Below are 48,107 nucleotides of genomic sequence, written 5' to 3'. Positions count from 1 at the left end.
CAATTATTTGTCCACATTAATTTTAGTGCTTGTAATCTTGCTTCGGTATGACGTAAATGAGGTGTTGGTTGAAAGGCGTTACCTCCATGAATCGCAACCACTTGGGACCAATATCGAATCTGACGAGCAGATATCGCATATTTTTTTGAAAGAATTTCCGATGATTCTCCTGATAAGAATTCATTAGCTATGATAATTTTTAAATCTCGACTATATTTTGACATAAAAAGACCCCCAGTAATAGGTTGTCCAACTATTGGGGGTCACTTCAGCCTGTACCACCAGTTTTTTTATAGAAACCTTCCATTTTTATTCCACTTGAAGATATTCCGGTCCACCTGTCATTATATTTAGGATGTGGTTTTGAATTTTCAAAAGCACTTTTTATTTCCTTTTCAATTTGACGTTTAGACCAATACTTAGGGAAGAATGTTGTTTCACCCTGCTTTTCATACCACTTACCTGTAGCAGGATCTCTGACCGATATATATCCTTTCGTGACACCATTTGCATCTGCTTCACCTGTCCACTTATCTACTTTAATATTTGGATCTTTTAAATAATGTCCTCCTGTTCCAACCTTCGTGCCGTCTCTATAAGTCTTAATCTCACCATTTAAGATGTGATCGGTATTGATTGTTACCTGAGTATCTTTACCAGCTTGTTGTTGAACTAACTAGGTCGGTGTTGGTGATGGTTTAAAGTTTTCGAGATACTCTCCTACGTTACTTTCTGTACTCGTCGTGCCTTTTCCAGCAGTATTACTAGCTTTATTTGCTGAGCCTACGTCAAGAGCGTTTATCTCTCGTTCTTTATTAACATGCTCCCTAAAGTTAGACGATTCTCGAGCTTTTACACTTGCATCAACATTGGCCTCGACATTATCTTTAACCTTATTTGTAGCGGAAGCTCCCGATGTCGGTTTCACTGTTTTATTTGCTGGAATGGCATTACTTCCTACTACTTTGGTTTCACCTTGTGCAACTATATCAGTTGTTTTCGGAATATTTTTATCATTTTGTCTAGGTAAAACTCTACTTCCTAAAGAACTATAGATAGCAGCTGTAATACCGTCAGCAGCTACTTTTGCTAAATGTGCTTCTAACCAACCACAATTAGAGCAATTATCAATGATATCTGAATACCATAATGCTGAGTTTTTATATGCATTTCCTACTAAACTATCTTGTATATATAACTCTCTATAGTAAGTATCTATTAAAGATATCTTATAACGCATCTCAGCTACACAAACTTGATCCCCTGCTTCCCAACAAGATTTTAATTTGCTAATATTTGCAGCCGATTCAACGGCCATTTCCCGTCTTATAGATTGTTCACATTTTGGATCATAATCACAAGCTTTTAATCTATGAGCATACTCTTGAGGACGCTTATCTGTTAAAAAGTTATTCTCAACCGCATTTTTACTACTACGAATAGCTGCACTAGCATCGCCAATATTACCACCGCCAGCGGCAGTGGCAGTGGCAAGACCAGTAGCTAACTGCGATAATGCACTGATGGTTTCTTTTTCAGCTTCGGTTAAATCTTTGACTTCTTTGCCATACAGTTGTTTGCGGATGATATCTGACGCAACTGCACCTAGTATGGCACCAGTTAAGTCAGTATTATTACCAACCGTGATATCGTATTTACCTTTACCAGCAAATATGCTAATTGATCGATGGTGTTTTTTAGATAATGATTATTTTGAGCTGTTTTATTGAAGTGTATTTGTAAAGATAAATAGAAAGATGCCAATTTGATAGCGCATCTTTCCATATGAACATTTTAAATTTTTCAATTTAAGTTGATAAAACTGCTTTATTTTTTATAACAAGCTAAATTATCAAGTTCATAAAAACTTAATTATAATTTTATTCACAGATGATTTCGTAAAGTGTATCAGGAGCCCCCTGATTTTTCTCAAAATCATCAAGCAAGACTTCAGATAATTGAACAAATTTTATGCTTTTATAAGAATAAATATAACCAGAATCAGTTAGTGATATTACAAGTTTAGAACACTTTGATTGAATGACCATATCCTTTAATATACTAATTAAAATAAGCAATCGCTCTTTTCCTGATGATGGAAATTTGCTTTGCATTTCAGGTGCATAGTCTAAATAATCCATTAAATAATCAGCTTCCTCTCTCTCAGGATCATCGCTCATTGAAAATATAAAATTAGTTTGATTTTTATTTGGCAAATATTTTTCTGTAAATTGAAATAATTGTTCTATTAATATTTCTTTTAAGCCAATATCGTATTTTTTTGCTATTTCATTCAAGACCATTTTATAGTTAGTACATTGAATTTTTGCCAGATAACCAATAATATAATTATTCATCTATTACTCCTTAATCCATTGACCAACAGCTTTCCCATTTGAGTCAAGCTGCCTATAGTATCTACCAGTTACAAATCCTTTATCATTATATGTAATTTTGTGTTCATGAGGTACAACACGTCCATTTGAGCCTATTCCCATTTGTTTGTGAGGATGAACTTGCCCATAATCTTCTCTTGAAAATGTTCTTCCTTGACTATCATAATAAGTAATACTTCTAGAGCCATCTGCCCTTGATACCTCATAAATGGAATTTGGTGTTGAAATTTGAGGTGCTTTACCAGATGGTACAATATATGGTCTGTAACAGGTTTATTCGTTGCTGGATTAATAATTGAAGGTTGCGGAAGATCCCGATGTTGGTGTCATTGCCTTATCATGATTGGATATTTTACTTGTTCCATCCGGACAAGTCACCTTCATTGTATTATCATTTACTGTAACTATACTTCCTTTTTGAATCACTTCACCATTTGGGAGTTTTACATTTTCAGTCAGTTTCACTGTTGTATTTGTTAAAATGGCATTACTTCCTACTACTTTGGCTTTAACTACAACGGACCTAGACCTAGAGTTTATCTCTTTCGGCTAATTCTGATTTACTTTATTGAGGTTTATTTGTAAAAATAATTGAGGAGTCTATACCGTCTTATTGATATTTGAATTTTATGATGGAAAAGGTGAACATTTGATAGAGAATCTTTCTATATAGATATTTTAAAATTTTTTAGCTCAAATTAATAAAACATACTTCATGTTTTATGATTTCTCCTCTCCACAATTCACCATAAAATGCAACTGGATAAATAAACTTAGATTCACCACAGGACAATTCATCACCATTAGCACTAAAAAAGGTAAGTTAATTGTACAACTTGCGAAGGAGATCGCATTGTTGATAAATGATTAGGTAAATATTGCGACATTTGTCGCAATATTTAAAATGATTTAATTAGATAGGTAGTGTTGTCAATGTTACAGCTGAAAGCCTATCTTTTTGATTAAATTCAAATCGTAATGAATAACTATCATCTATATAATATGCAATCCACTTATTGATATAGCCTAATAACTTATCAGGATAACCTCCCCCGTCGTTAACCGGGAGCCCTAATAAGTTAGTTATTCTATTTTTATCATATGATGGATTTATTCCTGAAGGTAATTCATCATGATATTGCAAATAATCATCGTCATTTATTAAATATAAGTGAATTTGTGTCAGCTTATTATGTCGGAAATTAATTAATATTCCATTTTTAAAAAACTCATAATACTTAGTGCTATTTGGGTCATTGTATTCAATGGGCGTTTCAGATAATTTTGGTTTTTCGCCAATAGATTCTTTCAAAATAAAGAATTCTTCTGAATTTTCAGGTTTCCCTAAGGCATTGATAAGTTTTTGCCACTTGACCATTTTATTTAATTACTCCCATTTGACGATTTCTCTCTATAATTTTATTTATTGCATCTTCAACTTGTTTTGGATCATATCCTCTTTCTATCATATTTTACGCAACGCATCGGTATCCCGACAAATAGCACCACATAGATCGGCTGCATCTTTTTCGATCTGTTCTGCTGTATTTTTACCACCATATGTTGGTCCCGCTTGATGCACATCTTTAGGAACTTCAACAGCAGTAGACTCTTTGTATAATGCTCGCTCTTCTTTTACTGTTAACTCACGTCCTAATTTTTTTTCTTCAGCTTTTTTAATGCAGCGAATGATGGAATATGATCATGCTCCAACATATCACCAACTTGTTCTTTAGCTTTTAACTCTCGTTGAGCACCAACATCAAGAGCTTTTACTTTATTCTGAGCTTCTTGAACCAACTCACTGGCTTTTTTTGTATCGCCTAATTTTAATGCGGCTTTTGCTTCTTTTAATACCTTACCAACAGCATCACCTAAACCAGGTATTAATCCAACTGTTGCAATGGCATAATCAATACTATCTTCAGCTTCTGCATAAGCTTTAACATCCCCAACCACTGGCGTAAAATCAACAATTAAACCACCTATCGTTTTCAAATTCTCAATAACTAGTTCTTGTCTTTTCTGAGTACAAGCTGCATCATCAACTCCACCACAATGATTATTGATAAATCCTTGTTTTATCCTTTCTGAAGCTTCTTTTTTCTCTTGTTCTGTCCAATATGGATCTTTATTCAACAAGTTATTCTCAACCGCATTTTTACTGCTACTAATAGCCGCGCTAGCATCACCAAAATTACCTCCTGTAGCGGCAGCAGCAAGACCCGTCGCTAATTGAGATAAAGCACTAACGGTTTGCTTTTCATCTTCGCTCAACTCACTTATTTTTTTATCACCGTAAAGTATACCAATAATCGCTTTACTTGCTAGTTCACCGGCTACCGCTCCAGCACCACCGGCTAACCCCGAATGACCTTGCAGTTCAGCCACTACCGCACCAAGTATTGCATGAGAGATTAAGTTACCAGCAAGGTTATCTGTGACCCATTCACCATCCTTGTCTGGGTGCCCGGTGTGCAGTTTTATCTGCTCCGCTAACCATGGTGCACTGGCGCCAGCTAGGCCGCCGGTCATATCGCCGGTAATAATCGATACGGCTTAGTCAACGCCTTTACTAAAGTCATTGCCCATTTTGCCATCTTTTGAGTCTTTATCGGCATCTTTATGAATAGTCCGTTCGAGCTCTTTTACCTGCTCTCCTAACTCTTTTAAGCTCGTGACAATGTTTAATCTGGTCTGCTTATCTTCTTTATTAAAGATTGGTTTGAGTTTGCTATGGGCATTTTCGGTATCATGACTAAGTTCATTAATATCTTGTGTTTGCTTATCTTGGTCACGAATGATTAACTCACCGTCACTGATTGCCGCGTGCGTAATATTCGATGCTTCATCGTTGTGGCCATAAATGTGGGGTTATAGCCTCAACGGCGGGCAACTCAACCTTAAAACGCAACTGACAATTAAAAGTCGCTCGCTGGAAACCTTTGGCTTTACTAACTGTTAGCCGGTAATCATTGATATCCAACAATGATTGTTGATTATCAGTAATTGAAGGGCTGAGCTAAGAGGTAAAATAAAATCCCCCATAGGTTAAGTAAGGAGGATTAATTCTATTCCTCATCATCCTCAATCACTGGTATACAAGGCGATAAGAACGTATCTTTTTCTTTTCTAATTTTACCTCTTGCTAAAACCAAAACTTCAAATTCATTGCAAGCATCTAGTGATTCATCATTTCGAATATATAACAATCCATATGAACCAATAGCTATCCTTGCTATATATTCATAGAGGTTAAAAATCTCTATTACATCCTGAGATAAATGGTTAGTATTTCCACTAACCATTACTTGGTAAGAACCATTTACCTCATGAACATTGATAAATCCAGATGCATTTTGTATTTTATATTCCGTGATGTATGAAGATAATTTATTTAATATTAAACTCATTTCGCCATCATCACTTTCATATGTTGAATCACTTATAGATATCCAACCGTAATATTCAACCATTTAATTACCTTATTATTTTGGGTTAAGAGGTTTAGTATCGATAACAACTTTTACTCCGTAACGGTTACTATATTCATTAAGTTTATTAATTACGGATTGAGACGGTTGCCCCTCAAAGTGATAATATACTGATCTATTTGTATCTTTTGCAGCTTCAAAAGTAGCTTTCATTTGGTCTCTAACACTCTTATTTAATTGCTGTAAAGCTGGCTTGGTTTGAGCAATGTACATATCACTGATGCAATCAAATTCCCTACCATCATTTGCAAACCTAACTCTAGACTCACCACCTATCCTTTGAGCAAGTGCATCTGCTGCATCAGGTTTATTTACTTTAACTAGCCCACCAGAATACTTGTTATTAGATTGAGTAGCAGCTCTATTCCCCTTTCCAGCATTTGAACTATGGGCTTGTCTAATTACGGTTGTTTCAACTTGTGTAGATTGACTAGCAACCTGATTCATTAATCGATTGCCTTCTGCTACATTACCTGCCTTGTATGCTGTCTCAGCCTCTTTTACTAAAGTTTGTGCTGCTCTAGTCTCAACCTTAACAACTTTTCCTGCTACCTTGATATATTTTACAAAAGGTAACACTCCGGCAGTTGCTATTGCATAGTCCCCCCAACTATCAGCATCCCTAAAGGCAATATAATCGCCATATGGCGTTACCATGATAGTAAGATCTTCTGGAAATCGTTTCAAATCCTCTCTTAAAGGATCATACATGTATTTACCCGAGTTCATATCATCTATGATCTGTAAAGCTTCCTCGAGAGTTAAATAACCTGCTGCTGAAGCATGAACTATTGAATCATAATTCGCTCCTGTTCCTGGTGATAAACCGATAATATCACAACCATGCCATGGTCCCACCGAGTTATTCTCAACCGCATTTTTACTACTACTAATTGCTGTGCTAGCATCGCCAATATTACCACCGCCAGCGGCTATGGCAAGACCAGCCGCTAACTGCGATAATGCACTGATGGTTTCTTTTTCCTCTTCGGTTAAATCTTTGACGTCTTTGCCATACAGTTGTTTGCGGATGATATCTGCCGCAACTTCACCTAGTATGGCACCAGTTAAGTCAGTATTATTACCAACCGTGATATCGTATTTACCTTTACCAGCAAATATGCTAATTGATCGATGGTGTTTTTTAGATAATGATTATTTTGATTTGGTTTATTGAAGTGTATTTGTAAAGATAAATAGAAAGATGTCAATTTGATAGCGCATCTTTCCATATGAACATTTTAAGTTTTTCAATTCAAGTTGATAAAACTGCTTTATATTTTATAACAAGCTAAATTATCAAGTTCTGAAAAACTTAATTATAATTTTATTCACAGATGATTTCATAAAGTGTATCTGGTGGGGCTTGATATTTTGCAAAATCAGCATGAATAACGTCTCGCATTTCAGCGAACTTTATTTTTTTTATGGTTTCTATTTGATCGCATTCATTTATAGAAACTACCATTTTTGATGCATGGGTAATTTTAATCATGTCAATCAATGTATTAATGAGTATATCTAAGCGTTCCTTAGGATCCGGAGGAAAACCAATATCTATATTTGGTGCATATTCATCATAACTGGTTAAATAAGTAGAATTAGGATAACCGGGAACATCGCCGATTAAAAAAGTAAATATATTATCATTGGGAATTAAATAGTCAGGATAATTAATTAACCAATCTTTAGAGATTTTTTCTATTCCCAATTGACTATTTTTTATATAGTCAGATAAGTTACTTAATTTATTCTCATTTAATATTGGTTCTATATAACCACAAACAAAGCTAGACATATTAACTCTCCTTTTTAGTATTATTTATCTAAAATCCAATCACTTATAGGCTTACCACCTTTATCGAAGTGATTCTATAATCTTTATTTTTAAATATGTTACTTTTTTCGTAATAATAAATAATACTTTTAGAATCCTCTACTTTTAGCCGATAAGGCTTTTATGCAGGTCAGGTTGTATTGGTTAAAGTTGAACAAGACCAAATGATTATCAGGCTTGCTATACAGATCTAGAAAATAATAAAAGGATCCTAGTTTTTAGGTTAGGATCCTAAATTTTTAAGCCATATCTATTCATTAATTGCTTCTATTACATAATGATCTTTAGCAACAATTTTGAATATTACATTATTATTCCAAACACCACTAAAACTGTAACAATTAAAATTTTTAGGATCTTCATCTGAAAAATAGTCTAGAGTCATGGTTTTAAACGCATCATCTTTAGAAATCGTTAAATGCGATAATTCCTCACCCTCAACACTAAATGATTGGATAGCAAGTACCTCATAAAACAACAATGACCACTTTTGTTCTTTCCAATCCTGAAATACTACATTTAAACCTTGTAGATCAGAAGTGAACCTTAATATTTTTCCATCTGATATTTGTAATTCATTAAGCTGCATAACTATTTTCCTTGATGTCTCTCATTTGGTAAAAATCCTGCCCCATGTCCTGGCTTATAATCTTGAGGTTTTATTTTCTGAATTGCATTTTGTCTTTTAGCTTGATTCCAAGTTAAATTATCAGGTTTTACCTCTATATGGTAATGCTCTCCATGATGTCGAGGATTAAAGATCCCTTCATCACATGGATGACTTTCATAGCGGATCCTTGTACTACTATTAGGCTCCCAGACCATTCGAGTTGTACCATGCTGTGTTGTTGTCACTTTAGGGCTAACACTTAAAGCATTGGTTAAATCATTTGGATTTGATGGAAATCTATTTGATGCACTATTTACAGCATTCTCATTTATTACATGTTCATCAAAATTACTGTTTTTATTAGCCTGTTGATTTGCTGGCTGATTATTATTTATATTATCCTTTGTTTCTTTATAATTTCCACCACCTTGTTAAACGTTTTCTTTTCCATATACTGATTCAAAATAATCTTTATCTAATTTTCCCGTTATATTACTAGTTTTACTTTCATTGGCCGTTGATAATTTACTTCCTTTTAATGCTCTATTTATATTAGTGTCACTGAAAAAAGGCTAAAACCTACCTAGATTGATAGAGTGCGAAAGGTTTATTTGCAATTGATGAATTGAAAAAGAATTGATGTCATGTACTGTACTATTGATGCTATTGCTTCTGTTTAATATAAAACCATCTATGGTATAAAAAACATTACTCTAGATTAATAACACATTAACTTTATAAATATTAATGATATTACTAATTTGCATTTTAATCGAAAAATAATTATCAGATTTTGCATCACTAGAAATCAAAGACAGGAAGTTTAAAATTAATGTAAGTATAATTAATAATATCATGGTTATATTTTTGTATGTTTAAAATACAATAGGAAGTATTTTAATTAATCTATATAAATTTGCTAATCAACCCATCAAAATAGAACGGTATATGTCATAGTTTTCAACCTCATAACAAACAATATTTACTTTCTCTATACAAGGGTAGTTGAATAGATTATCTTTAATCGTGTGTAAGGCAATTTCTGCTGCTTTATCTTTCGGATAATCTATAAATACCAGTACTTATATTAGGAAATGAAATGGTTGTTACACCATTTTCATAAGCAAGTTTAAAACAATTTATGTAACAATTTTTTAATAATTCAACCTCATTATGACTACCGTCATTCCAACGAGGACCTACGGTATGAATGACATATTTAGCGGGTAGATTACCAGCAGTAGTAATTACAGCTTCCCCCACTTTACAACTTCCTTGCTTAGCTCGTATTTTTTGACATTCATCTAGAATTTTTTTCCTCCAGCACGATGAATTGCACCATCAACACCACTTCCTCCTAATAAAGAACTATTTGCGGCATTTACAATTGTATCAACAGGAATTTTAGTAATATCTCCATGAATAATTTCTATTTTATTTTTCATTTAATAATATATCCAAAAATTGCTTAATTGAATCTTCTTGTTTTTGAATTTCGATTGGTTCTAAAAGTACATTCATTACTTGCTTATCAACAAGTAGATCATAAATGTCAATATCTAACCAGCCTTTTGACCAGATATCAATACCTGCAATTTTTCCATTTCCTTCAATTACAACTCTTTCTAAACTACCAAAGTCTCCTTTCGGATATGAGCTGTAAGTTAATTTATAATTACTTAATTGAGGGGCAATATTATCTTTAAAATAGCGCATATCCATCATATTATTCCTTTATTTTTTATCAAGAATATTGATATTATTGACATTCAGTGTTAATGAACCTCCTTGCTTATTCAGTTGGTATTTTTGAGACGGTTTTGCATCACTTCCTAACATTTTATACCAACCATCTTTACCACCTTGAATTAAGCTATTACTTGGTACATCGAATTCTACATATACAAAACCTTTTGGTGCAGCACCTTTAAAATCATTTACTCCATTAATTGATATAAATGTTTATCCACCGCCACCTTGAATAACTTTTCCTGTACTTTGCATTTGAGCGAGTTCCTCTGGGAACATCCAACGACCAACTCTCGTTATACTGACTCCATTAACAACCCTTGTTTCACCTAGTTTTAATGACTGATTAATATTATTTGTTGCTACACTCTCCTTTCCGGCATTTATATCCGGTAATTCCGATGTTGGTTTCTTTGCCTTATCATAATTGGATATTTTACTTGTCCCATCGGGATAAGTCACCTTCATTGTATTGTCATTTACGGTAACTAGACTTCCTTTTGGAATCACTTCACCATTTGGGAGTTTTACATTTTCAGTCAATTTCACTGTTGTATTTGCTGCAATCGTACTACTTTCAACTATTTTGGTTTCTCCTTGTGCTACAACACTTGTTCCTTTGGTGATAATATTTGTTTCAGGTGTTTTATTAAGAAACTCTTTTAGTTTTTTAGCTAGTCCAGGCGTAAGTTCTCCACTTTTTTCCATTGCCATTAACGCTGATAGTTCTTTTAATTGCGCTTTAGATAATGACTTAGCTAATTCAGCCGCACTCATTCCTAACCCTGCAGCAGGCATTGCTTCTTCGCCAATAGTTTCCATCACCCAAATTGCTACTTGATTTGCGCATAATACTGGATTAACGGAACAAGCAGCCATTCCCGCTTCTGCGGCTTTAACAATAGCTAAACCAACACCAACGTAATTATTCTCAACCGCATTTTTACTACTACTAATAGCTGCACTAGCATCACCAATATTACCACCGTCGGCAGCTATCGCAAGACCTGCTGCTAACTGCGATAGTGCACTGATGGTTTCTTTATTTAATTGGGTTCCCTAGTAAGCTAATTATTTTATTTTTATCATAAGATAAATCTATTCCTGAAGGTAATTCACTAATATAAGGAGAATAATTAGGTTGATTATTAGTTAAATACAAATGTATTCGTTTTAAATTATTGTTGATTAATATAAGTCCAATTCCCTAGCGTAAGAATTTATAATATTTGAATTTTTCATGGCCGCTATATTCTTTAGAATCTTCTGATATCACTAGTTTTTCTCCTATAGAATTCATCAAAACAACAAATTTATCGGGTGTTTCGGATGTACTTAAAGCTTCAATAAACTCTTTCCATTCTAACATAATGAATAAATCCCCTTTTCTTTGTTACGTGTCTTTATCTTATTAATACAGCCAATGTTATCAAACAAAGAGTCCCATTTTTATTAAACTCAAAATGTAATGAATAATGTGTCATATGATATAATATCCAACGATTCACATATCCCAAAAAAGGACTTTGTTCATTTCCACCCACTTTTAATGGTTTCCCTAATAACTCAATGACCATTTTTTCAGTATATTGAAAATCGATCCCATTCAATAATTTTCCATGATATATAGAATAATTATCCTTTTCCTTACAAAAGAATTGAATATGATTCAGATATTTTTTTCGAAAACCGATAAGCATACCTGTTTGAAAAAACTCATAATATTTAGTTCGATCAGGATCATTATATTCAATAAGATCTTCTGATATTTCAGGATTTTCACCAATTTCATCTTTTAGCGTATAAAACTCTGAAGAATTTTCAGATTTACCTAATACATTAACTAATTGCTGCCATTTAATCATGATCAATAGATCCCCTTTTCTTTGTTACGTGTTTTTATCTTATTTATGGCATCTTCTATTAATTTCGGATCATACCCTTTTTCAATCATATTTTTTCGTAATGCGTCTGTATCTCTTTTAACTGCTTCATAAAGGTTTTCTGCATCTTTCATGATTTGTTCTGCAGTGTTTTTACCTCCATATGTTGGTCCTGCTTGATGAACATCTCTAGGAACTTCAACCGCTGTTGCTTCTGCATATAGTTTTTTCGTTTCTGTTGGAGTTAAAGGTCGTCCAAGTCTGGTTTCTTCAGCCTTTTTTAATGCAGCAAATGATGGAATATGATCATGCTCTAGTCCATCACCAACTTTTGCCTTTGCTTTAAGTTCCCTAAAAGGGCCGACATCAAGAGCTTTTACTTTATCCTGAGCTTCTTGAGCCAACTCAATGGCTTTTTTTGTATCGCCTACTTTTAAAGCCGCTTTCGCTTCTTTTTAAGAGCTTACCAACTACATCACCTAAACCAGGTATTAATCTAACTGATGCAATAGTATAATCAATAATATCTTCAGCTTCAGTAAATGCTTTTGCATCACCTATTATTGGAGTAAAATCAAGGAGTGTATTTTCTATATTAGCTAAAAGTTCACCGGCCTCTTTATAGGGTTCTATAATTTCTTTCTGAATTTCAGCAGACTGCTCAAGTATAGCGTGTTCACGTGCATTGTCATCTAAATTATTACAAACATCATCTGTATAGCAATTGTATTGAGCTATCATTTTTGATTCTGTGAAAAAGAAATCAAAAACAAGATTCTCTTCATTATTCTCAACTGCATTTTTACTGCTACTAATTGCTGTGCTAGCATCGCCAAAATTACCACCGCCGACAGCAACGGCAAGGCCGGATGCTAACTGCGATAATGCGCTGATGGTTTCTTTTTCTTCTTCGGTTAAATCTTTGACTTCTTTGCCATACAGTTGTTTGCGGATGATATCTGCTGCTATTTCTCCGACCACAGCACCAGCTCTACCGGCAAGTCCTGAGTTACCTTGTAGTTCCGCAACCACTGCGCCGAGTATGGAATGCGCAATTAACCTTGCGGTTTCGTTATCACCGGCTTGTATCTTTATCTGCTCAGCCAGCCATGGAGCGCTGGTGAACTTAAGAAGTAAATACAAGATGTAAAAAATCCCAGTTTTTGGGGCTGGGATCTGCTTTTTAGTATATTTTATCTCCATTTATATATGCTATCCGTGCTTCATTTAGACTCATCTTATTAGCTCCACCAGAAAAATCAGGATCTTCAAATTGAACTGGATCATCTTCCCAGCCGCATATATTACAGATTTCATACTCTCCAGGTGAACTAATAGTTTCATTTCCACAACAAGGACAAAAATACTTATCGTTTATATCTATCATTTTTGTTTATCCCAATATTCCATACCTTTTTCCGGCTTATACATTGTTCTCGGTGTACCATCTGCATTTTTTATAGCAAATATATTTGTTTTTGGATTGTAATATAAAGTATCTCCATTTTTTCTAACTTTTATTAGAGTTCCTTCTGGCGGACTTCTAACAAAATTATGAGTTGCATCAACATATTGTTTTGCATTTTGATATTCAGGGAAATCGCTTTTATGTTTATTCCAATGTTCATAGGCATTTTCAACGGAAGTTCTTTCTTTTGTTTCCGCCCAAATTGTATCATCTTTTTGTTTGCCCTTACTTTTTATATCCGTAGTTTTACCAGTATCTGTTGGTTTTGTGACTCCACTGCTTGCTTGAGAATAAAGAGATTTTAGACGCCATGATTTTAAAGCATCAGGCTAAGCAGTTGATTGGTTAAAACAGGGCGGCTAAAGAAGAAGTAAAAGCTAATGCAGTAAACAATAGCGCAGCATTAAGGTGCTCGAACACCTTAACACTGCTAACCACAACTAACTATCGAGGAGTTAACTATGGCTAAGGCACATTCTAAGCTAAAATCAACCACAGGAAAAGCACCTGCACTACAACCCACTGAGTGATTTTATACCGTCGGTTATGTGCCACAAGGCGCAAATCGCAACCCCAGACCACAACTGGCCATTAAGGGTAGATGGTTGGAACAGATAGGCTTTTATGTTGGTTGTACAGTTATCATTAAAGTTAAGCAAAATAAACTTATTATTAAACTAACAAGCAAGTTTTAAAAAACAATAAAAGATCCTCACACAAATTAGGTGGGGATTGATACTTATTCAACGGGCTCTAATGAAACAGCCATTTCTAATACTATATCTAAGTAAGCTTTTTCGCCATTATGATTTCGCCGTTTCAGTTCATCATATGCGTAAATAATTTCAACTTTAGCCCCTTTTTGAAAAAGCTTTTTATCCTTGTAATTAATATAGTTATAAATGCTTTCTTCAACTTCGGAACCATCATCTAATAGTAAACTAAAAGCATTATCTACAGAAGAAGGATCTTGACCTGCCACATAGGTTCTAGTTATTACTCCCGACACGTGCAGTAAAGGCATTTTTCCTTGTTTAATACTATTCCACCATTCTTTAGAACCAAAAAGGCCATTTGTACCTTTTAAACCCATATTTGGTCTCGACTTATCGAGCGTGAGTGACTGTGTCATTACAATTTGCTCAGGATTATCTTTTAACTCTTCAGATAAAAGATAAACTAATTGCATAGGAACTTTTGAATTTTCTAACTTTAATAACATATTTCTTACCTTTTATTTTACTTTTTCAAAATGGACAATATTTTTATTAAAAATCTCTATGCCTTTACCTTGCCCAAGTTGGGTTGTCATTTGCCCTCCTTCCACTTTGAATCGAGTATTCGTATTCATCCATTTTCCTGTTTGAGTAGACATATTAGGGAATTGTGTACTTGCTGGTTTGTTTGCTGAAATCCCAATTTTTTCAAGCTGAGAAAACGTCCCTGGTTTAACTACTATTTTAACCGTAATGCCGTTATACTTTGATGAATATTTTAATACTGGTGAAACAGAAGTTTCAGTCGTTGCTGGCATTATACCTGTTCGCTCAAATTGCTTAAACTGTTCTGGTGACATAGTTCTATAAACAATTTCATTTCCATAAGCATCATATTGTTGTACTGGACTAAGTGGATTTTTAGATTGAGTTACTGGCACTCCAATCCCTTCCCTTGCAATCTGTGTAGGTCCCGCCGTTCCCTTTCCAGCATTCCCCAAGCCTTTCTCATTTACTACATGCTCCCTAAAGTTAGACGATTCTCGAGCTTTTACACTTGCATCAACATTTGTCTCAACATTATCTTTAACCTTATTTGTAGCGGAAGCTCCCGATGTCGGTTTCACTGTTTTATTTGCTGGAATGGCATTACTTCCTACTACTTTGGTTTCACCTTGTGCAACTATATCAGTTGTTTTCGGAATATTTTTATCATTTTGTCTAGGTAAAACTCTACTTCCTAAAGAACTATAGATAGCAGCTGTAATACCGTCAGCAGCTACTTTTGCTAAATGTGCTTCTAACCAACCACAATTAGAGCAATTATCAATGATATCTGAATACCATAATGCTGAGTTTTTATATGCATTTCCTACTAAACTATCTTGTATATATAACTCTCTATAGTAAGTATCTATTAAAGATATCTTATAACGCATCTCAGCTACACAAACTTGATCCCCTGCTTCCCAACAAGATTTTAATTTGCTAATATTTGCAGCCGATTCAACGGCCATTTCCCGTCTTATAGATTGTTCACATTTTGGATCATAATCACAAGCTTTTAATCTTTGAGCATACTCTTGAGGACGCTTATCTGTTAAAAAGTTATTCTCAACCGCATTTTTACTGCTACTAATTGCTGCACTAGCATCGCCAATATTACCACCTCCGGCAGCTACTGCAAGGCCGGAGGCTAGTTGAGATAGTGCACTGATGGTTTGTTTTTCTTCTTCGGTTAAATCTTTGACGTCTTTGCCATACAGTTGTTTGCGGATGATATCTGCCGCAACTTCACCGGCCACTGCACCGGCTCCACCAGATAATGCTGAGTTACCTTGCAGTTCAGCCACTACCGCGCCAAGTATAGAATGCGCAATTAACCTTGCAGCTTCATTATCGCCTGTATGCAGTTTTATCTGCTCAGCTAACCATGGTGCACTGGCGCCAGCAAGGCCCCCAGCAACATCACCGGTGATAATGCCGGTAATAATCGATACGGCTGAGTCAACGCCTTTACTAAAGTCATTGCCCATTTTACCATCTTTTGAGTCTTTACCGGCATCTTTATGAATGGTGCGCTCGAGCTCTTTAACCTGTGACGCTAACTCTTGTAAGCTAGTGACAATGTTTTGTTTGGTCTGTTCATCCTCTTTATTAAAGATAGGTTTGAGCTTACTATGGGCATTTTCGGTATCACGACTAAGTTCATTAATATCTTGTGTTTGCTTATCTTGGTCACGAATGATTAACTCACCGTCGCTGATTGCCGCATGCGTAATATTCGAGGCTTCATCGTTGTGAGCATAAACGGTTGGTTGGCCACTGGTCGGTGAAAAACCACCACTACCCGGTCCTTTACTTACCCCAACCGAGCCCGAGGCGCTGCTGACCTCATATTCGGCTTTGTTTTTAATATCATTAAAGCCAATAGTGCCGGTATCTAAGCGATTTTTTGACTGGTCAGCTTCAGAGGCTATCACCGCACCATTTAGTTGGGTATGTTCACCCACAGTAATATCATAACCTCCACTGCCAGCAAATATGCCCGATTGCTCGTTAACCGATTCATAATTACTCTTCATCCGGTCTTGAGCAAAATTAGCACTCGCACTACTTGCACCATAGCAAAATGGTGGTACACAGATGCTGGCACTCGCACCAACACTGGTGTGTTTAGCATCATATTTTTCTTTATCTTGTTCACTACTGATGGTTAAGTGACGACCTATATCGGCAATGACTTGCTCACCAGACAGCTCCGCTCCCGTTAAAATAACATCACGGCCACTTTGGATGTTAAGTGTATTACTAGCTGTAATCTTGCTGTTGTGATTGATATCACTGAAACTATTTTCTTTACCTTTGGATTGACTGGCGGCTAGCTCAAGTGAAAAGCCATTTTGCCCCCCCACTAATCCAAAGCCGACACCAACACCATAGTGACTGCCAGAATCCGTGCTTTTCAATTTTTCAGTGCTGTTTGCTGAGTCAAATTTGATATCATTACCCGCATTGAGATTGACATCTTTACCTATAATTTCAACGCCTTTGCCTTCAATATTTTCTTTTGCATTAATATTCACATTTTGACCAGCATGAATAACCGTACCGGCTTGAGTATGACTGTTATACTCTGTTTTTTGTTTTGAGTTATCTGCCGTTACACTTACATTGACTTTAATTAAAGAGGCAGAACCACCATCACCATCATTAGCATTACTCTCCGCATTTACGGTTGGTTGGTTTATTTCTGCCGAGGAATCAGCCGCCGTTAAATTAGCTTGTGCGGCATTTACACCGGCTTGTGCCATATAAATAGCGGCTAAACGTTTATCTTCCTTATTTTCAATCGCTTTTGCTGCTTTTTCAATTGACTGTGCTGCGGTGACCGCATAACCAGAGGCCGAGACTGTTACTCCATATTGTTTATTTTGAGTCTCTACTTTTTGGTAAATATTGTCCTCACTGGTTTCCATAATGACATTTTTACCCGTTAAGTTTACTGATTTACCAGCGGTAATATCGACACCCGCTAGGTTGACGTCATCACCTGCAATAACATTGATATTGCCTTTAGCACTGTTTAGTCCACTACGGATATTGCTTTGTGTTGCTTTATCTTCTAATTCTTTATATCGTGAATGTTGGTAACCAACTGTACCACTGTAGCCATCGCCATTTAATTCACCTACGACTTTATTGTAACCTTTACTTTCACTATGTGATTGATTTGTACTAGCACCAATATCAATATTGCCTTTTTCCGCACGTAAGTTGATATCATCTTGAGTATTTAATAGGCTACCTTTAATGTCAATGTTGCCTTCATGGCTATTGACGGAAATATTATTCGCCGTTAGTGTGGAGGCATTTTGACCCACTACATCACTATTACTTCGATTCCCTGAGCTTTCACTACCAAATGGTAAGATGCTTGCACCATGATTTGGGCTACCATTGATAAATCGTACTGATGAGCCCGCCGTTGGTCCGGCTGTCGTTGCACTCCAATTTTTACTCGTTGTTTTACTGTGCTCCAATTGTTTATCTACCGAGGTTTCAATAGCAACATGACGATTAGCATCAATAATGATGGCTTCACCTGCGGTTAAGTCACTGCCGCTAATGACGACATCGCCATGCGTTAATTGTCCTTGTGCATCCCTTTCCTGACTTTTAGTGGTATGAAGTTGTATATTGCCCGCTGCAGTTAATGTGCTACCATTACTATATTCACCGTGTAAACTTGATTCACTTTTCGTTGACGATTTATGGTATGAAATTGGGGATGAGGCTGGGTTACCTATATCCATGGTTAATGCGGTCAGTTCACTCGTAAATTGTTTCGCTTTTTCAACCTTATTACCTGAGGATTTGAAAATATCATGAATATTTTGCACACTCTCAGTTATTGGATTACTAAACGAAATACCCACCCCCGAAGATTTTGATTTGAAAGTCTGTTTTCTATCAACAATATCATGACCAGGGATAATCGAAATATCTTCACCACTGATGTCTATATGACCGGTGGCGCGTTTATCATCACCTTGTGCTCGACCGGCAATGATATCACTGCCACTAATGGTTACTTGTTTATTGGCCGAGATAATCACATTACCACCGGAGGTACCAACTAAACTGCCTGCTTGTGATTGATTAACTTCATTCGAGGTTGAGGTTGCCTTGGTTGATTGCGAACCAACACTTATTCCTTTTGAGCTGGTTGATAGTCCAGATTTTTTTGTTTTTTGTTCTTCATAACGGTAATAAGTTTCTTCTGCTGCTTCAATATTTACATTATTACCTGCATTGAGGTAGACATCTTGGGTGCCTATTACCATGCTACCCGATACATCTAAATCATGACCTGCTTTTATCAATATACTATCACCATAAAGTTCACTGCCTAACTGGGTAGTATTATCAATTTCAAGATGACGTGTTGTGCTTTTCTTATTCAGTAATCGATTGTTTTCTTTAGTATTATGATCCGTTAATGCCGTACGCTCTTCAGCTGCCATCAGATTAATGTCATGACCTGCTTGTAAAATTAATGATTTGTCCGCTGATACGGATGCAGCATGCGTATCAATGTTGTGGCCGGCTTGTAATGAAATATGGCCATTTGACTGAATTTGTGTACCCAGCACGCGACTTTCATCAATATCTCGATAATCGTTTTTACCAAAGTTGGCATGTGATGCAGTCTGAGTATTGACTTTATTTAACTCAATATCATGGCCAGCCTTGATTTGAGTTTTACTTGATTCACCACCATTGATAATCATTGCACCAGTCATGTTCACATCATGCCCAGCTTGAACAACAATATCGCCTCCTTTACTTTGTAACGACGCGACTTTATCAATCACAGTATTACGATTGAAATTACCCGGTCCATAGTTAACTTCGGTTGTATTGGTTGTTGTCGTCAATAAAATATCATTGATTGCTGATAAGTAAATATTTTCATCAGCCACAAAAGCGCCACGACTTCGAATACTCTCTGCCGCATTAACGGCGATACTGCCGGCTTTCCATATCCCTTCTTGTTCTATATTGTGGCCTGATACACTGAGTTGGTGCTGAGCAATAAGATTACCATTCGAATAAATGTCACTATCACTCTCAATTTTAACGTTACGTCCAGCTAATAATGCTCCATCAGTTGAAAGTTCAGGACGATTAACAATATAGACTTTCGGGACTAACACTTGTTGTGGTTGACCATCAACAATCACCGTTTGACTCACTAACCAAACCATATCATTAGTAAGTTGGGCCATCTGCTCTGGGGTGAGTGCGACCCCAATTTTAAATTGATATTGGTTCGCAAACATAATGCCGGCATCCATCAGTGCCTTATATTGCTCAATATCGCTTTGATAACCAGCAAGATAACGTTGACCTGTCAAAGCTATAATTTGCTGTTGTAGCAACTGTTGTTCGTAATAACCATCGCCTAACCGTTTTTGGATAACATCAGGATCGGTTTTAATTCGATTGGTCATATAATCAGAACTTAACCATTTTTTACGATTGGTAAAACGGCGGTCGGTTTCGATTAAATAAAGGCTTTCAGGGTCTTTATTGACCGTATATAAACTGTTATCTGGTAGGGTTAAATTTGGCTCAATGGTGCTGATTGCATTAACTTGTGCTATTTGACGGTCACTGCTGTCAACTATTACCCCTGTTTGACTTTTCTCAGGTGTATTGACTGTAGTGCTTGAAACAAACTGATGTTCAGCAATTTTACCCGCATCTAAGTCTAAACTGGTTTCAACTATATTGTTATAATTCGTTGTTCGCGTCTTCGAGGAATACTTTCTTTTGGCTCCACCATGCCACTTTCTATCATGACGAACTTGATAGCCTTCATCAGTAACACGATCTATCCCTTTAGTGGATATATTATCTAATAATCCTACCGATAATTGTAATGCTTCTCCGGCAACGATTTTACTGTTGCTATTGATAACATGATTCGCATCAATCAGTAAATCTTTACCTGATATAATTTCAGCCGGCTCTGTTTCAATGATTTGGGTTTGGTAATGTTTTTGGGTGTAATTGTATTCAATATATTTATAATGTGAACGACTTGTGCCATCTTCATTATAGGCAATCAATGTCGGGTATTTCTTCTTATCATGTCCTTTCCTAATTTTATAATTATTACCACTGTATCGTTTATTACTATTATAAAAAGCAAACTCTAATTTATGTTGTTGGCTAATTTTGACTAATTCTGTTTTAAAATTATCATTAATATTATTAATTTTATTTGCATAAATCGTCATATCATCTGACGATTCAATACGTGCAGAATGGTTGTTAATAACATCAGCATTAATTTTAAATTTTCCTAAACTTAAGAGCAAAGCGTGGCTATAATTGTTTAAGATTTTTGTATTGAGCTTAAAATCATGACGAGCAGCAATGACCGGCGCATGCTCATTATTGGCTTGGTTATTGAGTGTCTGTACATCAATTTGTAAATCATCACTATAAATTTTACCGGTATTTAAATTATTTAATGTGGTGACGTTGATGTCAGTCACCGTACCGTCGATTAAACCATAATTGGTCAATGTATCGTGTGTTAAATTCAGTAAATCGCTACTTATTTCACCCTTTTCACTGTTAGTTAATTGTTGACTCATTATATCCAGTTTTTTGCCCGACAAGATAAGCTGGTCATTTAAAATATCCTGCTGCGTTTGAATATATATATTATTATTGGCAATGATGTCACTTTGGTTATGAAATGAATCAACGAGTGTTAATCGAATATCATTTTCGGCTAATAATTGACCATCACCACTCAATTTATCCGCATCAATAGCTAAATCATAGGCTAAAATTTTAGCGTCTTGATTCTCCATATTCCCAATTGCAAACATCGCAGCTTTTTGAATCAGCATGTTGGCTTTTTGATTCAGTAACTGTTGCGCTTTAATATCTAATTGGTCAACATTAAATTTTGCTTGGCGGTTATCAATTGTCTTTGCATTAATCTGAGTCGCCCCCAAACTTTGAACTATCGCTTGCTGATTATCGATTTCATTTGCAGACAACGAAATAGTTTGCTCTGAGATAAATGTCGCCCCAGAATTATTAATATCATCAGCATCAAGGGATACATTACCTTTACTACTGATTTTTGCCTCACGATTGTTAATCGTCTTGTTGGCAATAAAGGTGCTGTCTTTTTCTGATAATGTTTGTGCTTTTTGCAAGCTAATTTGTTGCCCTTGTGCATGAATATTCCCTTTAGCCATCAAGGAAATATCATCACCATCAATCGTTTTTCCCGCTTTTATGGCAATATTTTCGTTAGAAAAAATGTGGCTATCTGTTGCAGAAAGGTTATCTTGTGCGATTAATTTTATATTTTGGTCGGCTTTTATTATGCTTTGCTTAGCACTCAGTTCTTTGCCTGAGATATTAATGGCATTAGCGATTTGTTGACTGTTATCTAAATTAACATCACCACTTGCTTGTACGTTAATTGACGCGCCAGCCAAGCTTTTCCCTGTTAAATGGGCAGTGGTAGTGTTGATGTCTAATGAACCATCTTGACTCAATTTTCCATGGCTATCAACACCCGCAGCAAGTGTCCCGGTTTGACTGTTTTCAATCCTTTTGGCAGACATTGCGATATTTTTCTGTGCAACAAAACTCCCTGTATTTTTGACAGAATTTTTAGCACTGACCTGAATATCTTTTTTGGCGTACAACTGTTTGTGATTATCAACGGTGTGTTGGCTATTTAATATTACATTTTTATTAGCCTGTATCGCACCGCGGTTAGTAATTTTACCATCGGCACTAATGCTAATATTGTTGATGCTGGCACCTAATTCACCTGCATTATGCACACCGACCCCTTTTTCGGTGCCCACCATGCGTATTGAGCCGGCATACATCCCGCCAAATTGCGAGACATCAATAGATACCTCTGGTCTTTCACTTGGATTAGTATCGTCTAAAGGCTCAACGCTTTGGCTGTCTTGACTAACCTTATTTTTCCCCGTTACCACATTAAGCTCATTTGCCCAAATAGCCGAGTTGACGGATACAGTATGGGAAATTAAATCGGTATAACTTTGCTCTGAACTATTTAGTCCTTTCCCGGTGACAGTAATCTTGCCTTGCTCAACCCGATAACCCGTTAACTCGCCATTTTGTAGAATAGGTTTACCAGTCGTAAGTGTTGAACGACTGGCATTGATAAAGCCACAACCATTACAGGTAATGCCTGATGGATTGGCAATGATAACTTGTGCCTTTTGACCAGCGACTTCAAGAACACCATTGAGTTGACTTGGATTACGAGAGTTGACCTCATTTAAAATGATTTTAGCTGGTCCGCTGCTTTTTAAAAATTCATTACCTTGTACATGACCAGCAATTTGTGTCTGACTGATTTTACTGCTGTTGTTTAATATTGCCCCTTGCTGTGCAACATCAAATTGTCGATATTTATTATGGGAAACCCCTTTTTTGTTTGGTGTTTGAATATTGACCTGTGTAATACCGTTAGCGGTATTAATCACTTGTGGTTGTTGATGTTTCGCGGCTTGTTTATCGGCAACTATATCACTGGCACCATAAACGGGTGAACTGAGGGTGACAAAACCCAATGAAATAGATACGAATAAGGTTATCGGTTTAAGTGTATAAAAAAATGATTTGAGCAGTGGTAACTTTTCATCCATAGCAGTTTTTTCTTTACCAACTGATGTTTTAGCGATTTCCGCTACCACCATTTGTAGACCACGCTTTTTATTAAAAATAACTCGATATAACTTCTTATTCATCATCTATTCCTTACTTAATACTGCTTATTCTTGTTTTAGATTAACTACGGTAAAACATTAGAACTTGCCTTTGTATGTATTTATTGCTTCGTATGACTAAATAATTATTTTAATAGTTCCAATTAACATTAAAACCCAATGTTAATGGGTTGGTTTTAAAACCTTTTGGTTTGCGGATTGGTTTACCGGCAAAGAAATCATAATAAAAACCATAATTATTTCCACGAATACCAACTACGCCACCGGTTAAGTGTCGACCTAGTAGGTACTCACTTTTATTGCCCGACACTTCACCCGTATCGATACCTAAATATGGCTCATGATTAAATGGCCCTTGCCAGGAAAGTTCATTACGCAAGTACCAGCCACGGTCTGCTTTTAATGTTAATTCCCCATCAAAACCACGTACAGACCAACGGCCACCAATTGAAAATTGGTCTGGTGAAGTCAAATCATCACCACGGGTATATTGGCCTTGATAGTCTAAACGATAGCGAAACGACTGCTCTTTCACTTTAAATGGCACATTGGCGGAAAAATTAACCAGAAAAATATTTGACAATGCACTGCTGGTATCTTCAGGATTGTCTTCTTCTGGTGCTTTTCTTGCGTTAAACCAGCGAACCCCTTTTTGATAGCTAACACCCACATCTAAAGTCATATCGTCAATATAATGTCGATGCTGTAACCCTAATTGCCAATGCGTAGTTTTGCGTTGTTGGAGCTCCATTTCAGTGTCATTAATATAGTTATGGGATTCACGAAGAGTAATGCCATAACTTAAGGTTGTTTTTTGTGATTCATTACGATGAATTACTCGGCTGATTTGTACATTAGCATTGCGGCTACGACCACTATACTCAAAATTCTCATTTTGACCGGCTATCGTTTGATGGTATTTATTGCCGGATAATGATGCGCTCAGTAACCAATAGCCATAAGGGATAGAATAAGATAAAAGGAAGTTACGTGAGCCATATTTTCCTTTACCATTAATATCGTGACCACCGGAGACATAAAACGCATCGCTTAAGGATAATAGATTGTCTAAATATAAAGTCGCACCAGCTTGGTCTCGGCCAGTCGATTTTGTCCCCGAATCATCAACCGATAACCCTAATCGCCATATTTTGCTTTGCTCTCGCGTGATGACCACATCACTTTCCCCGGGTTTATCACCCGGTACCAGTTTCATTTGGCTGGAAACTGTTGGTAACCGCTGTAGGTTCTCCAGACCTTGTTCGATATCACGTAAGTTAAGAGGTTGATTTTCTCTTACTGGCATTGCGCTATACAATTGAGCATATTTATCACTATCATCACTGTAGTAGAGTTTTCGTACTTTTCCTTCCACTAATAATAGTTTTAATGTGCCTGACGTTAAATCTTGCTCTGGAGCTACTACTCGAGTGGTGATATATCCATAGCTAATTAAGCGGTCTTGTATTTTAGTCATCAATAAATTGATACCATCTACACCTAAACAACGGTGCTCAGCTTGACGAGCCAGTTTATTGATAGGAATAAACCAAGGTAATTTATCTCGTTCTAATAATTGCACTTGATTAATATTGAAACAAAATGATTCAGTTGGGAAATGGATATCACTTGTTTCATGAGTAGGCGGTAATAAATGGATATCAGGTGCCGAAGGCGTTAGTGTATCTTGAAGGGCTCTATCACGTTCTTGTTGGCGGATAAGTTGTTGGTCACTTAGTTGTTGCGTTGGTGGTGGTTCAGCTAACGCAACAAACGAGGGAATGATAATGGCACCCCAGACAAATAAATGTTTTTTAATCGATAAATTCATCATATTAATTACAAAATAACATCACATAAAAATAGACATAAAAATCATGCTAACAACAAAATACAGGAAGATCCACGCTAAAAAACTGTTATATATCAATTTATAATATCTTTTAATGATATATTCAATATCATTCGTATTGTTTATTTCAACTACTTATTCGATTAATCAAGCTATTACTTTAATTTTATGTTTATATTTAGTACAGTGTGGTTAGATGAATAACAGTAAAATGACGAGGATATATTGATGATGAAGCTAGAATATTTATCATTTAAAATGATCCTTTTTGCTTTTTGGAATTAAATAATAGTAATTATTATTTAATAAACCATTATGCTTAACTTCAGTTTTATGAAAATAAGTTTACATTCTATTAAATATACTATGCCAATTTAAAAGTTGAAGAAATATCCGGAATTTATTATAAGTAAGAACGCTTAAAAAACTTTCTTGTTAAAATTATCTGTAATGTAATATGTAGCATTATTAATCTCTCCCAAAGCAACCAAACTGAAATTTGGTTCATATTCAGTTAAACAATCTATAGAGACCATTTCTTTATTACTATTTAATATTTTATCAATATACCTTGTATTCCTTTTAATAAAAGATAGAATCCAGCTTATGATTTGATAGTAAAAATATTTAGCACATGAGCAAGAAATCAAAAAGTAAGCCCACGAGTAGAGATTTAGAGAACATTAGTAAGTTTTTAAGCTATGTTTTAAGGCATAAACCAGAATCTATTGGTATCACATTAGATAGTAATGGTTGGGTTGGAATAGATGTTTTAATTCGGCAAGCGAATAAACATCGTCAACAACTGTCGCATGATTTAATTAGCCAAGTCGTGATAACTAGTGATAAAAAACGCTTTACTCTATCCGATGATGGTTTAAAAATACGCGCCGCTCAAGGACATTCGACTAATCAAGTAAATATAGTACATGTAGAAAAAATCCCACCTGAATATTTATATCATGGTACAGCAACCCGTTTTCTAGATTCAATCATTCAACAAGGTTTGATTGCGGGCGAACGTCATTATGTTCATCTTTCAATTGATAAAAAAACAGCTATAGCAGTTGGTAAACGTCATGGAAAACCAGTTGTATTAAGAGTTAGTGCTTTAATTATGTATCAACAAGGTATTAAGTTTTATTTAGCCGATAATGGCGTTTGGTTAACGAAGAATGTACCAAGCCAATTTTTAGAAGTTATTTAAATTAAATCTGCATCATTGAAAAAATAATTTCTAGTCAATGTGCAAATAGAGTTAATTAGAGCATTACTGACATTCAGATTAATTAACTAAATTAATGAAAGCATCGCTGTTAGTTAAAACTACTTTTAAAAATAGATAATAATATGATTAGTTTAACGTATTCTTTGCTCATTCTTTCGATCAAATCATATCTCAATGCTAGTTCGACATAACAATTTTCAAATATTACCGTATAGAAATCATCGACATTCACAAAAATAGCGGTTATTGTATATTTATTCATCTAAGCTGTTTTACTGATTAAGTTGTTTGCAGGTTTTACATTTAATCATAGTTTTAATCATAGTTTAGATGTGTAGTTCCCTTCTTTTTATTTTTTTCATAACGATATTCAGGTTAATTAGGAGCCTAAAATGCAGCATATTATGGAAACGATTAGAAAAACAGAGCAAGAGTTTATTGATATTCGCCATCAAATTCACCAACATCCTGAATTAGGTTTTGAAGAACATAAAACCAGCGATTTAGTGGCAAGTAAATTGGCTGAATGGGGCTATGAAGTACATCGTGGTTTAGCAAAAACCGGTGTGGTTGGTGTTTTAAAAAATGGCTCTAGTGATAAAAAAATTGGTATTAGAGCCGACATGGATGCACTACCTATTATTGAAGCATCAGGAAAACCGTGGAGCAGTCAAACCGATGGTAAATTCCATGGTTGTGGCCATGATGGTCATACCACTATTTTGCTTTGTGCAGCCAAATATCTTGCCGAAACCCGTCACTTTGATGGCACTTTGCATGTTATTTTTCAACCAGCTGAAGAGTTGTTATATGGTGGTAAAGTAATGGTTGATGACGGTTTATTTAAACAATTTCCTTGCGATGTCATTTTTGGTATCCACAACATGCCAGGTTTTAAAGAAGGTCATTTTTATTTCAAAGCCGGCGCACTTATGGCCTCATCCGATACGATCCATATTCATATTAAAGGTAAAGGTGCCCATGGGGCAATGCCAGAAAGAGGAATTGATGCAACACTTGTTGCTTGTTATATCGGCACGGCCTTACAAAGCATTATTTCTCGTAATGTATCACCATTTGAGCAAGCTGTTATCACGATTGGTTGTATTCAATCAGGTGAAGCGCCGAATGTTGTTAATAGCGATGCACTAATGAAGTTAACGGTTAGAGCACTGGATAACGATACTCGTGCTTTATTACTTAAACGGATTAGCGAAGTTGCAACTGCGCAAGCAGAGAGTTTTGGCGCCTCAGTACAAATTGAGCATGTGAATGGTAGTCCGGTATTAAATAATGGTACAGATGCAACCAAATTTGCATTAGAAGTCGCACAAAAATTAGTCGGTGAAGATCGCGTGCATGATAATTGTCATCCTTTTATGGGCAGTGAAGATTTTGCTTTTATGTTAGAAAGTAATCCTAATGGCTGCTATATGATTATAGGTAATGGCGATGAACCCGGTTTTTGTAGTGTGCACAATCCTGGTTATGATTTTAATGATAAATGTATTGTTACCGCTGCATCATATTGGGTGGCATTAACTGAAAGCTATTTAAACATATAAGGATTAATGTGCAGCTATGTCAAAAATAAATATGTCAAATTCAAAAAATTTTCCAGCAAAGCAGTTTAAAAGTTATAACCGATTAACTTTAGGTATTGTATTAGGGGTGATTACTTTTTGGCTTTTTGCTCAGTCTATAGTCAATGTTGGGCCGGCGGTTCAACATAGTATTGGTATCACTCCTGCATCGTTCAATTTAGCCGTCAGTTTAACCGCGCTGTTTTCTGGTTGTTTTATTGTCGTTGCTGGCGGACTCGCTGATCGCTTTGGCCGAGTTCGTTTTACCTATTTAGGTTTTATTTTAAGTATTATTGGTTGTCTTTGTTTGATCTTAGCCCGAGGTGAAGTACTTTTTACCATTGGTCGGATTATTCAAGGCTTATCTGCTGCTTGTATTATGCCATCGACGTTGGCATTAGTGAAAACCTATTATGAAGGCAAAGATCGTCAACGAGCATTAAGTTTTTGGTCAATTGGCTCTTGGGGTGGTTCAGGAACTTGTGTACTTGCCGGTGGGGCAATAGCCACTTATTTAGGTTGGCAATGGATTTTTATTATCTCAATCATCTGTGCTATGTTAGGTATGCTGTTATTGAAAGGGACACCAGAAACTAAAATTGATGATCCATCAAGTTTGCCCAAATTTGATTATGTTGGGCTATTCGTTTTTGTTATCACGTTAGTTACGTTAAACCTTGTCATCACCAAAGGATCTACTTTTGGTTGGACTAGTATAACGACATTATCACTCGCTATGATATGTTTGGTTTTTCTGATTTTATTTTTTGTTATTGAAAATCGCAAAGCGAATGGCGCATTTATAGATTTTTCACTGTTTAAAAACGTCCCTTATCGTGGTGCTACCTTATCTAACTTTCTGCTCAATTCTGTTGCCGGTACATTAATTGTTGCCAGTACTTATACCCAACAAGGAAGAGGCTTTACCCCTTTCGAAAATGGATTATTGACCATAGGTTATTTAGTTTCGGTTTTATGTATGATTCGAGTTGGTGAAAAAATCTTACAAAAAGTCGGGGCGAAAAAACCAATGTTACTCGGGCCGTTAATTACCGGTTCAGGTATTGCTTTGATGACGCTGACTTTCTTACCCGATATGTTTTATATTATTTCGGTGTTAGCCGGCTATATTTTATTGGGTCTTGGCTTAGGTTTTTACGCTACTCCATCAATTGATACCGCAATAGCTAGTGCTCCGGAAGATAAAGTTGGTGTTGCATCAGGAATATATAAAATGGCAAGCTCATTAGGGGGTGCATTTGGTGTCGCTATTTCAGCCTCAACCTATGCTGCAGTTATTGCCAGCGGTCAAAGTGTCGCCACAGCGGCGGCAATTGGATTGTGGATTAATGTTGGCTTTTGTCTGTTATGTTTTATTTCAATTTTAATTTTAGTGCCCAATAATGCCGGCAAGAATAAATAAGTTAGCATAACTTTTTTATCATTTTAAATTAGGGATAAATCTTTTCGCATCTATCCCTGTTTTTTAATTAAAACTTTTATAAAACAATTTTTACAACTCTGAAAAATAAACCCATATAACTTAAAAATTATATGGGTTTTGAAATAGAAAGATCTATTTAAAATATTTAGTTATCTGTAGATAAAACTTATTTGCCAATACAGAATGAACTGAATATTCGTCCTAATAAATCATCAGACGTAAATTCACCAGTAATTTCACTTAGCGCTTCTTGAGCCAATCTAAGTTCTTCCGCCAATAGTTCGCCAGCATGGAATGTGGTAAGTTGATATTGACCATTATTTAAATGCTCTGCTGCTTTCTCAAGTGCTTGTAGATGTCGACGTCGAGCCAGAAAACCACCTTCGGTGCTACTAGTAAAGCCCATAACCTGTTTGAGATGATCACGTAATAATGTAATACCTTCACCGGTTCTTGCTGATAGTTGAATAAGACAATAGCCATTTTGTTCACTATAACCTAATGGTTCTCCAGTTAAATCAGCCTTGTTGCGAATAACTGTGACTGGTAAGTTTTTCGGTAAACGTTCAATAAATTCTGGCCAGAGTTTTTCTGGATTTGTCTCATTAGTTGTTGTACTGTCGACCATAAATAAAACGCGATCGGCTTGATCAATTTCTTGCCATGCTCGCTCAATACCAATACGTTCAACTTCATCACTAGCTTCACGTAAGCCGGCAGTATCGATTATATGTAAAGGCATTCCATCAATATGGATATGTTCACGTAAAACATCGCGCGTTGTTCCAGCTATATCCGTTACGATAGCGGCATCTCGTCCAGCTAATGCATTAAGTAAACTTGATTTACCAGCATTAGGTCTACCCGCTATGACGACTTTCATGCCTTCACGCAATAATGAACCTTGTTTAGCTTCTTGACGGACTTCGTTTAGTCGTTGTATGACTTGCTCAAGTTCTGCCGCTATTTTCCCGTCAGATAAAAAGTCTATCTCTTCCTCTGGAAAATCAATAGCAGCTTCAGTAAAAATACGTAGGTGAATTAATGCTTCAACCAGTGTATTAATTTTTTTAGAAAATACGCCTTGTAAAGAAGATAAGGCTGATTTTGCTGCTTGCTCTGAACTGGCATCTATTAAGTCTGCAATGGCTTCGGCTTGTGCTAGATCCAATTTATCATTTAAGAAAGCTCGCTCTGAAAATTCACCCGGCCTTGCAATCCGCACACCAGGAATATCTAAAATACGTTTTAATAGTAGATCTAAAATAACTGGACCACCATGCCCTTGTAGTTCAAGCACATCTTCACCGGTGAATGAGTGTGGATTGGGAAAGAATAAAGCAATCCCCTCATCTAAGGTTGTACCATCCGATGCTAAAAAAGGTAAATAATGAGCATAACGCGGCTTAGGTAAAATACCTAAAACGGCTTTAGCAATATCTTGCGCTTTAGGGCCCGAAACACGCAATATTCCGACACCACCACGACCGGGAGGTGTCGCTTGTGCAACAATTGTATCTGTATTCATATTTATCAATTTTAATTTAAATAGCAATGGTTAATCATACCACGACAACCATTAAAAATCTGTAAAGTGAAATAGTCTGAAGCAATAAGACCAATTAATTATCAAGTTTAGTTTCAACATAATCTAAGGGATGATCAAATAACCATGAGTTAAGTAAAGCTAATGGTTCTCTTATCATGGCAATATATTTATCAAAATTACTATAACTTAATGGTGCTGATAAACCTGAAATATCACCAATATTGGATCGTTTAGCTAACATGATTGAACGTAAAATATGGAAATCATTAGTGACCACAACTGTCTTTCCTAATGGCAAAACTTGATTAGCATAAACAAATTGTTGTGCCGTTCGCCTTGATCTATCTTCTAAATAAACCCTTGAAGGCTCAATCCCCTTTTTGATTAAGTAATCAGCCATCACACTCGCCTCAGTCGCCGATTCATCACTACCCTGTCCCCCGCAAACAATCACTTTTGTATTGGGATTAGCTTGTAAATAATTGATCGCAGTATTCAAACGAGTTTGTAACGTTAAAGGAGCCTGTGCTGGTGTACCAACAACTTGTGAACCTAATACCACCAAAGTATCAGCATTAGCTGCTGGTTTTTGGTGAGCAAAAATAAAAATAATAATATTACAAATAATAAAATAAAATAGTATTAATATCAGTAACCATCTAATTAATTTCGTGATTATCATCTAATACCTCTCATTTTTTAAAACAAGTGTCAAAATGGTCATCAACTAATCCCATTGATTGCATAAATGCATAACAGATCGTTGATCCCACAAAAGAAAAACCTCTCTTTTTTAATGCTTTTGACATTCTATCTGATATTTCGGTGCTAACTGGAACTTCACTTATGTCATTAAAGTGGTTAATGATTGGTTTACCATTAACAAAGGACCAAATAAATTGAGAAAAATCCTCATTATTGTTTTGCATTGCTAAGTAGGCATGAGCATTTTTTACAATGCTATTAAGTTTTAGACGATTACGAATTAAGCCTTCATTTTCAAGTAATGATTCTATATCAGTCGTCGTTAATTGGATAATTTTTTGCGGATCAAAATTGAAAAAGCATCGACGATATTCATCTCGTTTTTTTAGAACTGTAATCCACGATAATCCTGCTTGTTGACCTTCAAGACAGATTTTTTCAAATAGTTTTAGGCTGTCATATTGTGGATGCCCCCATTCCTTATCGTGGTAATCAATATATAACGTGTCATTGCTAACCCAACTACAACGTTTTTGTAGGTTATTTTTCATAGCTATTCTAACTTAATATTTTGAGATTATTATACTTGATAAATAGATTGAGTGTTTATATAAATCATTCATAAGTTTAGATTATAAATCTAACCAGCAGATAATTACTGTTGATTAAATTTTTTTATGATTAAAAAAATGTCTATTTATTATGGCAAAATGACTACTCACTATTAAGATTTAGTCAAAATAAAATTATTTTTTTAATTGCCTATATCAATTTAACTATAACAATAAGGTTTTTTCATGAGTCAGTCCGAGATTAATGCTGAATGGCAACCAGTGGCACGTCCATTGAACAGCAAAGATTTAAAAACATTGATATTATCCTCTTTAGGGGGAACACTAGAATTTTATGATTTTGTTATCTATGCACTCTACATTGATACCATTGTCAAACCGTTATTTTTACCCCATACCTTATCGCCGTTAACGTTAGATTTATTTGCTTGGGGAATTTTTGCAGCCGGCTACTTGGTTCGCCCTGTTGGTGGTATTATTATGGCGCACTTTGGTGATAAAGTTGGTCGTAAAAGAATGTTTACCTTAAGTGTGGCGATGATGGCTTTACCTACTTTTATCATTGGTATTTTGCCTACTTATGAAACAATTGGTATTGTCGCGCCATTACTATTGTTATTAATGCGGATGCTACAAGGCGCAGCTATCGGTGGTGAAATGCCTGGCGCATGGGTATTTATCGCAGAACATACCCCAAAACAACGTTATGGTTTAGGTGTCGGCACTTTAACCTCAGGCATTACTGGTGGTATCTTACTTGGCTTTTTCGTCACAATTATTATTGATCTCTATTTTACTAACCAAAATATTTTGGATTATGCATGGCGTATTCCTTTTATTATTGGCGGTATTTTTGGGGTTATTTCAGTATATTTACGCAAATTTTTATCTGAAACGCCAATTTTTAAAGAGTTAGCTGCACGTAAAGCTTTAGAAAAAAGTATACCTGTGGTTACCGTATTAAAAAAACACAAAACGGCATGTTTGCTTGTCGCATTACTAACGTGGTCATTATCCACCGCTATTATGGTCGGTATTTTAATTACTCCTGGCCGCATTGTTGGCGGTATGTATCATTTTGCAAATCTTGATTGGCGTATCGGTGGTTGTATTGCTGCTTTAACCTTATCTATTGGTTGTGTTATTGCTGGTTGGTTAGATGATAAATTAGGTACAGCAAAAACCGTTATCATCACATGGGGTGGCTTAGCAGTAGTCAGTATCTATTTTTATAGTTCTTTAAATGCAGATATTTCATTAACTAAACTTTATTCTATTTGGGCTGTATTTGGTTTGTTTATTGGCTCGATAGCCATGACACCAATTATCGGCACTAGAACGTTTCCACCGGCAATTCGTTATTCTGGATTATCGTTCTCTTATAATTTGGCCTACGCACTATTTAGTGCAATTACCCCAACGTTAACTATTTATTTGTTAAGCCCAGATCACTTATTAGGCGAATTTAGTTATCTTGGCGCAAGTATTTATATTTCAGCTGTCGCTTTACTAGCTGTTGTAGTTGGCTTTACTTCATTAGCCCAAAATGGCTGGCAAAATAAATCAGATCATTAAAGACTATTAATAAAAAACAGGGCAATCGCCCTGTTTTCGGTAAAAAGTAAGATAAATGATAAATATTAACGCATTGTAACAAATTCTTCCGCTGCTGTTGGATGAATTGCAATAGTATTATCAAAGTCTTTCTTGGTTGCTCCCATTTTCAATGCTACAGCAAACCCTTGTAATATTTCATCCATACCATAACCAATGCCATGAATACCAACAATTTTTTCTTGCTCACCAACACAGACTAATTTCATTCGGCAAGGTTGTCGATGCGATGTGACCGCGGTATACATAGCAGTAAAAGTAGATTTATAAACTTTGACGTTTTCTGGACCATATTGCAATATAGCTTGCGGTTCACTTAAACCAACCGTACCAATCGGTGGGTGAGTAAACACCACGGTTGGAATATTAGAATAATCTAGATGCTCATTTGGTTTATTGTTAAATAGTCGTTCCGATAATCGGCGACCGGCAGCCACCGCTACAGGGGTTAATGCTGCGGCGCCTGTATCATCCCCTACCGAATAAATGCCGGCAACACTAGTATTTTGAAACTCATCCACAATAATAAATCCATTGTTATCAACTTTAATACCTGCAGCAGATAAATTCATTTCTTTGGTTGCTGGTTCACGACCGATTGCCCATATTAAGCAATCAACAGTATAACTCTCACCATTTTCTAATGTTAACGTCAATGATTCATCATCATTTTTAGTAACAGAAGAAGGGATTGCAAAAGTGTGCAAATGCTGACCTTCATTAGTTATTACTTCCATTAATGTTTCCACAATAAGTGGATCGAAAGCACGTAAAGGTGTACCTTGGCGAACAAATTGATGTGTTTCTGCGCCAAGTGAATGTAACACGCTGGCTATTTCACAAGCTATATAACCAGCGCCAACTACTGCTACTCGTTTAGGAAGTGCTTTTAACTCAAAAAATCCATCAGAAGTGATACCATATTGCGCTCCAGGTATATTTGGAATCGTTGGCTTTCCACCTACAGCAATAAGTATATGATCGGCACTATAATGTTCGCCATTAACTTCAATCGTTTTTGCATCAACAAATTTGCCATAACCATGGATCACATCGACATTATTATTGTTTAAAACACGATCATAAGATTGATGGACACGCTCAATATAAGCAGTTCGACTTGCAATAAGTTTGTCCCAATCAAAATGGTTAATAGTGGTATCAAAACCATAATCAGGGCCATAATGGTTAATTGCTTCAGCGATTTGTGCACCATACCACATGATTTTTTTCGGCACACAACCAACATTTACGCAAGTTCCACCAAGTAATTTAGCTTCAATAATTGCACATTTTTTTCCATATGATGCAGCACGATTAATTGAGGCGATACCACCACTACCACCACCGATAGCAATATAGTCATAGTGTTTAGTCATAAAAAATCCTTTAAATAAATTAGCAAATAATGATTAATAGCTTTGCACAAAGTGGACAATAAAAAAAGTATTAAATATGAAATTTAATGATAGTTATTAACTATTGATTGGCCTTATTCATTAATATAATCGTATTAATGATTTCTTTAATAGTTTCTCACTTATTCTAAACATCTATTTAAAGCCTGAGAATTAACTGGTTTAGAATTCAATTTTTCGCTAATCTCAAGATGGCATTTGTTATTTTCAAGTTTGTAATGAATACTATATATTTTCCCAAATTCTGGAGTAAACTGCTGATATTTTGTTGTACAGACAAATTTATCATCTCTTGATTTGCCAATAACAGTAACAAGTTGATTACTAGGAGCTTTAACTTCTACCGAAGGAACATATTTAGGATAAATATTAAATGGTACAATTTTATGACGAAAAACATAGCCAAGGCTCTGATAATTAGAACATGTGTTACTTTTACCATCATAAATATTTAACGAAAAATAGGTTGGATAATCAGTTTCTGTAGTGAAAACAAGTTGAGGATCATTGATATTTGCTTCATAACGATATTTGTGTCGTGGTACTCGGTGACAAGCGACAATCAGAAAGACCATTAACAATAAAGTCACTTTTGTTTTCATTATCCTATTCCTTATTAATTATTTAAGATTTTATTTTTCAAAACTCAAATAACTACTTATTTGAGTGAATTAAATATCAAATAATGAAAATTTTGAACACCAATTATTGCATTTTTGAATAATTGGCTATCGAATTAAATAGCCAATTACCGAAATACATTATGATTGTTGTTTAATTCTATCAATGATATTTGTGGTTGAACAGCCATCTTCAAAATTCAGCACTTTAACTTCGCCACCGGCTTCAATAACCTCTTTGCCACCAGCGATATCTTCTGGTTTGTAATCGCCACCTTTAACTAATACATCTGGTAATATACTAGCAATTAATCGTTGCGGTGTCTCTTCTTCAAAAGGGACAACCCAATCAACAGAATCAAGCGCCCCTAACACAATCATTCTTTGCATTAATGGATTAATTGGTCGTGATGGCCCTTTAAGCTGTTTTACCGAGGCATCGCTATTTACCGCTACAATCAAACGATCGCCAAGTTTACGAGCATTAGCAAGATAAGAGACATGCCCCGCATGTAAAATATCGAAACAGCCATTAGTCATGACAATTTTTTCACCACGAAGACGCGCTTTGCGAATTTCTTCTTTTAATGTGTCTTCAGTCATCACACCGAAACCATCATCAGCACGGGCTCGGATAGCATTACTTAATTCAACTTGAGATACCGTAGATGTTCCTAACTTACCAACCACAACACCTGCCGCTGCATTCGCTAAAAAGCAACTTTCTTCAAGAAATTGTCCTGCCGCTAATGAAGCTGCTAAGGTCGCTATCACCGTATCACCAGCACCTGTAACATCAAATACCTCTTTAGCTTGCGTAGGTAGATGATAAACAGGCTTATCCAACTGTAATAACGTCATCCCTTTTTCGCTACGAGTAACAAGTAAAGCTTTGAGATCGTATTGCTTAATCAGTTGATAGCCCTTTTCGATAATCTCTTGCTCTGTTTTGCAAACACCGACAACCGCTTCGAATTCAGACATATTTGGCGTTAATAACGTTGCGCCACGGTAACGCTCAAAATCAGTGCCCTTCGGATCAACCAATATTGGTACATTTGCTTTTTGAGCTTGTTTGATTATTGCTTGTACTTCGGTTAAGGCTCCTTTGGCATAGTCAGATAGTACTAATACTTTAGAGGTCGAAAGTGCACTTTCAATACGTTCTAAAATAGGTGTATGATCAACATTATTAAAACCTTCTTCAAAATCAATTCTAATTAATTGTTGGTTTCTAGATAAAACTCTTAATTTGGTGATTGTTGGATGAGTTGAAACTGATACAAAATCACAATGGACATTACGTTTAGTTAGTTGTTCATCAAGTACTTTGGCTGGCTCATCAATACCGGTAAAACCAATTAATCTTGCGCTACCACCCAAAGAGGTTATATTCATAGCCACATTGGCTGCACCACCAGCGCGTTCTTCTAGAGCATCAACTTTAACAATCGGCACTGGTGCTTCTGGTGATATTCGGTTAGTACCACCATACCAATAGCGATCTAACATGATATCGCCAACAACCAGAACATTTGCTTGATTAAACTCAGGAAGTGAAGTTTTCATTATGGTTATATATCCTTTACTTGTTATTCAGTAAATCACTTATCAATTTATTATTTTTTATCAAAATTTTCGTCATCTAAAGTAACCTTTTTTCTAGGTTGATAGAAACGGGCAAAAAATGTGCCAATTTCAAATAATAAACAGATAGGTACAGCTAATAAAATTTGAGAAAATACATCAGGTGGGGTTACAAACATTGCTACAGCAAACACACCAACAATAATATAAGGTCTTTTTTTGCGTAAACTTTTAGGAGAGGTAACACCAGTCCAACACAGCAAAATAATCGCCACAGGCACTTCAAATGCAAAACCAAATACAATAAACAGTGTCATGACAAAATCAAGGTATTTTGTAATATCAGTATTTATCGCGACATCAATTGGTGCGGTATGAATAAAGAAATAAAATGCCAAAGGAAACACAGCAAAATACGCAAATGCAATACCAATATAAAAAAGTACCGTACTAGAAACAATTAATGGCATAATCAACCGTTTTTCATGTTGATATAGTGCTGGAGCAATAAATCCCCAAACTTGATATAAAAGATAAGGAATGGAAATAAATATTGCAACGACAGCCGTCAGTTTTATTGGTGTAAAAAAAGGCGCCGCAATATCGGTGGCTATCATACTGCTACCTTTAGGTAATTGACTGATAAGCGGATTGGCAACAATATGATAGATATCATTTGAGAAATAAAGCAAACCTGCTAATACTAGTAATATACAAATGATACAGCGTAAAAGTCTTGTTCTAAGTTCGACTAAATGTCCAATAAGTGGTTGCGTTGCGTCGTCTGTCATAATTTATCTTTATCTGAAGAAATTGTTGTATCAATTTGACTGACTGAATCAATCTCGTTTTGCAGTGATTCGGTTACCCGTTTTAATTCATCAATTGATGCTTGCAGTTCTGGGGTAAGAGTATTCAAACCACTTTGTTCGGCTTTTTTTAAGCTATCTTGTAATTCTTGCAGTTTGAGTTCTTTATTCAATTCTAGCTGGACAGTTGCTGACATGCGGCGGAGTACTTTAATCCATCCGGCAACAGTTTTAATTGCAATAGGCAAACGTTCCGGTCCTAATACAACCAGTCCAATAATTAATACTAATAGTAGCTGACCAAAGCTAATATCGAACACGGATTACTCTTTATCGGCGTGGTTATTAGCAGATGAGTCAAGATGTTCAACTTTTTGTGAATCATCAGTCTCTTTTTTGTCATCATCATCATTCATGGCTTTTTTAAAACCTTTAATTGAAGCCCCAAGATCTGAGCCCAATGAACGCAATTTCTTTGTTCCGAATAATAGAACGATAACAGCAACAAATATCAGTAGTTTGGGCAAACTAGGCATATGATAACTATCTCCAATAGCGTTAAGTAGTCAAATTATACACTTAAATAATGATATTCCCAAAAATAACTCTCTCAATGAACAACCAGAATAACAATAGATAAAACACAAACAAAACTAAGAATGGCCAACGACCAACGATAGCGTTTTTGGCTTCGTTGTAATTCTTGATTAATCTGTTTTAATTGGTTATGCATCTGTTTAGTCATACGAGCCTGATCGCCCAGTCTTACTGGCAGATCAACTAGGATGTTTTTCCACTCTGGTAATGAGGTCCATACTTGTTGGAATAACGTTTTAACACTGTACTTATCTTCATACCATTTTTCAAGAAATGGCTTAGCCGTTTGCCATAAGTCGAGCTCTGGGTATAGCTGGCGTCCTAGTCCTTCTATATAAAATAAGGTTTTTTCAAGTAATGTTAATTGCGGCTGAATATCCATTTCAAATTGACGAGCAACTTGAAATAAAGCTAATAAAATTTGAGAAAACGAAATTTCACCCAATGGTTTGGCAAATGCAGGTTCACACACACTACGCATAGCCATTTCTAATGCTGTTGCATCCGTTGTTTCTGGCACCCAACCAGAAGTAATATAAATTTGCGCAATTCTTCGATAATCTTGATTAAAAAAGGCAAGAAAATTTTCAGCTAAATAACGCTGATCATCTTCAGTTAATACACCAACAATTGCACAGTCTATGCCAATATAACGGGGATTTTGTGGTTCAGAAATATCAACGAAGATATTACCTGGATGCATATCAGCATGGAAAAAATTATCCCGAAACACCTGTGTAAAGAAAGCTTGAACACCACGTTCGGCGAGCAATTTCATATTGACATTATTTCGTTTAAGTTCATCAATATTAGCTATTGGCGTACCATAAATTCGTTCTTCTACTAAAATATTTGTTCGACAAAGATCTTGATAAACATAAGGAATATATAAAATCTCACTATTTATGAAATTATCCCGTAAACGAGCAGTATTATAAGCTTCTTTTTGTAGATCCAGTTCTTTTAAAAGTGTATTTTCATAGTCACTAACAATTTCAACCGCACGTAACTTTTCACCAAATTTAATCCGTTTAGTAAATTGATTAGCTGCCCAATACATCAAGCGAATATCGGATTTGATTATAGGTAAAATATTTGGACGTAAAACTTTAATCACAACTTGGGCGTGGCTGCTTTTTAAAGTTGCAGTATGCACCTGAGCAATAGAAGCAGAAGCTAATGGTTTTTCCTCAAAATCGGTAAAATAATGATCTATAGAACAGCCAAGAGCTGATTCAATAATTTGTCTGGCAATTTGTCCATCAAAAGGAGCTACTTGATCTTGCAGTTTGGCTAATGCATCAGCGAGATGTTTCGGTAATACATCTCGCCTTGTTGACACCATTTGTCCAAACTTTATCCAAACCGGACCTAACTCTTGTAAGGCTAGACGCAATCTTTCACCAACATCTTGTTTTTTTGCTTTAGATCTAACCCAAAATAGACTAATCAACAACAATTTAAACCATGTTGAGGTTCGATGTTTTGGTAATAGTTCATTTAATCGATAAGCTCGAAATACCGTTAAGATTTTATAAATTCGAAGAAATGTCATTCTGTTTTATCACATTAAAATTTAAAACCAGTATGTAAAGCCACAATGCCACCTGTCATATTGTGATATTTCACATCGACAAATCCAGCATCCTCCATCATTTTTTTCAACGTTTTTTGATCTGGATGCATTCTGATAGATTCAGCTAAATATCGGTAACTATCAGCATCATTAGCGACAATTTTGCCCATCAACGGTAACATAGTGAATGAGTATAGGTCATAGGCTTTATTTAAAATCTGGTATTGTGGTTTAGAAAACTCAAGTATTAATAAACGTCCACCAGGTTTTAACACTCTCCACATAGATTGCAATGCTTTTTGCTTATCGGTGACATTACGTAAACCAAACGAGATAGTAATACAATCGAAATAGTTATCAGCAAATGGCAGTTCTTCTGCATTGGCTTGTACATATTCAATATTATTAAATAAACCTTTGTCTCGAAGCTTATCTCTACCTACTTTTAGCATAGATTCATTGATATCAGCTAATACAACTAAGCCATTATCACCGACAATTTGCGAAAATTTAGCCGTTAAATCGCCAGTACCACCAGCAAGATCTAAAACTTTTTGACCTTTACGAACACTACTATATTCAATAGTGATTTTTTTCCAGATACGATGAATACCAAATGACATAAGATCATTCATAACATCATATTTATCAGCAACAGAATGAAAAACTTCTGCTACTCGTTTTACTTTATCTTGCTTTAAAACTTGAGTGTAACCAAAATCAATTTTATCTTGATTTTCATCATTTTGCTGTGAAGATGATTGAGACATAAAAATTTACCTATCATAAATAGTTAGCTTATTTTAGCATAAGCTAACCTAAATGTGATGGACTAAATTAATAACGATTCAACCATTTGAGAAACAATTTCGAAATGTTGTAGTGATGAAGAATTTGCTGGCAAATCTTTTTCGTGTATAACCAAATCAAACTGATAACTATTTTTTAATCCATTCAATACTTCATTAGATTTAGCAAAAATTTGATTATAATATTTAGTCAATGTATCAAAATCAATTGAGGTAAAAAGTAATTTATTAGCATCTTCAGCTGCTTTTGACATACGTTCTACATGCAACATGGCTATTCTGAGGTAATCATTTTCACTTAAATAACGTTTATTTTCTGGTGTAGATATTTCTCGTTGAATGTAGTTAATATAACCATTGGAAACATATTCTGTATTATAGATATTAGCCAATTGTACTGGTAATTCATTAAATTTATCACGCCCTATAATCGCTACTTTTTTTACAAAAAAAGGTTTCGCTGCTTTTGCAATATAAGACCAGTTTTGATAAGGATTTTCTCGGATTTGTGTTGCACTGATATTAACAAAATCACGATCAGCATCAATAATAATTACAGGACAACCAAAATAACGTTCATGCTGTTTCACATCTTGTGATTCGCTGGTGAATACTACAGTTGGATAGATTTTATGTTCCGATAAAATACGTTTTATACTATCACTCCAATCATGCCAACCATTGGGGTAATAGTTAATTCCTGTTTCATCTGAAATATGGATATGAATATTATGTCTATCTTTAAAGGTTTCTTTTAACCATGAGAAGCGATCGCTTACTTGAGGTTGTTTAGGCATGCGACTTTTTTCAAACAGCTGTTTATCACGTATTGCTTCACAACCCAGTATGACATGCAGTTCATCAACTTGTGTCAATGCTTTTTCAATAAGATAAATATGACCACTGTGTAATGGGTAGAACTTACCAAAAATTAAACCAATTCGATGTTTAGAAAACATAATAATTACCAATCAATTCCAAAACTGGATACTAATGTACAGAAAAAACAACCATTTTCTAACCAATTGATGCTATTTAATATAACGAAATTACAAAAATGTTAACTTCATCAATTAAATTCATCAATAGTTAGAATCATATCAATTAAGATTGATATTTTATAGCCGATAACACAATCCCTGTTGCTACAGAAATATTTAAAGCCGACATATTATCATTGCCTTGTAAATGGACAATGTTATCAGCACAGTTAATTAATTTGTTGTTAATTTGTTGAAATATAACTAAGGCAATTTTCTTGGTAAATTTGAGTTGCGATAACTCAGTCGATGAAATCGATTTTAATTGACATGGTAATAACGCAACCACTTGATAGCCATGTTGTTTTAACAGATCAATAGATGCTATAAAATCATCACTTTTAATAGATTCAACGGCTTCAATGCCACCTTCAGCAACACGCATTGCGGCACCGCTATCAAGTAAGTTAGTCTGCCTTAAAATTATGCCATTAACGCCAAAAAAAGCTGCACTACGCATTAACCCACCTAAGTTGTGCGGATTATTCACATCATCAACAGCAATAATGCAATCCCGAGCCTGATCATCATATTTATCTAAATAATCAAGCAAAGTTAGTGGAGTACGTTTTTTAACAATTAAACAAACACCACCATGATGTGGAGTCTGTGTGATTTTAGTAATTTGCTCTGTTGAAACAACATCATAACCAAGACGTTGTTTGACTAACCAATTAATTAACTCTTTAAATTGATAAGTCATTTCTTGGGTAATAAATAATTTAACAATAGCCGAACGTCGGTGTTTAAATACCGCTTTACAACTGTTTTCGCTGTAAACTAATGTCTCTTCCTTTTTTTGACGATAGCCATCATAACCAAATGTTGGTACTTGTTCATTATCTCGAACTTTTTTCTGCCAAGGGGAATCATGTTCATCCGTTAAATCATATTGTGCTTTAGCGGGTTTTATCGTTTTATTACATTTTTTTGGTTTAAAGGTTTCGATCCGGTCATGTTTTGATTTTGAATTAGACTGAAAACCATCATTATTACGTTTATTTTTATAATCACCGCCACGTTCTTTGGCTGTTCGGGGGTTCACTTTTGCTTCGCTGTTTTTCGTATAAAAAATAGTGGGCTTACTTTTTTCACTAGTATCGTTCATATTATTCCCAATTAAAGACAGTTATCGTGTACGAATGGTTGGTGCAACTTTATCTAATACACCATTAACAAATTTATGACTATCTTCTGCACCAAAGGTTTTAGTAAGATCAATAGCTTCATTGATAACAACTTTGTAAGGAACATCATGTCGCTTCATTAACTCATATAAAGCAATTCTTAATACGGCTAATTCAACTTGACCTAGCTCTTCAATAGTTCTTTCTGTTAAATAAGGAGTCATCTTCTCATCTAATTCTGTGGTATTTTTGGCAACACCATGCAGTAATTCTCTAAAATATTTGGTGTCAACACCTTTCATATCTTGTTCAGCCATGAAGCTGCTCTCAACATCAGCAAGATCATTTCTAGAAATTTGCCAAGAGTAAATAGCTTGAACAGCACATTCTCTTGCTCGACGACGAGGATTAACTAACGCCACTAAATTACTCCTTAATTGTTTTAATCACATTTAACATTTCAAGTGCGGTTAGTGCTGCTTCAGCACCTTTATTGCCCGCTTTAGTTCCTGCTCGTTCAATGGCTTGTTCGATACTTTCCGTAGTTAAAATACCAAAACCAACTGGTATCGAAAAGTCTAAACTCGCATTTAATAGCCCTGAACTTGATTCGCCAGCGACAAAATCAAAATGAGCGGTACTACCACGGATAACCGTACCCAATGCAACAATTGCATCATATTTTTTTGACTGTGCAGCAACTTTAGCTGCTAAAGGAATTTCATAAGCGCCCGGTACCCAAATAACGGTAATATTGTTATCGTCTACTTCACCGATACGAGTGAGTGCATCTACGGCACCATTAACTAAACTTTCATTAATAAATTGGTTAAAACGCGCCACGATAATCGCTACTTTGGCTTCAGGTGCAGCAACTTTACCTTTAATTGTTTGCATATTCATTCCTTACCGATTGATTCTAGATGCAATTTTATCATCACTTTCTGCGAAAAATTTATTAAGCAATTATACCACAAATTAAAGGCTTATCCTATTAGCAAAAAGAGGATTTAATCTGTTTAGTACTAGCTTAAAAATAGTTAGTTTATTGACAACCATTTTTAAGTTTATTAATAATTATTTATTGGATATTTATTCTATTATGTGTTTGTAATAAATTTAAATATTTCACATATTTTAAAAAATTTATTGTTATTACTTGCAAGCTGTTATTAACGAATTACAATGGTTATGGAAAAGCTTTTTATTAAAGAGGTATTATTAATGTACATTAAAACCATTCGTGATGAATTAAATCAGGCAATTGACGTATTGGCCAATTTCGTTGCAAACGATGAAAATTTAAAAAAAATCCAGCAAGCAGCCGTTTTAATTGCAGACTCATTTAAACAAGGTGGAAAAGTACTTTCATGCGGTAATGGCGGATCTCACTGTGATGCGATGCATTTTGCTGAAGAACTAACCGGACGTTTCCGTGATAACCGCCCTTCGTATCCAGCCATTGCCATATCTGATGTCAGTCATATTTCATGTGTCGGCAATGATTATGGTTTTGATTACATATTTTCTCGTTACGTTGAAGGCGTTGGGCAAAAAGGGGATGTGTTATTAGGCATTTCAACTTCAGGAAATTCAGCTAATGTACTTAAAGCAATTGAAGCTGCTAAACAAAAAGGTATGAAAGTTATTACCCTGACAGGTAAAGATGGCGGGAAAATGAATGGATTAGCGGATGTCGATATACGTGTACCACATTTTGGTTATGCAGATCGTGTGCAAGAAATCCATATCAAAGTAATTCATATTTTGATTCTACTTATTGAAAAAGAGATGGCTTAATATGTGCGAATTATTGGGTATGAGTGCCAACGTGCCGACCGATATCTGCTTTAGTTTTACCAGTTTGATTAAACGTGGTGGTGATAAAGGTCCACATAAAGATGGCTGGGGTATAACCTTCTATGAAGGTAAAGGCTGTCGAACGTTTAAAGATCCGCAGCCATGTAGTTTTTCACCCATTGCTAAATTGGTTCAACAATACCCAATAAAATCAACTGCCGTTGTTGCCCATATTCGCCAAGCGAATCGCGGTGGTGTTGCACTAGAAAACACTCATCCTTTTACTCGAGAACTATGGGGTAAAAATTGGACATTTGCACACAATGGACAATTGACTGATTATGAAAAATTAGATACAGGAATATTTCAACCAGTTGGTCTAACCGACAGTGAATATGCTTTTTGCTATTTAATAAATGAATTACATAAAAAATACCCACAGCAACCAACCAATGATATTACGCTTTTTGAATATATTAGAGAGTGTGCGATTAAATTAACCCAATTAGGTATTTTTAATATGCTACTGTCTGATGGTGAATATGTGTTTGCCTATTGTTCAACTAATCTACACTGGATCACCCGAAAAGCACCGTTTGGAAAAGCCAAGTTAATTGACGAAGATGTTGAGATAGATTTTCAAAAACATACAACACCAAATGATGTTGTCACAATAATTTCAACCATGCCGTTAACTTCGAACGAAATATGGACTAAATTAGCGAGTGGTGAAGCAATTTTATTTAAAAATGGCGAAATTAGCCAATCTTTCTCATCTTGACCTTAGTCATAGGTGGCTCGTTTTTGAATAAATATTCTAAATATCCAAAAGTTAATAGACCAACTAACGTTAAGATCACCCATGGTAAATGCGGTAAACCGATTTGGATGGCCACATCATAAAGCCAGCCAGCACCGGTATAACCAATAAAACCACCTAATGCCAATCCCAACCGACTAAACCCCATATAGCTACCTTTAGCTTTAGGGTTTGTTAAAACAGTTGCCAATGTTTCTCTAGCTGGTTCAGCAATAATAGCACCAAAATAAAACAATGCGATAAGAGAGAGTAAAATCGATAATTGTGATGTAAAGCCAATAATAATAAAAGCAAAAGACATCAACAATAATCCAAATTTAAGACGTTGATCTAATCTAAAATATTTTTCACTTATTCGAGCAAGAGGATAAAGCAAACATAGCGATATTATTGCTTGGATAGCATACATCCATTTTACATAGCTAGGACTACCCGACACATTGGTAATGGTTAAAGGTAACATCAACATAATTTGCACCCACAGTACATAATAACCTGTTAAAGTAAGCACATAATGAGTAAATTTTCTATCTTTGAGAACCATTTTCATACCGTTAACAATCGGAGCTTTACCAATTGCAATATGATAAGCCGGTAAGTACATCAGATTAAAAATACCACATAAGAAAAAGATTAAAGCACCACACCAACACACTAATTGGAAATCGTAATCGATTAAAATACCACCGATTAAAGCGCCAATAACTGCGCCTGCATTATCTTGTATCATTAGGAGTGAAATAAACTTGCCTCGTTCATGAGGTCGGGTAAATTTGATAGTTAATCCCATTCTAGGGGGATCAAATAGCAAGCCTCCCAATGCCGAAAGTAAACAAGATACTAATAATAACCAATGTTCTGTTGCTAGTGCCATTGAGATAAACCCAATTGATCGCAAAAACATACCGGTTATTATCATTGGTTTAGCGCCAAAGCGATCAGCGATTGCACCACCAATCAAACCAAATCCTTGCTGAACAAATTGACGATAACCTAAAGCAAAACCAACAAATAATGCGCTCCACCCAACTTGACTAACAAAGTGGGTAGAGACCAACGGAAAAACTACATAAAATCCCAACACAATAAACAAATTATCTAACAATAATATGTATCGACCAGTTTTGCGAACTTGTGAAGGAATTGGCATTTATCTTACTCTTTCGTTTAAATAACCTTGATAATCAGGAATTTCAATTTCCACTTCTTGAGTAAATATTGAGGATTGTATTAAAGCGTTAGCGGTAGCTTGATTAGTGGCTACTGGAATATTCCAAACTGTTGATAAACGTAACAACGCTTTTACATCTGGATCATGCGGTACAGCATTAAGTGGATCCCAGAAAAAGATCAGAATATCAATTTTACCTTCAGCAATTAAAGCACCGATTTGCTGATCACCACCCATTGGGCCGCTGAGCATAGGTGTAATGGTTAGTCCTGTTTCTTTCTTAATTAGGGTTCCAGTTGTTCCTGTACCACACAGATTGTGATGCGAAAGTTCTTGTCGATTTTTTTTGCACCAATTTAATAATGCTTCTTTTAAGTGATCATGTGCCACTAAAGCAATATTTTTTTTTGCCGGTAATTTTCGAGTAATATACTGCATTAAAATAGCCCTAATTGATTATTATTTCTTTATTTTTATCAGACTATTTATTAAATCGCAAGCGGTATTTATTGAAATAAGAGACAACAAAAAAGGCACCTAAGTGCCTTTTATGAAATATTAAGATAAAAATAATTAGAATTGATAAATTAATCCTAATGCTACAGTATCTTTAGCTGTTGCTTTAATTTGTGATTTAGTGAATGTACCATCTTCGTATAAACCTCGACGAGCACCAATATCATCTTTATCTAACAAGTTAATTTTATAATCAACAATTGCTG

45 protein-coding genes and 5 pseudogenes (1 of these 50 only partly in view) are annotated in these 48,107 nt (G+C 35.4%); 9 read left to right on the top strand and 41 right to left on the bottom strand.

Annotated features, from left to right (window positions below; translation table 11 throughout):
• From B6D18_RS01950 to B6D18_RS12825, 3 genes and pseudogenes are all read right to left on the bottom strand, one after another.
• A pseudogene (locus B6D18_RS01950) lies at window positions 1-224 on the bottom strand (helix-turn-helix domain-containing protein); the annotation flags it as partial.
• 44 nt (window positions 225-268) lie between these two features.
• The gene (locus tag B6D18_RS12955; RefSeq protein ID WP_371328856.1) at window positions 269-622 is read right to left on the bottom strand and encodes an EndoU domain-containing protein; all 354 of its coding nucleotides are present in this window, start codon (window positions 620-622) and stop codon (window positions 269-271) included.
• A gap of 54 nt (window positions 623-676) precedes the next feature.
• Entirely contained in the window at window positions 677-1,525 is an 849-nt protein-coding gene (locus tag B6D18_RS12825; RefSeq protein WP_371328855.1) for a VENN motif pre-toxin domain-containing protein, read from the bottom strand.
• Between B6D18_RS12825 and B6D18_RS12820 the strand changes: the two genes are divergently transcribed.
• Entirely contained in the window at window positions 1,488-1,730 is a 243-nt protein-coding gene (locus B6D18_RS12820) for a hypothetical protein (RefSeq protein WP_254048607.1), read from the top strand. The two genes, B6D18_RS12825 and B6D18_RS12820, sit on opposite strands and share 38 nt — an antisense overlap.
• Window positions 1,731-1,880: 150 nt before the next feature.
• On the opposite strand, the gene B6D18_RS01935 is transcribed toward B6D18_RS12820, so the two are convergent.
• The 5 genes from B6D18_RS01935 to B6D18_RS01915 all read right to left on the bottom strand — a co-directional run bounded on the left by B6D18_RS01935 (window position 1,881) and on the right by B6D18_RS01915 (window position 6,862).
• Window positions 1,881-2,357 (bottom strand): hypothetical protein, encoded by a 477-nt coding sequence (locus B6D18_RS01935; RefSeq protein ID WP_086362891.1) that lies wholly within the window; start codon window positions 2,355-2,357, stop codon window positions 1,881-1,883.
• Window positions 2,358-3,309: 952 nt separating this feature from the next.
• Window positions 3,310-3,774: a hypothetical protein gene (locus B6D18_RS01930; protein ID WP_086362890.1), complete on the bottom strand. Its 465-nt coding sequence runs from the start codon at window positions 3,772-3,774 to the stop codon at window positions 3,310-3,312.
• A gap of 275 nt (window positions 3,775-4,049) precedes the next feature.
• Window positions 4,050-4,931 (bottom strand): VENN motif pre-toxin domain-containing protein, encoded by an 882-nt coding sequence (locus B6D18_RS01925; RefSeq protein WP_086362889.1) that lies wholly within the window; start codon window positions 4,929-4,931, stop codon window positions 4,050-4,052.
• 536 nt (window positions 4,932-5,467) lie between these two features.
• A complete protein-coding gene (locus B6D18_RS01920) occupies window positions 5,468-5,872 on the bottom strand; it encodes an Imm7 family immunity protein (protein ID WP_086362888.1) in 405 nt (134 codons plus the stop codon).
• A gap of 12 nt (window positions 5,873-5,884) precedes the next feature.
• Window positions 5,885-6,862: a restriction endonuclease fold toxin gene (locus B6D18_RS01915; RefSeq protein WP_371328854.1), complete on the bottom strand. Its 978-nt coding sequence runs from the start codon at window positions 6,860-6,862 to the stop codon at window positions 5,885-5,887.
• Between B6D18_RS01915 and B6D18_RS12815 the strand changes: the two genes are divergently transcribed.
• Window positions 6,789-7,067: a hypothetical protein gene (locus B6D18_RS12815; RefSeq protein ID WP_254048606.1), complete on the top strand. Its 279-nt coding sequence runs from the start codon at window positions 6,789-6,791 to the stop codon at window positions 7,065-7,067. The genes B6D18_RS01915 and B6D18_RS12815 overlap by 74 nt on opposite strands.
• A gap of 150 nt (window positions 7,068-7,217) precedes the next feature.
• Here B6D18_RS12815 and B6D18_RS01905 read toward each other — a convergent pair whose 3' ends face one another.
• The 12 genes and pseudogenes from B6D18_RS01905 to B6D18_RS01860 all read right to left on the bottom strand — a co-directional run bounded on the left by B6D18_RS01905 (window position 7,218) and on the right by B6D18_RS01860 (window position 13,356).
• Complete coding sequence (locus tag B6D18_RS01905) at window positions 7,218-7,688, bottom strand: hypothetical protein (protein ID WP_086362887.1); 471 nt, start codon at window positions 7,686-7,688, stop codon at window positions 7,218-7,220.
• Between the two features lie 289 nt (window positions 7,689-7,977).
• Window positions 7,978-8,316: a hypothetical protein gene (locus B6D18_RS01900; protein WP_086360162.1), complete on the bottom strand. Its 339-nt coding sequence runs from the start codon at window positions 8,314-8,316 to the stop codon at window positions 7,978-7,980.
• Between the two features lie 2 nt (window positions 8,317-8,318).
• Window positions 8,319-8,582, bottom strand: coding sequence for a hypothetical protein (locus B6D18_RS01895; RefSeq protein WP_144063937.1), 264 nt, complete (start codon window positions 8,580-8,582; stop codon window positions 8,319-8,321).
• 678 nt (window positions 8,583-9,260) lie between these two features.
• Window positions 9,261-9,782 (bottom strand): annotated as a pseudogene (locus tag B6D18_RS12735) (O-acetyl-ADP-ribose deacetylase).
• Window positions 9,772-10,062, bottom strand: a complete 291-nt coding sequence (locus tag B6D18_RS01885; protein WP_086362885.1) for a hypothetical protein — start codon at window positions 10,060-10,062, stop codon at window positions 9,772-9,774. Before B6D18_RS01885 ends, B6D18_RS12735 begins: the two are co-directional and overlap by 11 nt.
• A 237-nt stretch (window positions 10,063-10,299) precedes the next feature.
• Complete coding sequence (locus tag B6D18_RS01880) at window positions 10,300-10,965, bottom strand: hypothetical protein (protein WP_254048605.1); 666 nt, start codon at window positions 10,963-10,965, stop codon at window positions 10,300-10,302.
• Window positions 10,966-11,019: 54 nt separating this feature from the next.
• A pseudogene (locus tag B6D18_RS12950) lies at window positions 11,020-11,121 on the bottom strand (VENN motif pre-toxin domain-containing protein); the annotation flags it as partial.
• A 172-nt stretch (window positions 11,122-11,293) separates the two neighbouring features.
• The gene (locus B6D18_RS12565) at window positions 11,294-11,455 is read right to left on the bottom strand and encodes a hypothetical protein (protein ID WP_158092504.1); all 162 of its coding nucleotides are present in this window, start codon (window positions 11,453-11,455) and stop codon (window positions 11,294-11,296) included.
• A 34-nt stretch (window positions 11,456-11,489) separates the two neighbouring features.
• Window positions 11,490-11,951, bottom strand: coding sequence for a hypothetical protein (locus B6D18_RS01875; RefSeq protein ID WP_086362884.1), 462 nt, complete (start codon window positions 11,949-11,951; stop codon window positions 11,490-11,492).
• A 2-nt stretch (window positions 11,952-11,953) separates the two neighbouring features.
• Window positions 11,954-12,373, bottom strand: a complete 420-nt coding sequence (locus B6D18_RS01870) for a hypothetical protein (protein WP_086362883.1) — start codon at window positions 12,371-12,373, stop codon at window positions 11,954-11,956.
• 1 nt (window position 12,374) lies between these two features.
• Window positions 12,375-13,172: a VENN motif pre-toxin domain-containing protein gene (locus B6D18_RS01865; protein WP_086362882.1), complete on the bottom strand. Its 798-nt coding sequence runs from the start codon at window positions 13,170-13,172 to the stop codon at window positions 12,375-12,377.
• A complete protein-coding gene (locus B6D18_RS01860; RefSeq protein WP_086321170.1) occupies window positions 13,153-13,356 on the bottom strand; it encodes a CPCC family cysteine-rich protein in 204 nt (67 codons plus the stop codon). Before B6D18_RS01860 ends, B6D18_RS01865 begins: the two co-directional genes overlap by 20 nt.
• A 623-nt stretch (window positions 13,357-13,979) precedes the next feature.
• On the opposite strand from B6D18_RS01860, the pseudogene B6D18_RS12945 reads away from it, so the two are divergent.
• Window positions 13,980-14,132 (top strand): annotated as a pseudogene (locus tag B6D18_RS12945) (SymE family type I addiction module toxin); the annotation flags it as partial.
• A 44-nt stretch (window positions 14,133-14,176) separates the two neighbouring features.
• On the opposite strand, the gene B6D18_RS01845 reads toward B6D18_RS12945, so the two are convergent.
• From B6D18_RS01845 to B6D18_RS01835, 3 genes are all read right to left on the bottom strand, one after another.
• Window positions 14,177-14,659, bottom strand: a complete 483-nt coding sequence (locus B6D18_RS01845; RefSeq protein WP_086362880.1) for a hypothetical protein — start codon at window positions 14,657-14,659, stop codon at window positions 14,177-14,179.
• 12 nt (window positions 14,660-14,671) lie between these two features.
• Window positions 14,672-23,485, bottom strand: a complete 8,814-nt coding sequence (locus tag B6D18_RS01840) for a hemagglutinin repeat-containing protein (protein WP_158092503.1) — start codon at window positions 23,483-23,485, stop codon at window positions 14,672-14,674.
• Window positions 23,486-23,594: 109 nt separating this feature from the next.
• The gene (locus B6D18_RS01835) at window positions 23,595-25,298 is read right to left on the bottom strand and encodes a ShlB/FhaC/HecB family hemolysin secretion/activation protein (protein ID WP_086362878.1); all 1,704 of its coding nucleotides are present in this window, start codon (window positions 25,296-25,298) and stop codon (window positions 23,595-23,597) included.
• 652 nt (window positions 25,299-25,950) lie between these two features.
• On the opposite strand from B6D18_RS01835, the gene B6D18_RS01830 reads away from it, so the two are divergent.
• The 3 genes from B6D18_RS01830 (at window position 25,951) to B6D18_RS01820 (ending at window position 29,550) form a co-directional block, all read left to right on the top strand.
• On the top strand, window positions 25,951-26,523 hold the full coding sequence (locus B6D18_RS01830) for an RNA 2'-phosphotransferase (RefSeq protein ID WP_086362877.1): 573 nt from the start codon (window positions 25,951-25,953) through the stop codon (window positions 26,521-26,523).
• Between the two features lie 413 nt (window positions 26,524-26,936).
• On the top strand, window positions 26,937-28,109 hold the full coding sequence (locus B6D18_RS01825; RefSeq protein WP_086362876.1) for a M20 aminoacylase family protein: 1,173 nt from the start codon (window positions 26,937-26,939) through the stop codon (window positions 28,107-28,109).
• Between the two features lie 16 nt (window positions 28,110-28,125).
• The gene (locus B6D18_RS01820; protein WP_086362875.1) at window positions 28,126-29,550 is read left to right on the top strand and encodes an MFS transporter; all 1,425 of its coding nucleotides are present in this window, start codon (window positions 28,126-28,128) and stop codon (window positions 29,548-29,550) included.
• A gap of 187 nt (window positions 29,551-29,737) precedes the next feature.
• Here B6D18_RS01820 and mnmE read toward each other — a convergent pair whose 3' ends face one another.
• From mnmE to B6D18_RS01805, 3 genes are all read right to left on the bottom strand, one after another.
• Window positions 29,738-31,099, bottom strand: a complete 1,362-nt coding sequence (mnmE, locus tag B6D18_RS01815) for a tRNA uridine-5-carboxymethylaminomethyl(34) synthesis GTPase MnmE (RefSeq protein ID WP_086362874.1) — start codon at window positions 31,097-31,099, stop codon at window positions 29,738-29,740.
• A gap of 94 nt (window positions 31,100-31,193) precedes the next feature.
• Window positions 31,194-31,802 (bottom strand): YdcF family protein, encoded by a 609-nt coding sequence (locus B6D18_RS01810; RefSeq protein ID WP_086362873.1) that lies wholly within the window; start codon window positions 31,800-31,802, stop codon window positions 31,194-31,196.
• A gap of 10 nt (window positions 31,803-31,812) precedes the next feature.
• Entirely contained in the window at window positions 31,813-32,376 is a 564-nt protein-coding gene (locus tag B6D18_RS01805) for a DNA-3-methyladenine glycosylase I (RefSeq protein ID WP_086362872.1), read from the bottom strand.
• Between the two features lie 246 nt (window positions 32,377-32,622).
• On the opposite strand from B6D18_RS01805, the gene B6D18_RS01800 reads away from it, so the two are divergent.
• Window positions 32,623-33,972, top strand: coding sequence for an MFS transporter (locus tag B6D18_RS01800; protein WP_086362871.1), 1,350 nt, complete (start codon window positions 32,623-32,625; stop codon window positions 33,970-33,972).
• Window positions 33,973-34,037: 65 nt separating this feature from the next.
• On the opposite strand, the gene gorA is transcribed toward B6D18_RS01800, so the two are convergent.
• From gorA to ribE, 12 genes and pseudogenes are all read right to left on the bottom strand, one after another.
• Window positions 34,038-35,390 carry a glutathione-disulfide reductase gene (gorA, locus tag B6D18_RS01795; RefSeq protein ID WP_086362870.1) on the bottom strand — a complete coding sequence of 451 codons (1,353 nt, stop codon included), beginning with the start codon at window positions 35,388-35,390 and terminating at the stop codon, window positions 34,038-34,040.
• Between the two features lie 161 nt (window positions 35,391-35,551).
• Window positions 35,552-36,031, bottom strand: a complete 480-nt coding sequence (locus B6D18_RS01790) for a hypothetical protein (protein WP_086362869.1) — start codon at window positions 36,029-36,031, stop codon at window positions 35,552-35,554.
• Between the two features lie 159 nt (window positions 36,032-36,190).
• Complete coding sequence (hldE, locus tag B6D18_RS01785) at window positions 36,191-37,618, bottom strand: bifunctional D-glycero-beta-D-manno-heptose-7-phosphate kinase/D-glycero-beta-D-manno-heptose 1-phosphate adenylyltransferase HldE (protein WP_086362868.1); 1,428 nt, start codon at window positions 37,616-37,618, stop codon at window positions 36,191-36,193.
• A gap of 50 nt (window positions 37,619-37,668) precedes the next feature.
• Window positions 37,669-38,427 carry a twin-arginine translocase subunit TatC gene (tatC, locus tag B6D18_RS01780; protein WP_086362867.1) on the bottom strand — a complete coding sequence of 253 codons (759 nt, stop codon included), beginning with the start codon at window positions 38,425-38,427 and terminating at the stop codon, window positions 37,669-37,671.
• A gap of 20 nt (window positions 38,428-38,447) precedes the next feature.
• Window positions 38,448-38,765: pseudogene (gene tatB, locus B6D18_RS01775) on the bottom strand (Sec-independent protein translocase protein TatB); the annotation flags it as partial.
• A 3-nt stretch (window positions 38,766-38,768) separates the two neighbouring features.
• Window positions 38,769-38,981, bottom strand: a complete 213-nt coding sequence (gene tatA / locus B6D18_RS12810) for a twin-arginine translocase TatA/TatE family subunit (RefSeq protein WP_086353849.1) — start codon at window positions 38,979-38,981, stop codon at window positions 38,769-38,771.
• A gap of 74 nt (window positions 38,982-39,055) precedes the next feature.
• Window positions 39,056-40,597 (bottom strand): ubiquinone biosynthesis regulatory protein kinase UbiB, encoded by a 1,542-nt coding sequence (gene ubiB / locus B6D18_RS01765; RefSeq protein ID WP_086362865.1) that lies wholly within the window; start codon window positions 40,595-40,597, stop codon window positions 39,056-39,058.
• 14 nt (window positions 40,598-40,611) lie between these two features.
• On the bottom strand, window positions 40,612-41,388 hold the full coding sequence (ubiE, locus tag B6D18_RS01760) for a bifunctional demethylmenaquinone methyltransferase/2-methoxy-6-polyprenyl-1,4-benzoquinol methylase UbiE (protein WP_086362864.1): 777 nt from the start codon (window positions 41,386-41,388) through the stop codon (window positions 40,612-40,614).
• A 62-nt stretch (window positions 41,389-41,450) separates the two neighbouring features.
• Window positions 41,451-42,386 carry a multifunctional transcriptional regulator/nicotinamide-nucleotide adenylyltransferase/ribosylnicotinamide kinase NadR gene (gene nadR, locus B6D18_RS01755; protein ID WP_086362863.1) on the bottom strand — a complete coding sequence of 312 codons (936 nt, stop codon included), beginning with the start codon at window positions 42,384-42,386 and terminating at the stop codon, window positions 41,451-41,453.
• 145 nt (window positions 42,387-42,531) lie between these two features.
• A complete protein-coding gene (locus B6D18_RS01750; protein ID WP_086362862.1) occupies window positions 42,532-43,575 on the bottom strand; it encodes a TrmH family RNA methyltransferase in 1,044 nt (347 codons plus the stop codon).
• Between the two features lie 21 nt (window positions 43,576-43,596).
• Complete coding sequence (gene nusB / locus B6D18_RS01745) at window positions 43,597-44,016, bottom strand: transcription antitermination factor NusB (protein ID WP_086362861.1); 420 nt, start codon at window positions 44,014-44,016, stop codon at window positions 43,597-43,599.
• 4 nt (window positions 44,017-44,020) lie between these two features.
• Window positions 44,021-44,491 carry a 6,7-dimethyl-8-ribityllumazine synthase gene (gene ribE / locus B6D18_RS01740; RefSeq protein WP_065613982.1) on the bottom strand — a complete coding sequence of 157 codons (471 nt, stop codon included), beginning with the start codon at window positions 44,489-44,491 and terminating at the stop codon, window positions 44,021-44,023.
• Window positions 44,492-44,818: 327 nt separating this feature from the next.
• On the opposite strand from ribE, the gene lpcA reads away from it, so the two are divergent.
• Together lpcA and B6D18_RS01730 are read left to right on the top strand one after the other, a co-directional pair.
• Window positions 44,819-45,394 (top strand): D-sedoheptulose 7-phosphate isomerase, encoded by a 576-nt coding sequence (gene lpcA / locus B6D18_RS01735; RefSeq protein WP_086362895.1) that lies wholly within the window; start codon window positions 44,819-44,821, stop codon window positions 45,392-45,394.
• A gap of 1 nt (window position 45,395) precedes the next feature.
• Window positions 45,396-46,175 carry a class II glutamine amidotransferase gene (locus B6D18_RS01730; protein WP_086362860.1) on the top strand — a complete coding sequence of 260 codons (780 nt, stop codon included), beginning with the start codon at window positions 45,396-45,398 and terminating at the stop codon, window positions 46,173-46,175.
• Here the strand turns inward: B6D18_RS01730 and mdtH are convergent.
• From mdtH to B6D18_RS01715, 3 genes are all read right to left on the bottom strand, one after another.
• On the bottom strand, window positions 46,153-47,364 hold the full coding sequence (gene mdtH, locus B6D18_RS01725; RefSeq protein WP_086362859.1) for a multidrug efflux MFS transporter MdtH: 1,212 nt from the start codon (window positions 47,362-47,364) through the stop codon (window positions 46,153-46,155). The genes B6D18_RS01730 and mdtH overlap by 23 nt on opposite strands.
• Window positions 47,365-47,823 carry a methylglyoxal synthase gene (locus B6D18_RS01720; protein ID WP_086362858.1) on the bottom strand — a complete coding sequence of 153 codons (459 nt, stop codon included), beginning with the start codon at window positions 47,821-47,823 and terminating at the stop codon, window positions 47,365-47,367.
• Window positions 47,824-47,958: 135 nt separating this feature from the next.
• Window positions 47,959-48,107 carry the final stretch of a porin gene (locus B6D18_RS01715; RefSeq protein ID WP_086362857.1) on the bottom strand. It continues 997 nt past the right edge of the window, so the window shows 149 of its 1,146 coding nt (coding positions 998-1,146); the start codon falls outside the window, past its right edge; its stop codon occupies window positions 47,959-47,961.

Source organism: Gilliamella sp. A7, from assembly GCF_002142015.1.
GTDB lineage: Bacteria > Pseudomonadota > Gammaproteobacteria > Enterobacterales > Orbaceae > Gilliamella > Gilliamella apis_A.
Note: the sequence above shows the minus strand (reverse complement) of the source record. Positions and strands in the feature narration are given on the sequence as shown.

Coding starts and splice junctions, on each gene's coding strand:
- B6D18_RS01935 (WP_086362891.1), bottom strand. CDS start 2,357: ATGAATAATTATATTATTGGTTATCTGGCAAAAATTCAATGTACTAAC.
- B6D18_RS01930 (WP_086362890.1), bottom strand. CDS start 3,774: ATGGTCAAGTGGCAAAAACTTATCAATGCCTTAGGGAAACCTGAAAAT.
- B6D18_RS01925 (WP_086362889.1), bottom strand. CDS start 4,931: ATGACCGGCGGCCTAGCTGGCGCCAGTGCACCATGGTTAGCGGAGCAG.
- B6D18_RS01920 (WP_086362888.1), bottom strand. CDS start 5,872: ATGGTTGAATATTACGGTTGGATATCTATAAGTGATTCAACATATGAA.
- B6D18_RS01905 (WP_086362887.1), bottom strand. CDS start 7,688: ATGTCTAGCTTTGTTTGTGGTTATATAGAACCAATATTAAATGAGAAT.
- B6D18_RS01900 (WP_086360162.1), bottom strand. CDS start 8,316: ATGCAGCTTAATGAATTACAAATATCAGATGGAAAAATATTAAGGTTC.
- B6D18_RS01885 (WP_086362885.1), bottom strand. CDS start 10,062: ATGATGGATATGCGCTATTTTAAAGATAATATTGCCCCTCAATTAAGT.
- B6D18_RS01880 (WP_254048605.1), bottom strand. CDS start 10,965: ATGGCTGCTTGTTCCGTTAATCCAGTATTATGCGCAAATCAAGTAGCA.
- B6D18_RS12565 (WP_158092504.1), bottom strand. CDS start 11,455: ATGTTAGAATGGAAAGAGTTTATTGAAGCTTTAAGTACATCCGAAACA.
- B6D18_RS01875 (WP_086362884.1), bottom strand. CDS start 11,951: ATGATTAAATGGCAGCAATTAGTTAATGTATTAGGTAAATCTGAAAAT.
- B6D18_RS01865 (WP_086362882.1), bottom strand. CDS start 13,172: ATGGAGATAAAATATACTAAAAAGCAGATCCCAGCCCCAAAAACTGGG.
- B6D18_RS01860 (WP_086321170.1), bottom strand. CDS start 13,356: ATGATAGATATAAACGATAAGTATTTTTGTCCTTGTTGTGGAAATGAA.
- B6D18_RS01845 (WP_086362880.1), bottom strand. CDS start 14,659: ATGTTATTAAAGTTAGAAAATTCAAAAGTTCCTATGCAATTAGTTTAT.
- B6D18_RS01840 (WP_158092503.1), bottom strand. CDS start 23,485: ATGAATAAGAAGTTATATCGAGTTATTTTTAATAAAAAGCGTGGTCTA.
- B6D18_RS01835 (WP_086362878.1), bottom strand. CDS start 25,298: ATGATGAATTTATCGATTAAAAAACATTTATTTGTCTGGGGTGCCATT.
- B6D18_RS01830 (WP_086362877.1), top strand. CDS start 25,951: ATGAGCAAGAAATCAAAAAGTAAGCCCACGAGTAGAGATTTAGAGAAC.
- B6D18_RS01825 (WP_086362876.1), top strand. CDS start 26,937: ATGCAGCATATTATGGAAACGATTAGAAAAACAGAGCAAGAGTTTATT.
- B6D18_RS01820 (WP_086362875.1), top strand. CDS start 28,126: ATGTCAAAAATAAATATGTCAAATTCAAAAAATTTTCCAGCAAAGCAG.
- mnmE (WP_086362874.1), bottom strand. CDS start 31,099: ATGAATACAGATACAATTGTTGCACAAGCGACACCTCCCGGTCGTGGT.
- B6D18_RS01810 (WP_086362873.1), bottom strand. CDS start 31,802: ATGATAATCACGAAATTAATTAGATGGTTACTGATATTAATACTATTT.
- B6D18_RS01805 (WP_086362872.1), bottom strand. CDS start 32,376: ATGAAAAATAACCTACAAAAACGTTGTAGTTGGGTTAGCAATGACACG.
- B6D18_RS01800 (WP_086362871.1), top strand. CDS start 32,623: ATGAGTCAGTCCGAGATTAATGCTGAATGGCAACCAGTGGCACGTCCA.
- gorA (WP_086362870.1), bottom strand. CDS start 35,390: ATGACTAAACACTATGACTATATTGCTATCGGTGGTGGTAGTGGTGGT.
- B6D18_RS01790 (WP_086362869.1), bottom strand. CDS start 36,031: ATGAAAACAAAAGTGACTTTATTGTTAATGGTCTTTCTGATTGTCGCT.
- hldE (WP_086362868.1), bottom strand. CDS start 37,618: ATGAAAACTTCACTTCCTGAGTTTAATCAAGCAAATGTTCTGGTTGTT.
- tatC (WP_086362867.1), bottom strand. CDS start 38,427: ATGACAGACGACGCAACGCAACCACTTATTGGACATTTAGTCGAACTT.
- tatA (WP_086353849.1), bottom strand. CDS start 38,981: ATGCCTAGTTTGCCCAAACTACTGATATTTGTTGCTGTTATCGTTCTA.
- ubiB (WP_086362865.1), bottom strand. CDS start 40,597: ATGACATTTCTTCGAATTTATAAAATCTTAACGGTATTTCGAGCTTAT.
- ubiE (WP_086362864.1), bottom strand. CDS start 41,388: ATGTCTCAATCATCTTCACAGCAAAATGATGAAAATCAAGATAAAATT.
- nadR (WP_086362863.1), bottom strand. CDS start 42,386: ATGTTTTCTAAACATCGAATTGGTTTAATTTTTGGTAAGTTCTACCCA.
- B6D18_RS01750 (WP_086362862.1), bottom strand. CDS start 43,575: ATGAACGATACTAGTGAAAAAAGTAAGCCCACTATTTTTTATACGAAA.
- ribE (WP_065613982.1), bottom strand. CDS start 44,491: ATGCAAACAATTAAAGGTAAAGTTGCTGCACCTGAAGCCAAAGTAGCG.
- lpcA (WP_086362895.1), top strand. CDS start 44,819: ATGTACATTAAAACCATTCGTGATGAATTAAATCAGGCAATTGACGTA.
- B6D18_RS01730 (WP_086362860.1), top strand. CDS start 45,396: ATGTGCGAATTATTGGGTATGAGTGCCAACGTGCCGACCGATATCTGC.
- mdtH (WP_086362859.1), bottom strand. CDS start 47,364: ATGCCAATTCCTTCACAAGTTCGCAAAACTGGTCGATACATATTATTG.
- B6D18_RS01720 (WP_086362858.1), bottom strand. CDS start 47,823: ATGCAGTATATTACTCGAAAATTACCGGCAAAAAAAAATATTGCTTTA.